Here is a 41,305-nt window from a genome sequence, read left to right as displayed (position 1 = left end):
TTACGCCAGATGCCTAGGTCGGGAAACCCTCATCAAGCACTGGTCTCACCGCAACGCACTGGCTCTCCTTATTAAGGAGAGGGAAATATTGTGGCTACGTTGAAAACGAGGGTGAGATTTTGAGTGATATCATGTCCGGATAAACACTTATAAAAACGAGGAACCTCACCCGCCTCCGGTACCCTCACGCCAGGTGCTACAACGGGGCGGCACGTTATGTTCCCCCGCTTCCCCCCAAAAGCTGCCTTGGGAACCCCCCTTCGGGTATGCGCAAAGCGCACGCCTTACGGCGTAAGCGCAAGCGCACGCTAAGAGCGAACGCGCAGCGTGCGCTTTGCGCTTACGCCAGATGCCTAGGTCGGGAAACCCTCATCAAGCACTGGTCTCACCGCAACGCACTGGCTCTCCTTATTAAGGAGAGGGAAATATTGTGGCTACGTTGAAAACGAGGGTGAGATTTTGAGTGATATCATGTCCGGATAAACACTTATAAAAACGAGGAACCTCACCCGCCTCCGGTACCCTCACGCCAAGTGCTACAACGGGGCGGCACGTTATGTTCCCCCGCTTCCCCCCAAAAGCTGCCTTGGGAACCCCCCTTCGGGTATGCGCAAAGCGCACGCCTTACGGCGTAAGCGCAAGCGCACGCTAAGAGCGAACGCGCAGCGTGCGCTTTGCGCTTACGCCAGATGCCTAGGTCGGGAAACCCTCATCAAGCACTGGTCTCACCGCAACGCACTGGCTCTCCTTATTAAGGAGAGGGAAATATTGTGGCTACGTTGAAAACGAGGGTGAGATTTTGAGTGATATCATGTCCGGATAAACACTTATAAAAACGAGGAACCTCACCCGCCTCCGGTACCCTCACGCCAGATGCTACAACGGGGCGGCACGTTATGTTCCCCCGCTTCCCCCCAAAAGCTGCCTTGGGAACCCCCCTTCGGGTATGCGCAAAGCGCACGCCTTACGGCGTAAGCGCAAGCGCACGCTAAGAGCGAACGCGCAGCGTGCGCTTTGCGCTTACGCCAGATGCCTAGGTCGGGAAACCCTCATCAAGCACTGGTCTCACCAAATAAAACCGGATTCCTATAGTAAGCATGTAACTAAGTTTACTCATTTAATGAATAAATTCTATAGACTTATTGAAACTTCTTTTCTATTAGTTATTCACCTTAGTAATTGGTTTAACAAAACAGCACTGAAAGTTTATCTGAACTTCAAGAATAAAAAATCTAAGTTTCGTTATGAAAGAGCTAAAGTTTTGTTAAGATGCAAATGCTAGTCTCCTATGAACGAAAAATGCCAATCACGGTGTGAAGAAAGAAATAGGTACTAGCACTCTATAAGTTCGGGAGACAAAACAATGACTAGTTATATTTTTTTCGATGAAGCCCTTCAAATGCTCGTAAACGCCTTCTTGGGTTCGGTACTCCTACTTATGGTCTTTTCTGGCTTAGGTTTGGCATTTATCGAAACTATGGAAAAAACAGGTATTCGCCTAGACACCAGACGACTTCACTAAGAGTCGTCTTTCTGTAGAGGCTATCAGCACAGGGGCTTTGGTAAGGTAAGGTTGGGTTGATAAGAAGTCAAAAATTTATTATTTGTCGAAAACCATTAAGTTTGAGTGTTCGCTAGCAAGAAATCTTGGGAACACTGAAACATATAGAAGTCTCACAGCGTCGCACAATGACTTCCCAAGTACGAGTAAGTGTATCGCGATCAAGACGCTAGCAATGGAGTAAACTGTAATGGGTCTATTCGACAAAATGTTTGGTGGAGAAAGCCAAGTTCAAGAAGCACTGAGTCAACCGGAAGCAATCGCAGCAATTGCTTTGGCTGCTACAGCCTCAGATGGAAACCTCTCTGATGAGCAGGCACGTGGTATTTTATCAGTGCTGTCGGGTATGAAGCTTTTCAGATATTATTCCAACGATGAAATAAACAGGATGTTTGAGAAACTCCTGAATATTCTCAAGTGGGAAGGCATAAATGCTTTGTTTCATTCAGCCAAAGAATCTTTACCATACGACTTGCGAGAAACAGCTTTTGCGATCGCCACCGATTTGGTTTTAGCCGATGGAGTTTCTCCTCAAGAAGAGCTTGAGTTTTTAAACGATTTGTCTCAAGATTTGGGAATCTCTGGTTATATCGCTATACAGATTGTGCAAGTGATGTTGGTCAAAAATCGGGGATAGCTCACCCCGCCCCAAAGCCCAACGGTAAAGCCAATTGCCTGCTTTGGGAAATCCTCAAAGCAGCACGTTTAGCATTTGAACTCTCCTGGCTTTGAAAAAACCAGGATTCTAGACTGTTGTTACGCTTAACGCTTAACAGGAAACACGAAACAGGGTTGAAAATCTCGTGATGCCCGTATTTTCTCATTAGTTCATGTCCTAATCTACCTGGCAACGGCTATACCTTTTCAATGTTTTAAAGTTGTTTTGATTCTAAATTTAATAAAAACATATAAAAATTTTACATTTCTTAACTTTATATTGTCAGCAAATTTGGATGAGGAGGGAAGGAGGGTTCCCTACACCCAGCCTACGGCACTCAGCGCCCCGTAGGGGTAAAGCAGCCGACGACATGGCACGATCAACCGCTAACGCCGGGGGGAGTATCCCCCCGGCAGACTTTGGCGCTCTTGCAACACACCCTTACCCCCGCACCCGTTGCGGCATTAACTGGGCTGTCTTGTTGAATTTCAACGAGAAATTTTGGAATCCAAAAGCTCTAAGTGTTATGCTGTAAGGCATTTGATTTGCATACTACTAGTACAACAAAGGCGGAAATAAAGCTACGATTCAAAATTAGCGAAAAGCTTATAATGTAAGCTTTTTGAATTTTGTTAGCGCAGCGGGACGCAGTCCATTTCTGCTGCTTGCGAATTCCAAAGCAGCGGTACTAGGTGGCTAGACAACCTGCTAGCACCGATTTTCTTGGCGACTTCACTCTGAATTTTGGATTTTGAATTGCTTATGCCTTTCTCTGCCACCATTAGCCAACTGATTGAAGTTCTTTGTGCCAAAGCAGCAAACTTATCTGAAGCTGCTTTGGCAAATTTCAGCAGTGGAATCGAAACAGATTCCCGTATACTCAGCAGGGGTGAAGTATTCGTGGCTTTACGCGGTGAAAAGTTTGATGGACACGATTTTGTGCCAATGGCAATAGAAAAAGGTGCAATGGCTGCGATCGTTGATTTTGAATACGAGAATTCTAAATTTCCCGTCTTACAAGTCAAAGACACGCTCGAAGCATATCAAAAAATTGGTAGGTGGTGGCGTGAACAGTTTTCTATTCCAGTGATTGGGGTTACGGGTTCTGTGGGTAAAACCACAACCAAGGAACTCATTGCTGCTACTTTATCAACACAAGGAACAGTCCTCAAGACTTATGGAAATTACAATAACGAAATTGGTGTGCCAAAAACACTGTTGCAATTGAGCGCAGAACATGATTTCGCCGTTATTGAAATGGCGATGCGGGGAAAGGGGCAAATTGCTGAACTGACAGAAATCGCGCGTCCGACTATTGGTGTCATTACTAATGTGGGAACTGCGCACATTGAGTTACTGGGTTCAGAGGAGGCTATTGCTCAGGCAAAATGTGAGTTACTGGCTCAAATGCCCAAAGATGGTGTGGCAATCCTCAATTATGATAATCCGCTATTGATGGAAACAGCAGCGAGAGTTTGGCAAGGAGAAGTTTTGACTTATGGCTTTTCTGGTGGCGATATTCATGGCAATTTAATTGATAGTGACACCTTGGAAGTGACAGGAATGCAATTGCCTTTACCATTGCCAGGACGGCACAACGCAAGTAACTTTTTGGCAGCTTTAGCGGTGGCAAAGGTGCTGGGTATTGATTGGTCGTGTTTGAAATCGGGTGTGAGGGTAGATATGCCGGGGGGGCGATCGCAACGTTTTACTTTACTCAATGATGTGGTAATCTTAGATGAGACTTATAATGCTGCACCAGAAGCTATGCAAGCGGCGTTACATTTATTAGCAGAGACACCAGGAAAACGACGGATTGCTGTCTTGGGTGCAATGAAGGAATTGGGAGAGCGATCGCACCAGTTACATCAGCAAGTAGGAGAAACGGTGCGAAAATTAAATTTAGATGCTTTATTAGTATTGGTGGATGGAGAAGATGCTTTAGCCATAGCCAAGAGTGCCGAAGGTATTTCTCAGATGTGTTTTACAACTCATGCAGATTTAGTTGCCTCTTTAAAGACTTTTGTACAAGAAGGTGATAGGATTCTTTTTAAGGCAGCGCATTCAGTGGGACTAGATAAAGTGGTAAATCAGTTCCGTACAGAATTTGCTAAAGAAATTTTGTAGTTCTTAGCTGATGACTAATTGCGAATTGTGAATCGTGCGATTAGCAAATAGCGATTAACAAATAATAATTACTTAAGTGATGAACATTAATCTACCGCTAGAAACACAACGTCTTATTCTCAGGGATTTGACAAAATCAGATTGGGAAGGAATTCATAACTACGCCTGTGATCCAGAAGTTGTTCACTATCTGCCGTTTGGTCCTAATAGTGAAGAAGATACCAAGTTATTTTTGCAAACACAAATTAAATTACAACGCCAACAACCCCGTCGGCATTTTACTTTAGCAATTACTTTAAAAGATGACAAACAATTCATTGGTACCTGTCGCCTTTCCATAACAAATCCAGACAAGCTAGAAGGTTCAATTGGATATAGCTTAGATAAGCAATATTGGGGGCAAGGATATGCAACCGAAGCTGCAGGAAAAGTCTTACACTTTGGTTTCCAGCAACTCAATATGCATCGGATTTTTGCAACGTCTAACCCGAAAAATACTCTCTCAATGCGAATTTTGGTAAAAATCGGGATGCGACAGGAGGGGTATTTGCGAGAGTATGAATGGGTTAAGGGTGAGTGGCAAGATTCGTTGCTGTATGCGATCGTTGATCGTGAATGGATACAGATGCAGATTCGCAATTTCAACTGAAGTTTTAAGAGGGAAAAGGGAGCAGCCAAGCACCCGAGCACCCGAGCGCTTGGCTGCACCCCTGCTGCCTTAATGATATAGCTATAGCCAACTCTATTAGGACGTAGGGAACAGGGAACACTTGGTCGGTCGTTCGACAAAGCTCAGGGCGGCGCAGTGCATCGCGCTTAACGCTTAACAGGGAATAGGAAATGCTTAACTTGTCAAGAAGTTTGAAAGTCTCGTAATGTCCATATTTTTTCATGAGTTCATGTCCTAATCTACCTGGCAACGGCTATAACTATTGATTTTTTCATATCATCTCCCAATGTAGGTGCCGATCGTTTGGGGTGAGTTTTGTTTTATAGCTTTAATGACGGTTTTGTGGAAGTGTTATTTCCATTCGATTACTTTCCAAGCGCAAGTGGGGATATACACGGTTACGTTCTCAGGTAACGAGTGTAACAGGTTTCCATTCGATTACGTTCCCCTGCGAGTGGAGACCAGGCGATCGCGCAGAGTTCTACCATCTGCTTGCAGTTTCCATTCGATTACTTTCCCCAGTAAGTGAGGACTTTCTGCTTTCCTTCCCTGCCGCTGAGCAATCTGTTGGTTGAGAATTTCCAGCGCTTTGACGTATTGCAAATCGTCTTGAGTCCCAATCTTGTTACTAGCACGGACGAAGAGTTCTTGCTGCTGCTCATCGGTGAGTTCCACATCCACATCAGGTCCGATGCCCGCGCGGTTAATATCGCGACCGCTGGGGGTGAGATACTTCGCTATGGTGACAATCAAACCAGAGCCATCGCTCAAGTCGAGCGGCGACTGCACCAGCCCTTTACCAAAGGTTTTGCTGCCCACCAACACCGCTCGTTCGTTGTCTTGCAGGGCACCGGAGAGAATTTCACTGGCACTGGCAGACTCTCCATTCACTAGGACGACCAGAGGTTTGTCGGTGATTGCGGTTCCGTTGGCGCTATCTTGCTCAGACACGCCTTGGCGATCGACCGTAGACACAATCAACCCGTCCTGAAGCCACATGCGAGCAATCTCAATGCTGGAATCGAGCAACCCGCCAGAGTTATCCCGCAAATCCAGCACATAGCCGACTACGCCCTGCGATTCTAAATTGTCTATTGCTGATCGCATTTCATCAGCGGCTTTAGCATTGAACTCAGTCAACCGAATATAGCCGACAGCACCGCCAGGTCCTTGTTCAACAAAGAAGCGGACTGGGTTAATTTCAATACGGCGGCGTTGCAGCGTATAGTCTTGCTCTTGCCCGTTGCGCCGAATCGTTAAGGTGACTGATGAACCCACAAGTCCCCGAATCAGGTTCACCGCCCCATTCCTATCCAAGCCCTCCGTGCTCCACCAACCTTACTCAAGAGCAATGGGAATTAATTGAACCATTAATTCCAATCTCGCACATTCTGACTTGCTTGAATTTGCGCGATACGCATCATTGCGTCTGCCCAAAGGCGATCGCACTCAAGCTGCGATCCTAGCTAATACCTTTCTCTCTTATCTAGAGAATCCATCGCGAACTATATACAGACAATTGAATAAAAACCCGCGCTTAGCGGGCTAACACACAACAAAACTATGAATTAGAACAAAAAATCTTGACTTAACTAAAGTACTTCATTTCAGCTTCCAGTTGGCGAACCAAACTGTCGTCGCCTTTGGCTCTAGCTACTTCTAGGCGATGTTGTAAGCTTCTGATGATATTCAGTTGATGTGTTTTCCGTGCCTTTTTTACGACTTCCACTCTGTTCTTAATCATTTAATCGTTTACCTATTGTGTTTCTATAAATATCACCTTTCCCTAACATAACAAATTTTTCGTAGCTTATGTTACAGACAAAATAAATTTAATATATATTAATCAACCAGAAATATATTGCATCCAGATGCATCCTCATCTCATGATCACTATGCTCAGCGATTTTGGCGATCGCGATATTTATGTCGGCGTGATGAAGGGAGTTATTTCCCAAATCAACCCAGAACTGAGAGTGATAGACTTGACGCACCAAATACCGCCGCAAAACATTGCAGCGGCTAGGTTTTGCCTGATGAATGCTTACCCTTACTTTCCGGATGGGACAGTGCATTTAGCAGTCGTCGATCCGGGTGTAGGAGGAAGGCGACGAGCGATCGCAGTAGAATTTGCCAAAGGGTATCTAGTCGGACCAGATAATGGTATCTTTAGCGGATTATTGAGTCAAAGTCCGGCAATGCTCCAGCGGGGAGACTCACTCAGGGCAATCACAGTTGTAGAATTAACAAACCCTGATTACTGGAGAACTGCTGAACCCTCCAGGACTTTTCACGGGAGGGATATCTTTGCACCAGTTGCTGCACACCTTGCCTGCGGAGTCCCCTTGACAGAACTGGGGAATCTCATTGATTCCGCAGCTTTGGTACAACTGGACATAGCAGAATGTATTTTAACAGAAACTGGTATTGTAGGTTCGATTCAATATATTGACCACTTTGGTAACTTAGTCACCAACATTCCAGGGAGTTACATCCAAGGCAAAACTTGGTGTGTGAAAGCAGCTGGGTTAACGATCAGAGGATGTGAAACTTATAGTGATGTCAAAGTTGGGGATGCGATTGCACTGGTTGAAAGTCACGGCTGGGTAGAAATTGCTATCAATAGCGGTAACGCACAATCACAGTTGCACCTCAAGTTTGGAGATACAGTAGAAGTGGCTTTTGAAAGCTAGCAGTTTTTTGTGGTTTGAGTCGAGAGGAGCTATTATGCTCCGTCCCTCTCAGTTAGATCCGGACGTGCCCGTTTCCGTGCATCCGGCTCCCGATGTTCTAAGGTTTCCCCTTGCTCATGTGGATGTAGTTGTGACAACTTTGATGTATGGCTAGAAGATTGTTTGCTTTCCAGTTCTGGTGGTTACCATCTACATGATGTAGGTGGATTGTTTCACCTGGTAGCATCTTCATGCCGCAGTGACCACATGCATGGTTTTGCCGTTTTAAGGCTTTAGAGGTTTCGCCATCGTAGAGCTTGCTGTTACGCTCGCTCCAGTACTGGATGTCTCCGTCGTACGGTGATTTGTTACCTTTGACCATGACATATTTTCTTTCGGAGCAAGAAACTGCTGGGAATGCTTTGTTAGTCAGCGTTGCGCATGACCATCTGTCATTCTTTGTTTCTTTGTTGAATACCTTGAATGCTTTGCGTCTGGTGAACCATAGTGAGAACCGTGCTCCATCCATTTTGCAGAAGCGGTGGTAATTCCTCCATCCTCTAACCAAGGGGGCTAATTTCTCAGCTTTTACCTCGGAACCATAATTAGAGCAGTTGACGATAGTTTTTACTTTTTGACGGAATTTCTTGAAGTTCTCCAGCGAGGGAGTGCTTCTTACTTTCCCGTTGTTCTGTACCTTGAAGTGCCAGCCTAAAAAGTCGAAACCATCTGTCGATGCGGTTATCTTGGTTTTCTTCTCACTGATTTTCATTCCTCTTTCTGCTAGGAATTGGCTTATCTTTTCAAGTATTTCTTTTGCATTATCTTTGGGTTTAAGAAAAATTACCATGTCGTCAGCGTAGCGGACGGTTGGTTCTATTATCTTGTTAGGAGATGTCCTATCGGTTATCTTTGACCCTTGGTTGTGATACCTGTGGACACTTTCTATTCCATTGAGTGCAATATTAGCTAGTAGGGGACTTACCACACCACCTTGGGGGGTTCCTTGTTCTGGAAAGTTGGGATGTATTCCGGCTTTTAGGCATCGAAAGATACCAATTTTCATCCCTTTTGGTGCTATCAAGTTATCCATGATAGTTGTGTGGCTTATCCGGTCGAAGCATTTTTCGATATCGAGTTCTATTACTCGCTTTTCTATTCCATTTGCGTAGGAGTTTAGGCTGTTGAGGACTTGTCTCTGTGCATCATGTGCTGAGCGTCCTGTTCTGAATCCATAGCTCCGTGCATGGAATGTTGCTTCATGTGCTGGTTCTAGAGCAAACTTTGCAAGGCATTGCCATGCTCTGTCTGTGATAGTGGGGACTTTTAAAGTCCGGAATGTTCCGTCCTTTTTAGGTATCGGGATTTCCCGTAATCTGTTATGATGCCAATTAGAGTAATTGAGCTTGAGGTGTTCCTCAAGTGCAAGGCGTTCTTCAAAGTTGAGGGACGCTTTGCCATCAATACCCGCAGTCCTCTTACCAGCATTAAGCTGAGTTACTTGACGTATAGCCAATAGCCGTGCAGCTTTGGATTTCAGAATCAGTTTCTGAAGTGACCGCGCTTTCCGCATGTCTCCTGCTTTAACTGCTTTGAACACTCTAACTTGTAGGCGGAATAAATTGCGCCGGAATTTCTTCCAGGGTAATTTGCTCCAAGATTCACTAGTATTGCTACTGTGTCTAATCATGCTCTGACTCCTAAGAATGTTTTCTGAACACCTTACAGCAATTACGCCGTATCCTACCCGTGTTAGGAGGTTTACACCTCTCGTCTGGTTTACCTGAGTTTTCGACCTTTCTCAAGACTCCTAACCCGTTTTTCTTCGTTCCCTAGATTAGATTGTTTTGTGTATTTTAGGTGTAACCACTTCAACCGTTAGAACCCCTTGTTCTTGTCGCTTGCTGGACTAACATCGACGGGGTTTTGTCTCTAACGAAGTCAGGGGTTTTTATGTTATGCCCTGCTTTACTTTGGGTTGCTTTTTTAGGTTCTGTCTCACCTTGTACACTCCCTGTTAGCGCCAGTGTCAGCCCATAACTGCCGTCTGATTGCGCCCTGCTTCCAGCTTCACTCTGCAAAATTCCGAGTTTGCTCGGTGTGGACAGGTAAGGAGTCACTCCTGAACTTGGAGGATAGGGCTTTCACCTACATCTTTTGTCTAGAGTTCAGTCAAAAATGATTGACTGGATATCTTATTTTGCGGATTTTAACCGTGATTCAGATATCAACGAATCGCACAGCCCAGAAGCAAGCGTCAGATGAAAATTTCTCAAACCTCAGCCAAGATAACACACCAGAAAAGATTCTTATTATAGAAATTGTAGGTAAAAAATTTTTGGTTATTACGACCAACTCATTCAAATCCTAAATCTAAAATTGCTATGATTCAGCAAACAGTATCTGCACCAGAAATTTATCAAGGTCAGTTTGGCGAATTTACGATAACTGAGGGCGATCGCACAGGCGTAATCATCTACCGCGCGGGGTTAATGGTAGCTGCGGTGAGTTTTGCCATAGGCAGCGCTTTGGTTTTGCTAAACAATAACCCAGATTTTCAACTACTAACCCTTTTGTATGCCTGTTTCAGTGTTGGTCTTGGTGTCAGTTTACTAACGATTCACATATACATGGCATTTCTGCACCGAGTTTTACAAGTTTTTTGGGTTATTGGCAGTGTCACTGCAGTCATACTGGCATTATCTAACAGTGAACCTTTAGCCATAACCATTTACACTCAACCACTCACCTTGCTGGGAGTAGGCTTTATCTTTGCAGCCTTAACAGGGATTTACTTCAAAGAAGCATTTTGCTTTAATCGTTTTGAAACCAAGATACTGACACCCATGATTCCATTGCTGTTGCTGGGACATATGTTTGGTATTTTGCCAATACAGGCAGAAAAGGTCATACTCGGACTGTGGGCAATTTTGTTTTTGGTGTTTGCCTTACGTAAGGCAGTACAAGCAATTCCTCCGGATATTGGAGATAAATCTGTGTTTGAATATCTGAAAGCAAATCGTTCAGATAAGGTGTAATGCCTGCAAAAGTTCCTTACAAAAACCAAAAATTCCCCAAAATTCGTTTACTCAAACGGCGACAAACGTGGACGCTTACCCTTCAAGGATGGGTGAGTGTGTTCGCAACTGGCGCTCTTTTTTTGATTTTCACGATAACTCACATACATTCATTTCTGGCAGTCACTTCTCCCATCAAAGCAGACGCACTAGTTGTGGAAGGATGGATAACAGACGAAGCACTTCTACAAGCGTTTAGCGAATTTTCCAACAATTCCTATCGGCAAATTTTTACAACAGGAATTCCGGTGGAAAGAGGGTTTTATCTCGCTGAATACAAGAATTATGCAGAAATTGCTGCAGCCACTCTCAAAAAACTGGGCGTGCCAAAAGAAAAACTAGTCGTTGTTCCTACACCTCACGTTATTAAGGATCGTACTCATGCATCTGCTGTGGCATTTCGTCAGAAGCTCTTAAATTCAAATGACCAGTTAGAATCAGTTAATCTGTTTACGAATGACGCCCATGCTCGTAGAAGCTGGTTGATATACAAACAAGTCCTTGCTCCCATCAAAGTAGGTGTGATTGCTGCGAATCCATCAGATTACGATCCAAAGAAATGGTGGGTTTCAAGCGAAGGTGTGCGAACAGTCATTTCTGAAATTATCGCTTTTATTTATGCGCTATTTGTAAATTGGAAAGTTTGAAAAAAACGTAATTTTACGATCACTTTCTTTAAAGCTAGGAGACGAGAACAGTTTAGAGGTTATATCATGTCCGGATGAACACTTATAAAAAACGAAGAACCTCACCCCCATCCCCTCACGCCAGGTGCTACAACGGGGCGGCAGCTTTTCGGGGGAAACTTCCCCCGAAAACGTGCCTTGGGAACCCCCCGCAGTCGCCACAACGGTCAAAGCTCGCCGCTTGGGTTGCTTCCCCCGGCAGACTTTGGGGGAACCCCAACGCCAGATACCTACGGAGGGAAACCCTCCTGCAGTACTGGCTCCCTCCGGGTTCACCAGTCGCCTACGGCGGGAAACCCGCCTGCAGCGCTGGATTCACCGCAAGGCGCTGCTCTCCGCAACGCACTGGCTCTCCTTGCTAAGGAGAGGGGTGCCCGATAGCGTAGCGTGCCGTTAGGCATAGGGCGGGGTGAGGTTTTTTATTGTAAGTAATTAACCGAACTTGATATTATAAGTTTTTCCTATTCCCTGTCTCCAATTTTCTATCCTTTACTGAGAGCGATTGCTTATTCGGTTCCAAGCTTTGACTATGAGCCGTAAATCTTTGGGTAGGCTATTTTGAGAAATGTCGTTGTATTTAACCGTACCATCGCGGCTAGTCAGAGTGTATGTGATGTAATCAGCAGCGCCGTTGGGTGCTGGATAACTTATGTTTCGGAATTCATCGCTTTGCCGTTCAAGCAATTGCTGAAACCTTTCTACAAGTTCATGAGGAATGCGGCGAATGCGACGCTCAGAATCATTTGTATCACCAATCCGAACACGAATCAGACGTCCGTCCTCGAGCAAAACAGTTTCGTATGTTCTGCCAGCAAAGCCACCACTGGAGATTTGTCGAAAAATCACACTGCTATCTAAAGGTGGTGGTAACTCACTTCTGGGGATGGAAATTGGCTTGAGCGATGTATTATTATCATCAGCAACTGGGCTAGCCTTTTCATCAAGAAAAACAGCACCTGATTCGCCAACACGATAAACCAAGCGTTGTTGTCCATCACTGACAGTGACCTCCCAACCTGGTACTATAACTGCAGCACATACAGTTGACGGATCTGCTAGACCCAAACAACTATCGGGCCATTGTCTTTGTTTGACTTCAACTATCCGTACTTGCGAAATCGGTGCTCCTAAACGCTTAGAGGCTCGTACCAAAACTCTCTCAGCAATGTCTCTGGGTAAGTTGACATTAGGTGTTTCACCATACTGCTGTGAAAGTTGAATTCGAGAACCGCGCTCATCAGTGAAAAACACCCAACGATTTAGCCCAGCAGCTACTGTAACTTGCCAACCAGAAATGGCGTTGTCACAAGGATAAGCATTATTCTGAAGCTCGCACCCATTCCATCGAGTTGGTTGAGATGCAACAATCGAGAGCGAACTTGCAGGTAAACTCGACTCTTCAGTTGCCCGACGCAACACAGCATCTCTAACTATTGCTGGTAACTTGCCTTCACTGAAGTTGCTTTCGTTTTTATTAAACCTGATTTTGGAACCTGTTGCATTAGTATGATAAACCAAGGTTTGGTTAGTTGCTTTGACAACGACCCGCCAACCCTTTTCTAAAGCCTGAGTACAAGCTTCATCTGACCTTGGTAAGTTCAAACAGCCATTGTTCCAAGTCTGCTGTTGAGCTTGAATGATAGTAAATTCAGACGTTGGTAAATTCAAGCGTTGGGATGCGGCTTGCAAAACAGCATCCTCTATATAATTTGGAAAGTTTTGTGCCACACTTGTCAGAATATACGGATTTGCTAAGCGAATAGAACGCCCATTGCTATCGGTATGATAAATCCATGTTTGATTACCATTCGAGAGGACAACTCGCCAACCAGGAACTAATGCTTGAGTGCAAAGTTCGTCTGGATTCGGTAAATCCATGCATCCGTTACGCCAAGTCCGTTGAGTGTAGTCAATAATTTCTAGTTTTTTAGTCGCAGTTGGTTCTCGGTTAGATAAATCTTGTAGTATCGCAGAAGCAACTGTACGCGGTAAGTTATTAGTTTTAATATTTTCTTTTAGGACTTGGTTTGCCGTATCTGCAAAATAGTTTGCGGGGGCAGCAGTCGCACTTTTTATAGCCCATAAACTGCAACCAACAGACAAAATCCCAGATAAAACTAACGCTGTGAAAAATTGTGCTTGTTTCGTAGTACTATAATTTTTGAGAGTGTTTTTCATAGAAGTAAGATAAAGTTAAGTATAGTGAAGATAATAAATTTAACGTCTGTATATTAGTCAATAGATATTAGTATGCGTCAACAGACAGAAACTAATAACTATAAACTCTATCCAGAACAAATGAGTTTATTATCCCTCATAATAAGAAGGATTTGGGATAATTAAAGCGCCTCTGTTTCGAGACAGATGTGAAGACAGACGCGACTATTATTGTCTGTTGTTCCTTTGTTTTTATACTAGATTTAGGTCAGGTGAAAATACCTCACCCTACTGAGTGACCTGATTGGGTGATTTAGAGGGAGAAAAACTCAGAATGATTACTGATTGACATCCTCCCCAAGAAAGCAACTTGTCTCTTGGTGACGATTCGGGCAGGCTCACGCGCAAGAGTTCGCTGCTGATTCGGTTGTGAGCTTCGATGTTGAGTATATGTTAGCACATATAATCGACCAGACGGCAGAAACTATAAATCTTGAAAAAAGATAAACAATATATGTTACTAGTATCGCTAAGCGGGCATGCTATGTACAAGCAACATAGCAACTTTTGCCCATTGCTCTAAGTCACTTTTGATAGTTTTCTCATACAAAATCTAATTTTTTTTACAAGTAGATGATGAAAAAATTGGTGAAGTGGTGCCACAGGCTTCTATCGCAGGAATCTCTGGCAATTAAGAAACAGTCATTTTTCGTACTTTTGGTAAGTTTAAGTATGGTAGGTGCAATTCTGCTTTCGTTTCCTTTATATGCTCAAAATACTCCTTTGCGTCCGCAGACATCTGAGTTACGCGGGGTGTGGTTAACGAATATAGATAGTAATGTGCTGTTTGCGCGTGATCGCCTGCAAAACTCTTTACAAACCCTGAAAAACTTAAACTTTAACACTGTATATCCTACTGTTTGGAACTGGGGTTGGACACTGTACCCGAGCAAAGTGGCACAAAAAGTTACTGGGCGATCGCTTGATCCAGCCCCCGGACTGCAAGGTCGAGATATACTCAAGGAAATTGTCACACTCGGGCATCAAAAAAACCTAACAGTCATTCCCTGGTTCGAGTTTGGCTTTATGGCACCCGCTGACTCACAACTCGCCAAAAATCGTCCGCAATGGCTGACCAGCCGCCGTGACGGTAGTAAAATTTGGAAAGAAGGTGCTGAGAACCGGGTTTGGCTAAATCCCTTTCACCCTGAAGTTCAACAATTTATACAAGATTTAGTTGTCGAAATCGTTAAAAACTACGACATTGATGGTATTCAGTTTGATGACCATTTCGGCTTGCCGTATGACTTGGGATACGACGCCTACACAGTCGCATTGTACAAAAAAGAACATCGCGGTAAAGCTCCTTCAACAAATTCTCAAGACGCTGAATGGGTACGGTGGAGAGCTAATAAAATAACTGACTACATGAAACGGGTATTCCAGGCAATCAAAGCAACTAAGAAAAATTGTCTTGTCTCTGTATCGCCTAATCCTCAGGAATTTTCCTACAAATCCTTTTTAGCAGACTGGCAAACGTGGGAACGACTCGGACTTATTGAAGAACTGATTATACAAATATACCGTGATGACTTAAATGTCTTTGTTCAAGAACTTGAGCGCCCAGAAGTGAAAGCAGCACAAAGTCATATACCAGTAAGCATAGGTATTATGACTGGGTTAAAAGCCAAACCCGTATCCATGCAACAAATACAAACACAAATACAAAAAGTGCGAGAACGCAACTTTGCTGGAGTCTCGTTCTTTTTCTACGAAACCCTATGGAATATGACTGGTGAAACACCACAACAACGTCAAGCTAGTTTCCAGAAAATTTTCCCAACATCAGTTGCTTATCCAAGTCTGCTGGCTGGTTGGAAACCTTAACAATTGACACTCCCCATGCCTAAAGGCAAGGGGATTCTTGCGTCACGGGGATTCCAATGAATTTACCCGAAGCCGCGCATCTTGACCGTATGCCCTACGGCTGCAAGTCCGCGTATTGCGACTATTTGAGCGGCTGCAACGTCTCTATCGGTTGTATAGCCGCAATGTGAACAAACATGAGGAGCCACTGCGTTGCGGTGAATCCAGCGCTGCCAAGAGTTGTGCCTTGCGGAGCCAGTACTTGATGAGTGTTTCCCGACAGAGGTATCTGGCGTCGGGTTAAGCGCGTTGTGGAGCCAGCCCCGTGCGGGGGTTCCCCCCGAGCCAGGGGACTGGCGTGCAACTAGCCCCGATAGGCGTAGCCGTGCCGCAGGCATAGGGGGCGCTACGCAAACCCAGAGGGTTTCCCGACAGAGGCGACTGGTGAACCCGAAGGGAGCCAGTACTTGATGAGTGTTTCCCGACAGAGGTATCTGGTGAGACCAGCGCTGCAGGAGGGTCTCCCGACCTAGGCGACTGCGTTCGCGTAGCGTGCGCTTTGCGCTTACCCGAAGGGCGTTGGGGTTCCCAAGGCACGTTTTCGGGGGAAGCTTCCCCCGAAAAGCTGCCGCCCCGTTGAAGCAAGTGGCGTTACGCTCTGACAATTCTTTTTTAGCTGTCTCGGTTCCGCAGTTTGGGCAAATCTGACTTGTTTTTCGTGCATCTACTTTCTGAAAATAGACATCGCGTTTGAAACAAGTTTGTTCAAGAATGTTGAAGAACTGACCAAATCCGGCATCTAGGCAATGTTTACCTAAAATTCCACGAGATAACCCGACAAGGTTTTAATCTTCAACAAATACCATTCCCGCATCGTTACAGAAGCAATTCTAATAATCGTCAGGATGGTTTTTAGGACAGGGAATAAATTCCCCTGCCCCTACACCCCCATAGCTAGAAGCTAGAGGCACTGCGGCGAATAATTTCGGTAGAAAAGTGGGGAGAAAAAGTAAAGGTGGGTTTGAAAACCCACCCCTACTTCAAAATTCAAAAAAGAGCTAATAGTTCGTCACAGCAGATATTTTTGCCTTGATTTACTGGCTTTGCCGCTTTTGTTCACGCATTTGCTTCCATTGTTGCTGCTGTTCTGGAGTCAGCAGGGCTTGCATCTGAGTTTTGGTATTTTGCCTAATTTCTTTCATTTTCGCTTTTTGGTCAGCGGTCAAATTCAAGTTTGGCTTTTTACGTTGTTGCCTAGCCTGCTCCTTTTGAGTCCGTTGCTCTGGAGTGAGCAGCGCATCAATTTGTTTTTTACTAGATTCCCGAATTTCTTTCATTTTCGCCTTTTGGGCATCAGTCAGGTTCAACTTCGCTTGCCATGCCTCTGCACGGCTGCCTGGAGCTGCAACGCCAGCATGAGTAAAAATTACTGGGGAGGTAGCGAACATGACCATGATAGCTGCGGGCAAAAGCAAAGCTTTCATCTTCATAACAAAAGTCGAAATTTCTTGTAGGTTTAGGTGGCCAACAAGGGATCCGCTTGTTGTATTATCTTAGACTGGGCAAAAATGAGAATGGTTCAATGAAACCGAAGAAAACTTTTAGGAGTTTCTTTTATAGTTTTGTATTCATCACTACAGTTTTCCCCGAATGAAAGTGTGATGAACAACACTACATTTTAACCGCCAATTCCCAGACGCCCTGCTAAACCCGGAGTGAGTGGAAGCAGAGTAGCAACCATCAAAAACAAAGCCAAAAGACCCAAAGCAGCTCGTGCATCATCGGGTTCGCTAATTTCATTCAAGCTGGGACGTTCTAAATCTCGTTGTAAAAACACAATCACAATTGCCCAGTACAAAGCTAAAGGAGTACCCAGAGATACTAACACCAGCACAATTAGAGTTGCTACTGTTGCTCGTCCTGCAATTTTTCGTCCATAAATCGCTTGGACAATACGACCACCATCTAGTTGACCTGCTGGCATTAAATTTAAAGCAGTAACGACCAACCCTAACCAACCAATGACGACAAGTGGATGTATATCGACCAAAGGTGACTGTAATGCCGAACCAAGAATAACTCGCGCCAAAGTTCCCACCAGAATTGAACCAGAGAAAAACTCATTTGGCAATTGAAATAGACTACCTTTGTGAGAAAGTAGCAATCCAGCCACCAACATTAATAAAGATACAATTCCTCCAACAGCTGGTCCTGCTAGGGAAATATCGAATAGTACCTTGCGGTTAGGTAGTAAAGATTCAAAACGAGTAATAGCACCGAACGAACCAATTTGTATCGCGGGAAGAAAGTAAGGCCAACTGAGGCGGATCTGATGACGACGGGCGAGCAACCAATGACCGATTTCGTGAGCTATCAAAACTGTTAAAATTCCAGCACCGATGGGTATAACTTCTCGGAAACGTTCTGGGTTGGAAAAGAAATCAAAATTCAGGAGTAGCCCTGCAGTTTCCAAACTTGTAGCAATTGTTCCCACCAGCAAGATAACAGCAAAAACTTTCTGCGGTAATGTCATCGGACGGGGGTCATTGCGACTGGGAAGCACAATGATTACAGGTTTGCCATCTGTATTTTCCACTATAAATAGACGATATTTATCACCTAAACGTTCTTGCAAACTCGCGCTTAGAGTGTTATGAACCGCTTCTGGCTCTCCTCGCAGGTTTCCTTTAAAGATAGCCCCTTCCTGGTAAGCAATGGTTTCTGTGGTAAAAAAGGTATCAAGGCCGAAAATACCTTTAATCATGTTCAAGTCTTCTTCAGGAATTGATAAGACTTCAGGTTTTAACTGTGCAGTTCCTTCCGGAAGATTGGAATTATTTGTAGGACTACCTTGCTGCTGGACCTCAGCTTCAAGCCTTTGGGTTGCCCGTTGCCTGAGTATTGCATCCTGTCCGGCTGCTCGCAGCTGTCTTCCTAAAAAGACGTACACTCCGGTGGATACGACCAACAAGAACAATATGCCTACTATATTGACGTAAATTCCAGCTGCAAACAAACCAAAAAACAGCAACCAAGGAATCATCAATATCACCGACTGTAACCACGCTAGAATTCCCAGCTTGCCATAAGGTCTGGCGCGATAAAAGCCCCAACCTAAAATTCCGAAAGCGACCAGCACAACAGTGGCGACAATAGGTGTTTCTGAAGAAGTCAACATCTTTTAACCTTTTTAAACTTTTGCTTTTGAAACCAAGCCTGAGTAAGTCAGTTGTTCGCCGATATTAAACGGATATTAATAATTTATAACGAGGCTGTCGCTGATTAAAGATTGATGTGGCGAATTAGCGTGATATTGAGTCAGGCTTAATTATAGCGGTTCTGATTTGAATCACATACATCACCACGAATAATGTGAAAGTGCATGCACTTTCACTACAGATAGTGTGTATTACACCCAACACCACCAAGCACTACAGTCATATAAGTAAATTGCGCGCCTCCGTCAGAGGAGACACGCAATACCATTATGTTCAAGTGGACTTGACATTCAAAAAGTATTATGCAGTCTGGGACAAACTTGCTTGATTCGTGAAACTAAGTTTTTCGGTGTTATCCTAAATTAATTTATTTCCGTATTAGTTCCCAATAGGTGGAGCAAGAGCTACACGCGGAGTTCCACCACCACCGACGCTATTTGAGCTATTGTTATCAACAATGTGAAGTGCTTGGAATAGCTTCATAAAGTCTTCATAAAATGAACCATTAGATCCCTCGAAATTGTAACCAAAGGTGTTGCGAAACTCTTGTGTGACTCCGTCCTCTACTGCAAAGTAGTGAGCATCCCAGCCTGCGTCGTCAACAACGTAAGCACCATAATCTTGCAAGGCATGAAATAACTTTTTAGCAGCAGGTGTTTCCAAGTTGAGATTTTGTTCGGTTACGTATGCAGGAACTGCCAGTAGTGTCCCCTGTACCAGAGAGGAGTTTTTACCGTGGTATTGGTTAGCTGCATTGGCATCTGCTCTATCTGCAGGCCAGCGATGCCCGGGATTAGACTTAGAGTAGTAGAGGTATTTTTCGCCCCAAATGACAACTTTTAAGGCATGACGAATTGGTTGATCGCTAGTTAATTCACCTTTGCGAATAGAACCACCAATCGACGAAAGACCAGAACCAAAATGTGCTCCACCTATTCCATCACTGTAAATATCAACATTTGGAAAACGCCAACCGTAGATGTCGCCTCCTTTTTTACAGCGAGCAAGAGGTTCAAGCTGTATGAGAGTTTTTCCATCAGGCATCAAGAAGGCTGATGCGTTGTTGGGGGTGTGATATGGGTTATTCGTGGCGTCTGGAACGATAAGGTCGTCTGGAATCGGCAGCCAGGTGTTCATAGATGTGGTGCCTTTACAGCGTCCTTCACCCCAAGCACCAGGAGCATAAACTTGACGCCACGGATCACTATCCTTGAGTTTGAAGAAATATTCTTTATCTGCTGCAGCATAGCCAGCTTTTCCAATATTTGCGGGAATATAATTTGCACTCGAACCAATTGGCATATTCCAAGGTGATGTGGATGCAAATGGCCAAAGAAATTTGTCACGTGTAGAGGTTTGACCAGGACTAGGGGTTGCAAAACAGTTAATAAGTAGAGCGGCAATGACACTAGCGACAAATGCAACTGTGTAAGACATCCGCTTACGCCTTGTCAAAGGTTGAGTAATGCTCATCAAAAAGCCACTCCTCAATTATTTTCCGTAATAATGCTATTTCTTGGCATGGTTAATCAGATAATGTGCTTGCCAATTATGCCCGTAATATCGTACATAAAGTCGTTCACATTTTTACAAACTTGTCTTTTTTTAAAGAAAAACTTACAAGAATATAAAGTTTTGATTTGGAAGTCATTTATTCTTCCTTTTATTTGCGATACATGGCATCATCATTCTAGTTTTCCATTTTAAAGCATTATATTATACTTCTCATGGCTAAGAAGAGTTTTCCGGATAAAGACGATAATCTTTTTAAATCAGCTTGAAGTGATGTTGTTATATAAAATTTTATACTTAATAAATAATGTATAAATAAATAACTTCAAAAATAAATACTGAAATATACTATCTAACCCTCAGATCATATAAGTATATATACTTTTATGTACTAATATAAAATAAAAGATAAAAAGTAACGTTAAGTAAAGACTAGCGATCAGAACAAGGGACAACAAAGCAAATGCATACCAAAATTTGTATGCCTTGTGAAGGTATCCTTGTTTGGCTTTAGACAGTAAAACCTTTTTCAGTTTAAGAGGAAGATAAGGGAGTGAACTGGCAAACCCTTACACAACAAAATCATCGACGCTACGATCCAATGGCGATCGCCCGCTACTACCGCTACCGTCCTTGGCTAGCTTGGATGCGGGCGATAAAGATTATCTGGTTTTTTGCAGTATTTATTCTTAGTCTCAAGTGGGATCAATGGCGAAATCAAGAGGAGCAAAACAAGTTCAAACGAGCGACTCAATTGCGGCTGTTGCTAACCCGCCTTGGTCCGACGTTCATTAAAGTTGGTCAAGCCCTCTCAACACGACCAGACTTGATACGTAAAGATTATCTAGAAGAACTCATCAAGCTACAAGATCAGTTGCCAGCTTTTGATAGTGGACTCGCGTATAAAATTATTGAAACCGAACTAGAACGTCCAATTAGCGAAATTTTTAGTTCGTTGTCCTCATATCCCGTGGCTGCAGCTAGTTTGGGTCAAGTTTATCGTGGTCGTTTGATGAGCGGCGAAGAAGTGGCGGTGAAAGTACAGCGCCCCAACTTGCGCCCAACTCTTACACTTGACCTTTATCTGATGCGATGGGCGGCTAGTTGGTTAGCTCCTTGGTTACCCTTAAACCTCGGTCATGACTTGGCAATGATTGTGGACGAGTTTGGCACCAAGTTATTTGAGGAGATAGATTACATCAACGAAGCCCGCAACGCGGAGAAATTTGCTAATAACTTTCACAACGACCCCCAGGTTAAAATACCGGCGATATATTGGCGTTACACCAATGTCCATGTTTTAACCTTAGAGTGGATTAACGGCTTCAAACTGACCGAAACAAACAAAATCCGCGCAGCAGGTTTAGATCCAGAGTTAGTCATCCAAGTTGGCGTGACTTCTGGTTTACAACAACTCCTAGAGCATGGCTTCTTCCATGCTGATCCACATCCAGGTAATTTATTTGCCATGCCCGATGGTCGTATGGCTTACATAGACTTCGGGATGATGGATCAGTTAAATGAAACCACAAAAGAAACTCTGGTAGATGCGCTCGTACACGTAGTTAATAAAGAATTCGACGAATTAGCCCAAGACTTTGTGAAGCTAGGTTTTCTCAGTCCAGACACGGATATTCGTCCGGTTGTACCAGCATTGGAAACAGTTCTGGATAATGCTATTGGCAAAAATGTAGGGGATTTTAACATCAAAACCATTACTGATGAGTTCTCGGAACTGATGTATGAATATCCTTTCCGAATCCCTGCACAGTTTGCTTTGATCATTCGTTCTGTGGTAACGCAGGAAGGAATTGCCCTCAGCCTCAACCCGAATTTCAAACTTGTTGAAGTAGCATACCCATACGTTGCAAGGCGCTTGTTGACAGGCGAATCTCCACAACTGCGGCGACGTTTGCTGAATGTGCTTTTTAAAGATGGTAAATTCCAGTGGTCTCGGTTAGAGAATTTGATTGCGATTGCCCGCAGTGATACTAACTTTGACGTATTACCTACGGCTCAATTGGGATTGCAATATTTACTTTCTGATGAAAGCAAGTTTCTGAGGCGACAGTTAGCGCTTGCTCTTACAGAAGATGATCGTCTTCATACAGAAGAAGTCCAACGCTTATGGAATTTGGTCAAAGATGACTTAAAACCAACTCGCTTATTCAACGTCGCGATTGGAGTTTTGACAGAATTTTCCCGAGAGGGAGTAGCTGCTATTCTACCGAAAGCCTTAAAAGAATGACGAATTATGAGTGAAAAATTATGAATAAATATTATTATTCATAATTCCAAACTCATAATTCCGTACTCAACATCTACAGGAGTTTTCATGTACTATATTTCTCAACATCCACCCTATTTTCTATTCGTTGTTGGATTATTTGCAGCATTAGTTTGTGACCTCGCGTTATGGGGAACGCTGAAAGTTATTGTTCATAAATGGCAAGACGATGGTGCAGAAACTTCTGGTTCTCGTCTACCGATTAGACATTTATCTATACCATTTATAGGAATTACTGTTGGTCTTGGTGTATTTCTCTGTTGCGGTTTTGAAATATTTGGCTTTCCGCCCTTAATTGCCTATGGAATTGGTATACCAGTTGCTCTTATAACTGCCTTGCTGATTTGGTTACAGTTGGGAAGTATGCTAACTTTTGTAGAACGCCAAGGAATACAAGCTCTAGATTTAGATTCTTAGCAGGAAAATCACTCGTTAACAAATCAGGGTACCTGATATCTTGCACCTCCGGCTGAGTACGCCCAGAACTGAAGTTCGTGGCTCATAAACCAAGTCCGTTAAAACGGAACGGCACATGCTTTAAGTCGGGAAACTCTAGCCGAGCAGTGCCTCCTGAAAAACTTACTCAGCCCGTTTTAACGGACTTAGACTTTGAGCCAAGAAATAAATTTCTTGGCGGACGAAAAGTATGCTGCAAGATATCAGGTAGATATTACTTCTACCGTATTTATGTTGTTTGAAATACAGGAATCCGGTTTTTTTTGAATTTACTAGTTGAGGTAGGAACGCATTACAGCCAACGCCTAGAGCGGTTAGGCGCTCGCGCTCACCGTTGAAGCCTCAGCCGAACGGGAACATGAAACACCCGAATGCTTAACTCTGAATGCTTAACATAAACTGTACTGAGTTGGGTTCAAAAATGAATAGGAATCCTATATTAACCTTACTTTTCTACGTATCGAATACTTGATTTTCTATTAAATTTTTTTTGTAAGTAAGTGGCTTTCATTAAAAATAAAATGTAGTGCGGATCAGACAGCCCGCGAGCGAGACGCTCGCACTACTACTATCTACGAATTGATGACGCTTACCTAGTTATTTATTATTTTAACATATATACTTCACCAAAAATTATAATTTATGTCTTGTATCCTTGCTCACATAAAAACTTAAGTTAAATTATGCCTTTGATAGGAAGTCAAGGAAAACCATAAAAAGGTTTTTCTTAAGAAGAACATTGATATCGAAGGAATCAAAATTCCATGAGCCAAAAAGACAGCAAAGTACTTCAGCAATCAGGGGTCATTCCATATCGAGTCAGAGAGGGAAAAATCGAAGTTTTGCTAATTACAACTCGAAATCGTCAGGAATGGGTTGTGCCGAAAGGAGGCATTTGTAATGGAATGAGTCCACCAGAATCAGCAGCAAAAGAGGCGTGGGAAGAAGCTGGAGTTATCGGTCAAGTAGAAACTTATGAAATTGGCTGTTATAAGTATCGCAAACAGGGTAATATTTACCAAGTTAGAATGTTTTTGTTACCAGTCCAAACAATTTTAGAAGAATATCCAGAAGTCAATCAAAGAAAGCGTCAATGGCTAGATATTAGCAAAGCTATTAGGTCTGTCAGGAGCAAGTCGTTGAAAAGAATGTTTAAGACTTTAAAAAATCAGGATAAGAATTCAGAATCCAGAACCCATAATTCTGAATGAATAAAGCAATTGTTGCTATTGTAGTAATGATTACCACAAAATATCTATCGTTGAAAATCTTGAGTTGACAAGCATTATGACGACTGGCGACTGATGCTTGTATTCTTACAAATCAAGTGATTTAGTAGTTAGTATAGCTACTTTATGAAGATTATTGACTTAAGATTTGAACTTAACAATTTACAAAGTTCTACCATAAAATATTCTCTTGAAAAAAATGACCTCTTAAGCCATATAAAGAGGTCACCAATACAACTCTATCGTTTTCATCTCAGGTTCCCTCTGCTCGTACAGCTAGAAGGGACTAGAAAAAGAGTAATGGTTCTTTTTCTAAACGAGTTAAAGGATATACAAAAATTCTGAAGAAATTCTGTATGTGTGAGGCTGATTTCGCATTGTATTTAATTACAATGGACAAACTGAACGAGTCAATATGCGATTTTTAGATGCGATCTGCGCGGAGTGCAGCAGTGAAGCTATCGCTTGTAATACCATTTCACAAAATTCCTGATACAAATGATTGGTTTCTAATTCTTTCCCCCTGCTCGGGTGCTTCCCATTTGTATTAACCTTAAAGTGAAACGGTATAACGGGTTGCGAACGCCGCACGTTATAAAGAACAGAATGATAGAATCTCGAACTCAGGTGCAAGCAAACAAGCCCAGCTAATTCACCTTAAATGTCCGTACACTCTCTTGCAGCTGCTGGGAAATCTCCACTGTTTTTTGGAGAGACCCACAAACTTGGTGAAACGAGTTGCTGGTGATTTCAGAAACTTTTGCAATGTCTTGCATAAGAATAGAGACATCTTTAGAGGTTTCCACTTGAGAGATTGTAGCATCAGAAATTGACTGCACGAGTTGGTCAATGTGACGACAGACTTCAAGAATGTGGTTCAAGCTGTGTTTGGTATTTTGAACCAGATGCGTTCCTTTGATCACCTGCGTGCTTCCCAACTCCATAGCCTTGACGACTTCCCGGGTTTCGAGTTGGATATTGGCAACAATTTCTTCAATTTCTGCACTGGCTTCGCTACTTTGAGCTGCTAGTAAAGAAATTTTTTCAACAATGATAGCAAAACTTTGCACTTCTCTATCACCACGCGCCGCTTCAACATTAGTGTTGATAACTAAACCACTGTTGATAACTAACAAGTTAGTTTGTATGGCAATTTCATTAATCAATGCTACCACACGCGAAATTCGTTGCAAAGACTCTCCAAGACGGTTGACTTTTGTGTGGGTTCCCTCTATCACTTTGCGCAATTCAATACTATTTTCGACTGTCAGGTCTATCGCTGTGCTACCTACTTCGGCTGCATGATATGCCGTACTAGCAACTACTGCAGCCTGTTTGGCGCTTTTTGCGACAGCTTTAATCGATTGCCTCATTTGGTCAACAGCATCTAGGACACTACTAATTTCCTGTGCTTGTTTGAGTGCTTTAACTGCCAGTTCACCTGTTGAGCTTGAGTTATCTGCAATGGCAGCATTCACCTGAGTTGCGCCTAGTTTGACTTGGATAACAATATCCTGCAAACTCTCCAATAAGGAGTTGAAAAAGTCAGCGACAATACCAATTTCCCCATCAGTGACTTCAGCACGTACTGTCAGGTCACCTTGATATCCTCCTTCTAAATGCTCTATCAACGTTAGGAGTTGCATTTCTAGTGTTTCTTTCTGCTGACGTTGCAGTTGAGAAGCTTTTTGAGCTGCTTGGCGTCCTTCTTCGGCTTGCTTCAAAAAATTGGCTCGTTCTAAAGCCAGCCCAACAATTCTGGCAAATTGCTCAAACAAATCTATTTCTGACTGTTGCCATAGACGTGGTTGAGAGCATTGATGAGCTATCAACAAACCGAGCAGGTTGTTACCTACTAAAATTGGTGCAACCAAATTTGCTTTGACTGCAAACGGTTCTAGTTGTTTGAGATAACACTCGTTCAGTTGAGCTTGGTAAATATTGTCGATGGCGACAATACGACCTTGGCGATACTTGTCAACATAATCTTTCAAACATGGATCGTAAATTTCTGCACCGAGAGTTGGGGACCAACCTCTAACTACTGATTCTGCAATGACGCTGCCGTGCAAATTTTCGTCTATTTTGTAAATGAGTGCTCGCTCTACCTTCAAGGCTTTACGGATGCCTTGAACTGCTAAATTGTAGATATCTTGTGAGTTATGGGTTTTAGACAAGTGGATGGCGAGGTCTTTTAGTGTCTGTGTAACTTCAAATAAACTCACATGTTCCAAAGTCAGCCCCACTTGAAGTGCCAAATGCCGCAAGAAATTAATTTCATAAGGCTGCCAAACATGAGCTTTCTGACAGTGATAAGCAATCAAAAAGCCTAAGACTTGGTTATCTTTTAAGATTGGCGTTACCAAATTCGCTTTGACTTGCAATTTTTCCATCAATTTCTGATGTTCGGGAGAAAAATCTGCCTGCAAGATATTGCCCTGAGCCGTAACCCGATCTTGTTTGTAAGCCTGTATAATTTCTCTATGAATACAGGGATCTTCAAATGTATCCTCAAAAGCTACAGGCAAACCAGGATCTGCAGATTCAGCAATGACTTGTCCGCCTTCTTTCGCATTGAACTGATAAATAACGACTCGATCCGCTTTGAGTGCCTGTCTTGCTTCTGTAACTGTGATGTTGAACAATTCTTCAGGATTAAGCGAAGAGCGAATTAAGAGCAAGATGTTTGTCAATAACTTTAATTGCTCGGCTTCAGCAGTTTGTTTTTGTACTATATCTTGCACTTGATCTGCCATGTAGTTGATTTGAGAAACCAAAGTTGCAAGTTCATCTTCGCCTTTGATGACAACCCGAGTATCAAGATTGCCTTGACTCAATTTTTGCACTGCCATAGTAGCAGCTTTAATTGGCTTAATCAGACGATTAGCTATGCCTGCTGCAATTGCACCAACTAGTAATGCCATTAGAAGCGTCCCTGCTAATGTTAGTAATAATTGTCTCTCGGTTGCAAATGCAGTTGCTGTATCTTGACTCAATATTAATGTCCAATTCAAATCTGGCAAACCTTCTACTTTTTGCAAAGGCGCATTGGTCACTAATTTTTCAACGTTGTTTTTCTTATCAAAGAATATCTGAGTTTTGATTTTTTTCTCTGTATATAGTTGTTTTAAGTTAGGAATCTCTTCTTTTGGATAGAAATTAGTTTGACTCTTTGTCTGAGAAAAAAATATTTGTCCGGAACCATCTACAAGCTGGTAATCATCTTGACTCACTTGAGGAATTAAGACTTCCTTTGCTAAAGCTTTGACAGGTATAATTGTTCTGACAACATAGATAGTTTCAGCCGTGTCTTTGTCTTTGACAGGCGCAGCGATATAAATTCTATAATTATCTTTATATGTCTCTACACTTTTTGTGGCTGTAGGCTGGCTAATATATGGCTTGTTATTTTTAAGTACTGTTTTAAAATAGCCTTCATTTTTCTGGCTAGGAATCAATTGTCCTGCTGAATCAGCAACTAAATTACCATCTATATCAAAAATGGCAATGCTTTCATAGCTGTTTTCAATATTTAAGTAGTTACTTAGCCGTGCTTGCATTTGTTCACGACTTATCACTCTCCTCAAGTTGCGATTTTGTAAGAATGTTAGTTTAGAGAGAATTTCAATATCTCCATATCGTCTCATCATAAAATGGCTGAGATTATTTTCTAATAATCTGGCTTTGTCTTGCTTGTTTTTAGTAATTTCTTTTGTTGTTGATTCGTTCAAGAAGTAATAGGTAACTGCCCCAATTCCTAAAAATGGAAGTGCACCAATAAGAAATGTAAATGCTATGATTTTGGTACGTAAACTTATCTGTCTTAACCAAGAAATAATTAGCTTTTCATCAAATAACTGCTGAGTCTTCTCAGTATTGTGTTGAAATTGTTGTTGGAAAAAATTATGTTTAACCATATGTTGATATTCACAGGTAAAAAACTTTAATGGTCAGGTAACAAAAATTACTGGTGAATACAATGTTTGACATCAACAAAGTATTTTTTGTGCCCACCTACTTAATAACCCTGAATAACCTCATTAAAAAAAACACATTATTTTTATAATTTTGTGCCTTTCAATCCTCTAAGTTCCAATCAAGAAATTTTGCAATTTGAGAAACCAGAGTCAGAGGGTTAAAAGGTTTAGCGATCGCCCCCACCGCACCTAATGCTAAAAACCGACACCTTTCAGTTATATTCGACTTAGATGTTAAAAAAACTATAGGTATTGCTTGAGTCTTGGCGTTTAACCGTAGTTGTTGCAAACAAGCAACACCATCCATTTCTGGCATCATTACATCTAAAATAATGGCATCAGGTTTCAACTCCTGTGCTTTGATTAAACCCTCTGCGGCAGATTGTGCTACCTCAACCTCCCACCCTCCTAGGTTTTTCAGACAAGTTTTCACAATCAGTTGTATATTAGGTTCGTCATCAATATATAAAATTCTCTTAGCAACAGGTTCTATCATTGTTTTTTCTTATTGCACCTTTAATAGGTAGCAAATCATATAAAAGTTTTATAAGACTAAACTTCTGTTTGAAGTAAGTACAGTATTTTATTACAGGATTCCTAAATGTTGGAGCTTAACAGTTATCACTTATCAAACAATATTCAATCAGTTAAGTGTTAACACTTAACTGATTGAATGGTGTACTTATAACACACGAAACAAGCAACTTTCTTTCACAAATGCTAACAAATAACTTATTTAGCCTAAAACTACATGAAAAAATGTAGATGCTTACTTTATCCAAGTTATGCGATAAACATGAGGAAATTCTGAGGATTAGCAAGATTTAGTGGGTGGAAATAGTATGGAATTAGACTAAAACAAACTTACTCCCATCTCAGAAGTACCTTAATCTGGTTTGGTAAATCTACAGGATCAAAAGGTTTGATAATTATACCTGCAACGCCTAATTGTGCAGATTCATTTGAGTTGACAGGCTGTGTGCTAGCAGTTAGCAAAATCACTGGAATTGTTCGCGTAACTGGATTAATTCGCAATGCGCTTAATAACACTAATCCATTCATATCAGGCATGACAACATCTAGCAGAATCAAATCAAAGAGTTCAGTTTGGACCAATAGTAGTCCTTCGCTACTAGATGTGGCTACTAGCACTTGCCAACCTCCTAGATATTCTAAAGAAATTTTAATAATGGTACACAGATTTTCTTCATCATCAATAACCAAAATACGCTTTGGTAACATAGCTTTATTTGTGTCTTTCCCTCATTTAGAAAAAATCAAATCCAAAAAATATTAGACTTTCAAAACTCATCTCAAACCATTGCACTGTCTAGGCTAATTTCTAATTTCTGGAGATATCTATGACAAGTAAGAGTCAAGAGCCAAGAGTCAAGAGTTAAGAGTCAAGAGTCAAGAGGGGTTTTAAGTCGTACCTGTTCAGCTTAGAATAGAAATACACAAAAAATGCCTAATTTTGACAATAAACTGCAAAAATAAGAAAATAATGAGGATATTTCCGATTTTGGTGGTACCTGTTATTTTGCATATACGAAGATAACACCACAATTTCATCTATCTATATTTTTTTATAGATAAATCATACAAAAAACTGTCAAGCTATTACATGGATACTTACTAAAAATTCTTTATTTTTTGCAATACACTCATAATTGCTTGATATTATTCCCACCCTACTAATTCAATCACCCGGTTCACCAATTTCAAGGGATCAAAAGGTTTAGGAATCACACCTACGATGCGTAACTGTGCATATTGATTCAAGTCTACCTGCTGCACTATAGCAGTCAGCAAAATTACTGGAATTTTTTGAGTCAAGGAATTCTGTTGTAACTTATGAAATACTACTAGCCCGTCCATATCAGGCATCATGACATCTAGTAAGATAGCATCGGGAAGTTCAGTTTCAGCTAATGTTACTCCTTCACTACCAGATAAAGCTGTTAGTACTTGCCAATGTCCTATGCTTTCTAAACAAGCTTTAATAACAAGACACAGATTTTTTTCGTCATCAATAACCAAAACGCGCTTCACTAACATAGCTCCACCTTCATCTTTATAGTCGGCTGTTGCGCGTAATGCAATTTTAAGGGCGTTACAGCTTAGTCCTAAATAAATGAGGATGGATTGTAGTTATGCACACAGTACGAAATAGCTGCTACCAGATAAATAGTATTATATAGCACAAAATTAGTACTTAGGTGAAAGGTGATCAAGAAGATCAAACATTGGCTTCGTTTTGGGGCGGTTGAGGTAGAGTGAAGTGAAAAATACTCCCTTTTCCTAAGACACTCTCAGCCCAGATTCTACCGCCATGATGTTGTATGATGGTGCGACAGATAGCTAAACCTAAACCTGTTCCTCCTTTTTGACGGGAGTCACTAGCATCGACCTGCTGAAATCGTCCAAAAATACTTTCTAGCCGGTCATGAGGAATCCCTCGTCCTTGGTCTTGAACTTGAAAGACAACATGGTGTGGCAGCGCCTGCACACAAAGCGTTACTGTAGTTTGTGGAGGCGAAAATTTAATGGCGTTGCTCACCAAATTGACAAGAGTTTGAATAATTTGGTCTGGATCTGCCCAAACTTGCAGGGTAGAAGGTATAATGCGCAGCGTAATATTATTTTCTGTTGCTAGCGATCGCATCGTTTCTACAGACTGACGTATTAATACAACAGCATCACACCATTGCTTGGCCAAACAAACTTTGTTAGCTTCTAGCCGCTCTAAGTCGAGAATATCATTGACCAAACGAACCAAACGTTCTGTATCGCTGGCGGCGATTTCTAACATTTGTTGAGAAGTGTCAGGTTGGTTTTTGAGCACGCCAGCAGCGAGTAATCCCAAAGAACCACGAATTGATGCAAGAGGTGTTCGCAGTTCATGACTGACAATTGAGATAAATTCTTGCTTCATTTTCTCAATCGCCTGAGTTTCCGTGATATCTTCTACTGTCCCAATATGACCCACCAGTTCATCTGATTCGGAAAAGATGAGAACTCTCTTAACCCGAGCAAACCGGAGAGTTCCATCCCGGTGAACAAAACGCATTTCCTGAGAAAATTCTGTGTGTGTTGATAATGCACTCCACTGGAGTTGAGAAAGTTGGCGATCCTCGGGGTGAATAAACTGTGTCCAACCATACCCGAAAGCTTCTTCCAAGGTGAAGCCACAAATTGCCTGACAGCGAGGATTGGTATAAATCATTTGTCCTTGAGCATCCCCTTTAAAAATACCCATAGGTGCCAACTCGCTCAAAGAACGAAACAGATTTTCGCCACGGCGTAATTCTAATTCTATCCGTACGCGTTCGTGCAGTTCTTCTTGCAGTTGCTGGTAGAGTTGTGATTGTTGAATGGCGATCGCCATTTGGCTAGTTAACTGCTTAAGTAAATCTATTTCCCAAGTTTGCCATTCTCTTGGTTCATGACATTGGTGGACTATGAGCAATCCCCAAATGGTTTGCTTTTGGATGATGGGAACCACTAACTCTGCCCTAACTTCAAGTTCTGTTAAAAAGTCCGCAAAGCAGGGTATTATTTCAGCTTTGTTAAGGTCCGTAAGAATGTAAAGTTCTCCTTGGAGATACCGTTGAAGACATTGTTCTGGGAAAGTCTCTTCAGGAAATAACCGATCTAAAATCCTAATCGATTCTTCTTTGGCAACAGCTTCCGCAACGATGCGTCCAGTTTTATCTGGCTGCATTTGGTAAACTAAAACTCGCTGAGCTGCTAGCAATTTTTGTACTTCGACGACGACATTGTTAAGGATTGTTGCCAAGTCAAGGGACTGGCGTATTTGTTGAGTCAGCCGTGTGATCAACTGCTCTCGTTCTACTTGCTGTTGCAGGATTGCTTGAGAACGTTCCAATTCAAGCGTACGTTGTTGAACTCGGAGTTCTAACTCCTGATTCAGTTGCTCAAGAGCAGCTTCGGCAAGTTTGTGCTCTGTGATATCCTGTGAAATTCCAATTAGGCGCTGAAGTTGTCCAAATTCATCTTTAACTGGAAACGCTCGTTCTCGAATCGACCGTACTGTTCCGTCTGGACGTACGATGCGATACTCATCTTCAAACGCTTCTTGGTGTGCTCTTTGACGAACAGTAACTAGGACTCTTTGTTGATCATCAGGATGTAAGCTCTCCAGCCACTCAGTCTGATTCGGGTACAAGCTTTCACGCTTGCGCCCCCAAATTCTTTCGTAAGCTGGACTAACGTAGATTGTCTGGTTCTTTACGGGGTTTACTATCCAAAAGACATCTTGAATATTTTCTGCAATCTGGCGAAATCTTTCCTCACTTTCTGCCAGAGCAACTCCAGCTAGTTTGTGTTCAGTTATATCCTCTGCAATTCCTGCAATACTTTGGATATGTCCAAATTCATCCTTAACTGGAAATGCTCGGTCTCGTATCCACCGCACTGTTCCGTCTGGACGCACGATGCGATACTCATATTCAAATCCTTGGTGCGCTTTTTGAGCAACAGTTGCTAGGGCTGTTTGTTGATCATCAGGATGTAAACTATCTGTCCATTCATTCCAATTGGCGTACAAACTTTCGCGTCTGCGCCCCCAAATTTTTTCGTATGCTGGGCTGACGTAGACTATTTGACTATGTGTGTAATCTGATATCCAAAAGACATCCTCAATATTCTCTGCAATCTGGCGAAATCGTTCTTCACTTTCTCTCAAAGCAACTTCGGCGAGTTTGGATTCAGTGATATCCTGTGCAATTCCTATGACACGTTGGAGTTGTCCAAATTCATCCTTAAGTGGAAACCCTCGGTCTCTAATCCACCGTACTGTTCCGTCTGGACGCACAATGCGATACTCATGTTCAAACTGTTCTTGGTGACCTTTTTCACGAGCAGTCGCTATCACTTTTTCCTTATCATCAGGATGTAAGTTATCTATCCAGTCATTCCAATTGGCATACAAGCTTTCACACTTGTGCCCCCAAATTCTTTCGTAAGCGGGACTAACGTAGACTAGCTGCTGCTTTATAGGGTTTGCTATCCAAAAGACATCCTCAATATTCTCTGCAATCTGGCGAAATCGTTCCTCACTTTCTCTCAAAGCAACTTCGGCGAGTTTGTGTTCAGTGATATCTTCTGCAATTCCTGTAACACGTTGGAATTGTCCAAATTCATCCTTAAGTGGAAACGCTCGATCTCGAATCCACCGCACTGTTCCGTCTGGACGCACAATGCGATACTCATGCTCAAACTGTTCTTGGTGCGCTTTTTCACGAATAGTCGCTATCACTCTTTCCTTATCATCAGGATGTAAGCTATCTATCCAGTCATTCCAATTGGCATACAAGCTTTCACACTTGCGCCCCCAAATTCTTTCGTAAGCTGGACTAACGTAGATGAGCTGCTGCTTTACGGGATCTGATATCCAGAAAACATCTTGAATATTCTCTGCAATCTGGCGAAACCGTTCCTCGCTCTGTTTTAAAACAATTTCTGCCTGCTTGCGCTCGGTGATGTCTCGCTGGACTGATACCCAGTGAGTATACCAACCAGTTTCATCTTTGATTGGGAAAATACTGATTTCAACCCAGAATTCTCTACCATCTTTGGTGTAGTTAATCAAGTCCACTTGCACGGGTTGCCAGTTTTGCATCGCTGTGCGAATTTCATCTAAAGCGGCTAGGTCAGTTTTTTCTCCCTGGAGAATACGTGGTGTCTTGCCTAAAACTTCCTCTAGGGTATAAGCTGTTACTTTTGTGAAAGCAGGGTTAGCGTAGATAATTCTCGCCCCAGGAGAGTCTATGGGTTCTGCTTCAGTAATCAGTACTGCGTCATTGGTATGCAAAATGACAGATTCCAAGAGACGCAGTTGTGATTCTTTGGCTTTGCGATCGCTAATCTCCATAATGATGCCAAGCATCTGCACTGCTTGACCTTCATTGTTATAAAAAAATCTTCCCTTTGCCTCAATCCAATGCATCGTGCCACTAGGCTCAAAAATCCGCAGTTCCTGATGATAATCACATCTGTCAATACATGCTTGATTCAAAGCTAAAGTCACAGCTTCTATATCATTTGGGTGAACAAGAGCCATAGCAGCTTCGTAAGTTTCTGGAAAAGTTCCAGGTGCTAGCCCAAATAACTGTTCATCACCGCTTGACAAAACGACACGATTACTCAGCAAATCCCAGTCCCAAGTTACCATTTTGGCGGCTGACAAAGCTAGGGCTAGTTGCTGATTCACCTTGGCTATTTCGTAACCATTACACATAAAATTTTATATTTTTTATTATTTTTTTTTGGATTAATTAAGATTAAGTAAATTCAGGTTTGATAATACTTAAAATCAAAGTTTTTCTGGAGCTATTAAAAAAACTTCCAGAAAAATATTGATGAAATATGATTCTCTTTCTCCAAATGTATTTTTTTCACTCTGATTTTGCTAATCATTATATTATTCTTGAGCAAATTTGATACAAAACTTCTCCATGCTGATAATTTTTTTGTTTTCAATATATATGAAAAGTCTATATAACTCGTATTTTATTTTTGACGAAGCTAGGTACACTTTCTGTTCCCCTTCGGGTGTGCGCAGAGCGCACGAATCGAGCGTAAGCGCAAGCGCACGCATGATTGCGAACGCGTAAGCGTGTCCCTTTGGGACTTACAAAGCAGCGTCTGGTGGAGGAGATACGCTCTTATCCTGCACCAGGGTTACCCTCCCGCAGCCGGTTGTCGTCACCTCATCAAGCACTTGTCTGACCAAATCAAACCGGATTCCTATAGAAGGAATAGTTTAGCCTTGACTAAGGGTTAATTTTTGAATTCGTGTCCGCTCTAACCTATTAAGAATACGAGTTATCAGTTCTTGTGCCATAAATTGCTTACATACATAATCATCAGCTCCTGCTGTATATACTTGATGCACTATTTTTGCATCACAATGAACCGAGAGAAACAGTACAGGCAAATGACTCCAACGGCTATCTTTACGAACCACTTGGCATAGTTCAATTCCATTAAAATCTGGCATTTCAATGTCTAAAATGAGTAAATCAGGAGTCGTTGCTTCTAACACTTTCCAAAATTGTTGAGGGTGTTGCAGTGTAGTGACGTTGAATACCCAAGGTAAAAGCAACGTTTTCACATGATTTAACGTAATCGGGTCATCATCTACAACCATGATTTTAGCTTTAGGAGCAATATGTTGATGTAGTGCTGTCTTTACAACAAACAACACCTCATCGATAGATATAGATTTTTGTAAAAAGATATATGCTCCCAGACGTGCAGCTTCCACTCGACAACGAAATTCCTCGGATGCAATAAAAACAATCACAGGAATTTCAGACATCTCCTGATGTATTTGGGCTAGGAAGGCTAAACCATTTTCCTGTGAATTGGAAAAAGTCAAGTCTAGTAAAATGACATCAGGAGGGCGTTGGCTAAGTAGGCTTCTTGCTATAGTCAAGTCTGTTGCGACCTCTACCTCCAAACCCCAAGTTGCTGCTTCTACTTTGATTCGTTCTGTGAAGACAGTATCATCATCAATGATCAACACTTGTGCAGATGATAGTTTAGAAGTTGAACGAGTAGCAGGTGTAGATGCCTGCTGGTGCAATATTTTTTTTAGTGATGTGATTAATTTCTCTAACTTCTTCAACTCTGGAGTTGGGGATTGCTTCTCAATACTGAGGGCTTGCAGATATACTTCGATTTCTTTTGCTATTTCTGAACCTTGATGCAAACCATAACATCCCAAAGTGCCAGCTAAGCGGTGAGCCTGTGTCTGTGCTTGCTCAAGTAGCTGGTTGTTTCGGTTTCCAGTTAATAAGTGTGCTAACACTTGCTCAAATAACTCTAACTGTTCTTCCAAGCTACTGTCTCTAAACTCTTCCCATATTTTTTTCACCAGAACTCTAACTTCTGCCTCGGCTTTGTGCTTGTCTAAAAGCTCAGTATGTAATGTTGATTGGTGTCTGCTGTGGTTGTGTGATTCTTGTTCGCTAGTTCCCTTTTGATTTTCTCGTAGCCGATAGCCTAATCCGTAAACTGTCTCAATCAAATCTTTGGTCAGGCCCACTGCTTTTAACTTTTGCCGCAGACCTTTAATTTGGGTTGTCACAGCTTCCTCTCCAGGAGATTCAAAGCATGACCAAACGCTATTAAGCAAAGCACTTCGACTGAATGTTTTGCGAGGATTTCGTAACAAAAGCTCTAATAAACCATACTCTTTGCGGCTGAGGTGTACAGTCTTGCCGTTGTAGGTCACTTCTCGAATGTTGGTGTCAAGTTGTAAGTTTTCCCAACTGAGTACAGTAGGCGTAACTATCCTTCCTCGCCGCAGTAACGCTCGAATCCGAGCTACTAACTCTGATATTTCAACAGGCTTGACTAGAAAATCATCTGCACCCACCTCTATAGCTGTAACGCGAAGGCTGGTACTATTTACTGCACTCAGCATCAGAATAGGCACTTGGTAACCCTCCTGACGGAGTTGACGACAAAGGCTAATGCCATCCATCTTAGGAAGCATCACATCTACCAGAAGTAGGTCAAACTCAAAGATCTTTGCCAACTCAAGACCATATTGACCATCATTTGCAGTTTCAATTTGGAAGTTATATGCTTTGAGTGCTTTTTGAAGTAATAAAGCATTAAGGTCATCATCTTCTACAACAAGAATTTTCATGCGAAAATCTCCCCTCTTGAGGTACTAACTTCTACTGTAGGCAAAAATATTAAACCTCATTTTCCAACTTTTTTCTCAGTATAACTTTAGTCACTTATATAACATAAGATCCTGATAGTGTATACAAACATAGCTTAGTGTGTAGTTGAGTAATGATTTATTCCTAATTTTTTTTACAAATACATGTGCTCACTTAACTCCGCAGCAAAGAATGTTTTCATACATTTGTTGAAAACAGACTTTCCTAGAATATTTATATGTAAATTCACCCTGAATATTTATATTTGCTAACTTTTTCAAATAGCAGCAAAGTAAAATAATTTGACTATTGGTTATCAAAAAATATTATAGCTATAAGAGTCAGTATTTATGTATTTTGTTCCGAAATATCACTTAAATTCTTCAAACAATCCAAAAAAGTAGGTAAATGGTAAATTTTCTTTGAGTGGCTTACCGTAGAATGCCAGGAAAACTGCATACATAAATAAGATTGTTATACCCTTTCACAAAAATCCTGATACATTTGACTCCCCCCTTCGGGTATGTCTGAGCCTTCGGCACAGCTAGCGCCGAAGGGCGCGCTGAGTCCCAAGGGGACACGCTGCTTTGTATCTCCTACGGAGACGCTGCTTTGTAAGTCCCAAAGGGACACGCTTACGCGTATCTCCTACGGAGACGCTGCGCGAACGCTCGATTCGTGCGCTTGCGCTTACGCAAACGCTGAACGACACGCCTGAGCGCAGAGCGCACGCGGCTTGGGCGAACAGCGAACGCAGTCGCCTTGCTGCCCTTGAAAACGCGCTTGTCCTACAACGGGGCGGCAGCTTTTCGGGGGAAGCTTCCCCCGAAAACGTGCCTTGGGAACCCCCCTTCAGGTTCGCCAGATGCCTCTGTCGGGAAACCCTCATCAAGCACTGGATTCACCGCAACGGACTGGCTCCCCTACCAAGAGCGCTGTCTCACCTACTCCCCCAACTTCCCCAACTCCCCCACTTACCCGCTATGTTCTAACTTTAAAGTGAAACGGTATTAGCAGACCGTTGGGAGACTGTTGGCGAATTCAAGGGGTATGCTAAAACACATGATAAAATTGAACAATTTGTAATGTTTTGTAAAGCTTTTGCTGAAAACATTTGAAATACAGTATTTGGTTAACTAAAGATTCGTATACTTAATATCAATTATATGAATTAATACTAGTAAATAGAGATGGAGATAGTGGTATTTTATTATGACTAAATAATATCCCAATGCTTTTAGAATAAGGTATTAATTGGTTTAAGTTGATATTAAAATAAGGACGTTTTTTGTCGGAGTGACAGAGTAATTATTGTTACCTAAAAATTATACGTATATTGACGGCACACTTTGCCCTTACGTCAGTTAATTCCACTTGAACGTAGTCATGAATTTGACATTCAGATTTGCAAGTGCAAAATATGAGCCTATCTATATTTGACTATACGGAAGTGAACTATGAAAATAGCGCCTTTAGAAAAAGGTATTGTTCATGAAATTATTGCTCAATCGAAGGAAATTATTGCTCAGTCGAAGGAAATTAAGGCTCAGTCGAAGGAAATTAAGGCTCAGTCGAAGGAAATTAAGGCTCAGTCGAAGGAAATTAAGGCTCAGTCGAAGGAAGTTAAGGCTCAGTCGAAGGAAGTTAAGGCTCAGTCAAAGGAAGTTAAGGCTCAGTCGAAGGAAGTTAAGGCTCAGTCGGATGAAGTTATTGCTCAGTCAAAGGAAGTTATTGCTCAGTCGAAGAACATTAAGGCTCAGTCGAAGTTCATTCAAAAAATTTCAAATGATTTAAAGGAAGTTAATATCGAAGCTGTTTGTCAGTTTATTGCCTTGAAAACTCATTTAGCCCGAGTAAAAATACATCAAGAACAAATTGAAACAGCAATTTTAATCAAATGGGGAAAACTGGAACAATTGCCATTATCCAGCAGATACACTAACTGGCTTACCGAAAATGGATATCATTGGCAACCAATTTTCGTAAATGCAGCTAGTCAAGAAATCCAGTACGAGTTTAAAATTTTCGCTTGTGACTACGAAGCTTTTGCACTTCTTTCAAAGTTGCAGAGTGAACGCCGCTTGTACTATGCCATCCCCGATTTCGATACTGCTTTACAAATAATTAACACTATCAAAGATTCATGTCAGATCAATTGAGGCAAACTCTTAAGAGCAGGCGCACTGGCGGCGCACCACCCGCTACGAATGAAACAAACACCTTTTTCACGCCCTTCGGGTTCGCCAGTCGCCTACGGAGGGAAACCCTCCTGCAGCGCTGGTCTCACCAGATACCTAGGTCGGGAGACCCTCATCAAGTACTGGCGGCAGTGGCTCGCCTACACCCTTACACCCTTACACCCCTTTCTTGGTCAAAGCAATATGTTAGGTAGATTCCTTAACTTTTACAAATTAGATTTTATTTTTCTGAATTGATTCTTCAAATTCTCCAATGTTTTCTCCCACTGACTTTTCTTTGGTTTTTCTGGGAAAACAGCGGGTGGAAGTGCAAGATTAAGATTGCGATAATATTCCCAAATCTCCCAATAAGGACAACCAGGTTCAATCCGAATACCAGCCCAGTGGAGATATTGTAGAGGTTGATTCACTAAAGGATCAATCAGTATATTTCCCTGAGTTTGAAAATGGTGACTTCCTCCCCAATTTCCTGGTGCTTTACCCTCTCTGCGGACAATGTTAAAGCGAGAAGGAATTCGCTTCAAGAGCATATAATTGATAATAGGTTGGTCGGAAGTTTTTTGGGAAAAATCGAAATATTCTGGATGTGCGGCGCACTCGGCGAAAGTTTCATACAAATCCTGTTCCGAGATAAGATTTTTCTTAGAACCCCAAAAACCACCATTGAAAATATCTTTGACTTCATCTTCAGTAAAGACTTTTTCTTCTAAAATTTTTGGTGTAAAGACATTCGTAATACCACCGGCGTGTTGATAATCACAACAAATAAAATTGTATTTATTCAGATAATTCAGATTATCAATAATTTTTTCAAAGACAACTATATCTGTATCTATGTACAAAAACTCATCAAAAGCTCCAAACCAACAAGCTTGCTTGCGAAATTGATTAGGACGAGCAAAAAACTTGTTTCCAAAAACTTCATGTAATTTTATTGACAATCTATCAATAAACTCTAAATCTTCATATATTTCTACTCCATAATATGTACCCAGTGTATCTGCAATATTGTGATAATTATCATCATAAGGAATCATGACAATTGGTGTTTCTTTATCATGCAAACGGATGCTGTTGAGTAGTGCGATCGCATGGTCAGTCACCTTATCATTAGCAATAATATAAATTCCACGGTTCATTGAATAATCCTCAACCTGCTAATCCTAACTTTCGGAAAATACGTGTAGCTAAACTTGGCGGTGCATTGTAAGCTTTCGGCTTACTGTTGAATTTTGGTCGCTTGTCTGGTTCATGTAGATAGCGATAATGCAAGAAAATTTCCCGGTAAGGAAAATCAATATTTTCTCCAGAACAAATGCGGCTAAACAACTGAGACGATAAACCGATATAGTGAATATAAGTTAACGGATGACCTTTGTCATACAAGATATTATTTATGGCTTCAAAATGGGGAGAAGTTACGCAACAACCGGTTCTTTCATTTTCCGGGAGATGATGGGCGAAATTATAGCTAGATATGCCTGACTTCATGACCATGTAGTTGAGAATAGTTTGGTCGGGAGCATTCATATATAAAATTTCTGCTTCATCTTGTTTGAGTTGTGATATAATCTTATTACGTTGAGATTGATTAAAAATATCCTTTTTACTTCCATACATACCCGCGCAAAAAATTTCAGAATCTATGCGAGCAAGCGGGAAAACATTTAATAAGTTATTCGACTTAACATTGTAGACATGAGTAGGATCTTTATATTGGAAATCATAAACAACGAAGTCATTCTGATTTAACTGCTGAAAAATATAATCTAAAGAATTTAGGACTAGAATATCAGCATCGAAATAAATAAATTTATTAAACGGACCATCGAAGCCACAAAAACGACGATGCATTCCTAGGCGATAAACTCCCGAGATGCCGTTTTGTTGCCAAGTTTGGAAAGCACTAGGATGAGTTTGCCAGATTTTAGTGGCGAAATCTTCCCAACGTGCAATAGCTGCTGTATCTGCAAATATTTCTACATTGTTTCTGTTTTTGATTTCGTCTTTTACTTGTTCAATAGTTTTATCATAAGGAATGATACAAACTGGATAAGGTTTGCCGGCATTTGCTTCAATACTATTTAAGAAAGCTACTAACTGGTCAAAGACGATATCGTTAGCGAGTACGTAAATACCTTCAGTCATCCAAGTCTCCACATATTTCCATAATTACCGTCATCATGAACAATTTGTAACGTAATCCGAGAGCCAATTTAACAAATTTAACTTATGTAAAATAATTTGTCTGG

Annotated in this window: 30 protein-coding genes and 1 pseudogene (1 of these 31 cut by a window edge); 14 read left to right on the top strand and 17 right to left on the bottom strand. The window is 41.8% G+C overall.

From position 1 onward, the window contains the following. Positions 1-1,363: 1,363 nt before the first annotated feature. From DP114_RS23545 to DP114_RS23530, 4 genes are all read left to right on the top strand, one after another. Positions 1,364-1,522: a hypothetical protein gene (locus DP114_RS23545; RefSeq protein ID WP_171977269.1), complete on the top strand. Its 159-nt coding sequence runs from the start codon at positions 1,364-1,366 to the stop codon at positions 1,520-1,522. Positions 1,523-1,751: 229 nt separating this feature from the next. Next, positions 1,752-2,198: a tellurite resistance TerB family protein gene (locus DP114_RS23540; protein WP_169268729.1), complete on the top strand. Its 447-nt coding sequence runs from the start codon at positions 1,752-1,754 to the stop codon at positions 2,196-2,198. A gap of 783 nt (positions 2,199-2,981) precedes the next feature. Beyond that, positions 2,982-4,346: a UDP-N-acetylmuramoyl-tripeptide--D-alanyl-D-alanine ligase gene (locus tag DP114_RS23535; RefSeq protein ID WP_171977268.1), complete on the top strand. Its 1,365-nt coding sequence runs from the start codon at positions 2,982-2,984 to the stop codon at positions 4,344-4,346. A gap of 76 nt (positions 4,347-4,422) precedes the next feature. Further along, positions 4,423-4,995, top strand: coding sequence for a GNAT family N-acetyltransferase (locus tag DP114_RS23530; protein WP_169268731.1), 573 nt, complete (start codon positions 4,423-4,425; stop codon positions 4,993-4,995). A 564-nt stretch (positions 4,996-5,559) separates the two neighbouring features. On the opposite strand, the pseudogene DP114_RS23525 reads toward DP114_RS23530, so the two are convergent. Further along, a pseudogene (locus DP114_RS23525) lies at positions 5,560-6,345 on the bottom strand (S41 family peptidase); the annotation flags it as partial. Positions 6,346-6,604: 259 nt separating this feature from the next. Then, the gene (pirA, locus tag DP114_RS23520; protein WP_169268733.1) at positions 6,605-6,760 is read right to left on the bottom strand and encodes an arginine synthesis PII-interacting regulator PirA; all 156 of its coding nucleotides are present in this window, start codon (positions 6,758-6,760) and stop codon (positions 6,605-6,607) included. A 142-nt stretch (positions 6,761-6,902) separates the two neighbouring features. Between pirA and DP114_RS23515 the strand changes: the two genes are divergently transcribed. Next, positions 6,903-7,709 carry an SAM hydrolase/SAM-dependent halogenase family protein gene (locus tag DP114_RS23515; protein WP_171978280.1) on the top strand — a complete coding sequence of 269 codons (807 nt, stop codon included), beginning with the start codon at positions 6,903-6,905 and terminating at the stop codon, positions 7,707-7,709. 97 nt (positions 7,710-7,806) lie between these two features. On the opposite strand, the gene DP114_RS23510 is transcribed toward DP114_RS23515, so the two are convergent. Then, positions 7,807-9,378 carry a group II intron reverse transcriptase/maturase gene (locus DP114_RS23510; RefSeq protein ID WP_169268591.1) on the bottom strand — a complete coding sequence of 524 codons (1,572 nt, stop codon included), beginning with the start codon at positions 9,376-9,378 and terminating at the stop codon, positions 7,807-7,809. A gap of 694 nt (positions 9,379-10,072) precedes the next feature. On the opposite strand from DP114_RS23510, the gene DP114_RS23505 reads away from it, so the two are divergent. From DP114_RS23505 to DP114_RS23495, 3 genes are all read left to right on the top strand, one after another. After that, on the top strand, positions 10,073-10,726 hold the full coding sequence (locus DP114_RS23505; RefSeq protein WP_169268977.1) for a DUF2301 domain-containing membrane protein: 654 nt from the start codon (positions 10,073-10,075) through the stop codon (positions 10,724-10,726). Then, on the top strand, positions 10,726-11,412 hold the full coding sequence (locus DP114_RS23500) for a YdcF family protein (protein WP_169268978.1): 687 nt from the start codon (positions 10,726-10,728) through the stop codon (positions 11,410-11,412). Before DP114_RS23505 ends, DP114_RS23500 begins: the two co-directional genes overlap by 1 nt. Before the next feature lie 172 nt (positions 11,413-11,584). Then, positions 11,585-11,848 carry a hypothetical protein gene (locus tag DP114_RS23495; RefSeq protein ID WP_172195271.1) on the top strand — a complete coding sequence of 88 codons (264 nt, stop codon included), beginning with the start codon at positions 11,585-11,587 and terminating at the stop codon, positions 11,846-11,848. A 92-nt stretch (positions 11,849-11,940) separates the two neighbouring features. Here DP114_RS23495 and DP114_RS23490 read toward each other — a convergent pair whose 3' ends face one another. Beyond that, positions 11,941-13,629: a hypothetical protein gene (locus tag DP114_RS23490; RefSeq protein ID WP_171977267.1), complete on the bottom strand. Its 1,689-nt coding sequence runs from the start codon at positions 13,627-13,629 to the stop codon at positions 11,941-11,943. A gap of 612 nt (positions 13,630-14,241) precedes the next feature. Here DP114_RS23490 and DP114_RS23485 point away from each other — a divergent pair. Further along, on the top strand, positions 14,242-15,495 hold the full coding sequence (locus DP114_RS23485) for a glycoside hydrolase family 10-like protein (protein WP_171977266.1): 1,254 nt from the start codon (positions 14,242-14,244) through the stop codon (positions 15,493-15,495). A 62-nt stretch (positions 15,496-15,557) separates the two neighbouring features. On the opposite strand, the gene DP114_RS36590 is transcribed toward DP114_RS23485, so the two are convergent. From DP114_RS36590 to DP114_RS23460, 4 genes are all read right to left on the bottom strand, one after another. Further along, positions 15,558-16,295, bottom strand: a complete 738-nt coding sequence (locus tag DP114_RS36590) for a transposase (protein WP_256379406.1) — start codon at positions 16,293-16,295, stop codon at positions 15,558-15,560. Positions 16,296-16,568: 273 nt separating this feature from the next. Continuing rightward, entirely contained in the window at positions 16,569-16,964 is a 396-nt protein-coding gene (locus DP114_RS23470) for a Spy/CpxP family protein refolding chaperone (protein WP_169267550.1), read from the bottom strand. 188 nt (positions 16,965-17,152) lie between these two features. Then, a complete protein-coding gene (locus tag DP114_RS23465) occupies positions 17,153-18,652 on the bottom strand; it encodes a site-2 protease family protein (protein ID WP_171977265.1) in 1,500 nt (499 codons plus the stop codon). Positions 18,653-19,070: 418 nt separating this feature from the next. Beyond that, on the bottom strand, positions 19,071-20,165 hold the full coding sequence (locus DP114_RS23460) for a hypothetical protein (protein WP_169267548.1): 1,095 nt from the start codon (positions 20,163-20,165) through the stop codon (positions 19,071-19,073). Between the two features lie 640 nt (positions 20,166-20,805). Between DP114_RS23460 and DP114_RS23455 the strand changes: the two genes are divergently transcribed. The 3 genes from DP114_RS23455 (at position 20,806) to DP114_RS23445 (ending at position 24,158) form a co-directional block, all read left to right on the top strand. Beyond that, complete coding sequence (locus DP114_RS23455) at positions 20,806-22,452, top strand: ABC1 kinase family protein (RefSeq protein WP_211178656.1); 1,647 nt, start codon at positions 20,806-20,808, stop codon at positions 22,450-22,452. Between the two features lie 87 nt (positions 22,453-22,539). After that, a complete protein-coding gene (locus tag DP114_RS23450; RefSeq protein WP_169267546.1) occupies positions 22,540-22,908 on the top strand; it encodes a hypothetical protein in 369 nt (122 codons plus the stop codon). A gap of 803 nt (positions 22,909-23,711) precedes the next feature. After that, positions 23,712-24,158, top strand: a complete 447-nt coding sequence (locus DP114_RS23445) for an NUDIX hydrolase (RefSeq protein ID WP_171977264.1) — start codon at positions 23,712-23,714, stop codon at positions 24,156-24,158. A 665-nt stretch (positions 24,159-24,823) separates the two neighbouring features. Here the strand turns inward: DP114_RS23445 and DP114_RS23440 are convergent. From DP114_RS23440 to DP114_RS23415, 6 genes are all read right to left on the bottom strand, one after another. Then, entirely contained in the window at positions 24,824-28,093 is a 3,270-nt protein-coding gene (locus tag DP114_RS23440; protein WP_171977263.1) for a GAF domain-containing protein, read from the bottom strand. Between the two features lie 160 nt (positions 28,094-28,253). After that, on the bottom strand, positions 28,254-28,649 hold the full coding sequence (locus tag DP114_RS23435) for a response regulator (protein ID WP_171977262.1): 396 nt from the start codon (positions 28,647-28,649) through the stop codon (positions 28,254-28,256). 368 nt (positions 28,650-29,017) lie between these two features. Then, the gene (locus DP114_RS23430) at positions 29,018-29,395 is read right to left on the bottom strand and encodes a response regulator (protein ID WP_169267542.1); all 378 of its coding nucleotides are present in this window, start codon (positions 29,393-29,395) and stop codon (positions 29,018-29,020) included. A gap of 438 nt (positions 29,396-29,833) precedes the next feature. Then, complete coding sequence (locus DP114_RS23425; protein WP_169267541.1) at positions 29,834-30,211, bottom strand: response regulator; 378 nt, start codon at positions 30,209-30,211, stop codon at positions 29,834-29,836. 181 nt (positions 30,212-30,392) lie between these two features. Then, positions 30,393-34,415 (bottom strand): PAS domain-containing protein, encoded by a 4,023-nt coding sequence (locus DP114_RS23420; protein WP_171977261.1) that lies wholly within the window; start codon positions 34,413-34,415, stop codon positions 30,393-30,395. A gap of 525 nt (positions 34,416-34,940) precedes the next feature. Then, complete coding sequence (locus DP114_RS23415; protein WP_169267539.1) at positions 34,941-36,836, bottom strand: response regulator; 1,896 nt, start codon at positions 36,834-36,836, stop codon at positions 34,941-34,943. Positions 36,837-38,312: 1,476 nt separating this feature from the next. On the opposite strand from DP114_RS23415, the gene DP114_RS23410 reads away from it, so the two are divergent. Both DP114_RS23410 and DP114_RS23405 read left to right on the top strand, forming a co-directional pair. After that, positions 38,313-39,014, top strand: coding sequence for a hypothetical protein (locus tag DP114_RS23410; RefSeq protein ID WP_171977260.1), 702 nt, complete (start codon positions 38,313-38,315; stop codon positions 39,012-39,014). Next, complete coding sequence (locus tag DP114_RS23405; RefSeq protein WP_172195127.1) at positions 38,999-39,247, top strand: hypothetical protein; 249 nt, start codon at positions 38,999-39,001, stop codon at positions 39,245-39,247. Before DP114_RS23410 ends, DP114_RS23405 begins: the two co-directional genes overlap by 16 nt. A gap of 12 nt (positions 39,248-39,259) precedes the next feature. Here the strand turns inward: DP114_RS23405 and DP114_RS23400 are convergent, their stop codons facing one another. The 3 genes in view from DP114_RS23400 to DP114_RS23390 are tightly spaced (at most 33 nt apart) and all read right to left on the bottom strand, a layout consistent with a single transcriptional unit that may run on beyond the window. Beyond that, a complete protein-coding gene (locus DP114_RS23400) occupies positions 39,260-40,192 on the bottom strand; it encodes an Npun_R2821/Npun_R2822 family protein (protein WP_169266353.1) in 933 nt (310 codons plus the stop codon). Between the two features lie 10 nt (positions 40,193-40,202). Further along, on the bottom strand, positions 40,203-41,201 hold the full coding sequence (locus tag DP114_RS23395; RefSeq protein ID WP_171977259.1) for an Npun_R2821/Npun_R2822 family protein: 999 nt from the start codon (positions 41,199-41,201) through the stop codon (positions 40,203-40,205). A 33-nt stretch (positions 41,202-41,234) separates the two neighbouring features. Next, positions 41,235-41,305 carry the 3' portion of a glycosyltransferase family 10 domain-containing protein gene (locus DP114_RS23390; protein WP_171977258.1) on the bottom strand. Its footprint extends 901 nt past the window's final position, so only the last 71 of its 972 coding nucleotides appear in the window; its start codon lies off the right edge, out of view; the stop codon is at positions 41,235-41,237.

The organism is Brasilonema sennae CENA114, assembly GCF_006968745.1.
GTDB lineage: Bacteria > Cyanobacteriota > Cyanobacteriia > Cyanobacteriales > Nostocaceae > Brasilonema > Brasilonema sennae.
This window is presented reverse-complemented; position numbering and strand designations above follow the sequence as displayed.

Bases quoted from the DNA above. Each gene is read 5' to 3' on its own strand.
- DP114_RS23545 (WP_171977269.1), top strand. From the start codon at position 1,364: ATGACTAGTTATATTTTTTTCGATGAAGCCCTTCAAATGCTCGTAAAC.
- DP114_RS23540 (WP_169268729.1), top strand. From the start codon at position 1,752: ATGGGTCTATTCGACAAAATGTTTGGTGGAGAAAGCCAAGTTCAAGAA.
- DP114_RS23535 (WP_171977268.1), top strand. From the start codon at position 2,982: ATGCCTTTCTCTGCCACCATTAGCCAACTGATTGAAGTTCTTTGTGCC.
- pirA (WP_169268733.1), bottom strand. From the start codon at position 6,760: ATGATTAAGAACAGAGTGGAAGTCGTAAAAAAGGCACGGAAAACACAT.
- DP114_RS23515 (WP_171978280.1), top strand. From the start codon at position 6,903: ATGATCACTATGCTCAGCGATTTTGGCGATCGCGATATTTATGTCGGC.
- DP114_RS23510 (WP_169268591.1), bottom strand. From the start codon at position 9,378: ATGATTAGACACAGTAGCAATACTAGTGAATCTTGGAGCAAATTACCC.
- DP114_RS23505 (WP_169268977.1), top strand. From the start codon at position 10,073: ATGATTCAGCAAACAGTATCTGCACCAGAAATTTATCAAGGTCAGTTT.
- DP114_RS23500 (WP_169268978.1), top strand. From the start codon at position 10,726: ATGCCTGCAAAAGTTCCTTACAAAAACCAAAAATTCCCCAAAATTCGT.
- DP114_RS23490 (WP_171977267.1), bottom strand. From the start codon at position 13,629: ATGAAAAACACTCTCAAAAATTATAGTACTACGAAACAAGCACAATTT.
- DP114_RS23485 (WP_171977266.1), top strand. From the start codon at position 14,242: ATGATGAAAAAATTGGTGAAGTGGTGCCACAGGCTTCTATCGCAGGAA.
- DP114_RS23470 (WP_169267550.1), bottom strand. From the start codon at position 16,964: ATGAAGATGAAAGCTTTGCTTTTGCCCGCAGCTATCATGGTCATGTTC.
- DP114_RS23465 (WP_171977265.1), bottom strand. From the start codon at position 18,652: ATGTTGACTTCTTCAGAAACACCTATTGTCGCCACTGTTGTGCTGGTC.
- DP114_RS23460 (WP_169267548.1), bottom strand. From the start codon at position 20,165: ATGAGCATTACTCAACCTTTGACAAGGCGTAAGCGGATGTCTTACACA.
- DP114_RS23455 (WP_211178656.1), top strand. From the start codon at position 20,806: ATGGCGATCGCCCGCTACTACCGCTACCGTCCTTGGCTAGCTTGGATG.
- DP114_RS23450 (WP_169267546.1), top strand. From the start codon at position 22,540: ATGTACTATATTTCTCAACATCCACCCTATTTTCTATTCGTTGTTGGA.
- DP114_RS23445 (WP_171977264.1), top strand. From the start codon at position 23,712: ATGAGCCAAAAAGACAGCAAAGTACTTCAGCAATCAGGGGTCATTCCA.
- DP114_RS23440 (WP_171977263.1), bottom strand. From the start codon at position 28,093: ATGGTTAAACATAATTTTTTCCAACAACAATTTCAACACAATACTGAG.
- DP114_RS23435 (WP_171977262.1), bottom strand. From the start codon at position 28,649: ATGATAGAACCTGTTGCTAAGAGAATTTTATATATTGATGACGAACCT.
- DP114_RS23430 (WP_169267542.1), bottom strand. From the start codon at position 29,395: ATGTTACCAAAGCGTATTTTGGTTATTGATGATGAAGAAAATCTGTGT.
- DP114_RS23425 (WP_169267541.1), bottom strand. From the start codon at position 30,211: ATGTTAGTGAAGCGCGTTTTGGTTATTGATGACGAAAAAAATCTGTGT.
- DP114_RS23420 (WP_171977261.1), bottom strand. From the start codon at position 34,415: ATGTGTAATGGTTACGAAATAGCCAAGGTGAATCAGCAACTAGCCCTA.
- DP114_RS23415 (WP_169267539.1), bottom strand. From the start codon at position 36,836: ATGAAAATTCTTGTTGTAGAAGATGATGACCTTAATGCTTTATTACTT.
- DP114_RS23410 (WP_171977260.1), top strand. From the start codon at position 38,313: ATGAAAATAGCGCCTTTAGAAAAAGGTATTGTTCATGAAATTATTGCT.
- DP114_RS23405 (WP_172195127.1), top strand. From the start codon at position 38,999: ATGTCAGATCAATTGAGGCAAACTCTTAAGAGCAGGCGCACTGGCGGC.
- DP114_RS23400 (WP_169266353.1), bottom strand. From the start codon at position 40,192: ATGAACCGTGGAATTTATATTATTGCTAATGATAAGGTGACTGACCAT.
- DP114_RS23395 (WP_171977259.1), bottom strand. From the start codon at position 41,201: ATGACTGAAGGTATTTACGTACTCGCTAACGATATCGTCTTTGACCAG.